The 57,671-nt window shown below is 54.9% G+C and carries 50 protein-coding genes (1 of these 50 running past the window's edge); 14 read left to right on the top strand and 36 right to left on the bottom strand.

Annotation, left to right across the window (positions count from 1 at the left end; all coding sequences use genetic code 11):
* Window positions 1-676 carry the 5' portion of an HD domain-containing phosphohydrolase gene (locus tag FJ695_RS27345; RefSeq protein WP_209010841.1) on the bottom strand. The gene continues 521 nt to the left of window position 1, outside the view, so 676 of the gene's 1,197 nt are visible here — the first part of the coding sequence; it begins with the start codon at window positions 674-676; its stop codon lies off the left edge, out of view.
* Window positions 677-860: 184 nt separating this feature from the next.
* Between FJ695_RS27345 and FJ695_RS27350 the strand changes: the two genes are divergently transcribed.
* Window positions 861-2,087 carry a TIGR03862 family flavoprotein gene (locus FJ695_RS27350; RefSeq protein WP_141188392.1) on the top strand — a complete coding sequence of 409 codons (1,227 nt, stop codon included), beginning with the start codon at window positions 861-863 and terminating at the stop codon, window positions 2,085-2,087.
* Window positions 2,084-2,542: a YaiI/YqxD family protein gene (locus FJ695_RS27355; RefSeq protein ID WP_141188393.1), complete on the top strand. Its 459-nt coding sequence runs from the start codon at window positions 2,084-2,086 to the stop codon at window positions 2,540-2,542. The genes FJ695_RS27350 and FJ695_RS27355 overlap by 4 nt, the downstream gene beginning before the upstream one ends.
* 80 nt (window positions 2,543-2,622) lie before the next feature.
* On the opposite strand, the gene FJ695_RS27360 is transcribed toward FJ695_RS27355, so the two are convergent.
* The gene (locus FJ695_RS27360; protein ID WP_141188394.1) at window positions 2,623-2,973 is read right to left on the bottom strand and encodes a BA14K family protein; all 351 of its coding nucleotides are present in this window, start codon (window positions 2,971-2,973) and stop codon (window positions 2,623-2,625) included.
* Between the two features lie 432 nt (window positions 2,974-3,405).
* On the opposite strand from FJ695_RS27360, the gene FJ695_RS27365 reads away from it, so the two are divergent.
* A complete protein-coding gene (locus FJ695_RS27365) occupies window positions 3,406-3,618 on the top strand; it encodes a cold-shock protein (RefSeq protein WP_141188395.1) in 213 nt (70 codons plus the stop codon).
* 84 nt (window positions 3,619-3,702) lie between these two features.
* On the opposite strand, the gene choV is transcribed toward FJ695_RS27365, so the two are convergent.
* The 3 genes from choV to FJ695_RS27380 form a co-directional block, all read right to left on the bottom strand.
* Window positions 3,703-4,746, bottom strand: a complete 1,044-nt coding sequence (choV, locus tag FJ695_RS27370) for a choline ABC transporter ATP-binding protein (protein WP_141188396.1) — start codon at window positions 4,744-4,746, stop codon at window positions 3,703-3,705.
* Window positions 4,743-5,585 (bottom strand): choline ABC transporter permease subunit, encoded by an 843-nt coding sequence (gene choW / locus FJ695_RS27375; protein ID WP_141188397.1) that lies wholly within the window; start codon window positions 5,583-5,585, stop codon window positions 4,743-4,745. Before choW ends, choV begins: the two co-directional genes overlap by 4 nt.
* A gap of 75 nt (window positions 5,586-5,660) precedes the next feature.
* The gene (locus FJ695_RS27380) at window positions 5,661-6,605 is read right to left on the bottom strand and encodes a choline ABC transporter substrate-binding protein (RefSeq protein WP_141188398.1); all 945 of its coding nucleotides are present in this window, start codon (window positions 6,603-6,605) and stop codon (window positions 5,661-5,663) included.
* Between the two features lie 197 nt (window positions 6,606-6,802).
* Here FJ695_RS27380 and betI point away from each other — a divergent pair, with 197 nt between their 5' ends.
* The 4 genes from betI to FJ695_RS27400 all read left to right on the top strand — a co-directional run bounded on the left by betI (window position 6,803) and on the right by FJ695_RS27400 (window position 12,029).
* Window positions 6,803-7,405: a transcriptional regulator BetI gene (gene betI / locus FJ695_RS27385; protein WP_141188399.1), complete on the top strand. Its 603-nt coding sequence runs from the start codon at window positions 6,803-6,805 to the stop codon at window positions 7,403-7,405.
* Between the two features lie 17 nt (window positions 7,406-7,422).
* Window positions 7,423-9,081, top strand: coding sequence for a choline dehydrogenase (gene betA, locus FJ695_RS27390; RefSeq protein WP_141188400.1), 1,659 nt, complete (start codon window positions 7,423-7,425; stop codon window positions 9,079-9,081).
* Window positions 9,082-9,130: 49 nt separating this feature from the next.
* Window positions 9,131-10,594, top strand: a complete 1,464-nt coding sequence (gene betB / locus FJ695_RS27395; RefSeq protein WP_141188401.1) for a betaine-aldehyde dehydrogenase — start codon at window positions 9,131-9,133, stop codon at window positions 10,592-10,594.
* A 124-nt stretch (window positions 10,595-10,718) separates the two neighbouring features.
* Entirely contained in the window at window positions 10,719-12,029 is a 1,311-nt protein-coding gene (locus FJ695_RS27400; protein WP_209010842.1) for an adenylate/guanylate cyclase domain-containing protein, read from the top strand.
* A gap of 35 nt (window positions 12,030-12,064) precedes the next feature.
* On the opposite strand, the gene hemP is transcribed toward FJ695_RS27400, so the two are convergent.
* The 9 genes from hemP to FJ695_RS27445 form a co-directional block, all read right to left on the bottom strand.
* Complete coding sequence (gene hemP / locus FJ695_RS27405; RefSeq protein WP_141188402.1) at window positions 12,065-12,277, bottom strand: hemin uptake protein HemP; 213 nt, start codon at window positions 12,275-12,277, stop codon at window positions 12,065-12,067.
* A 358-nt stretch (window positions 12,278-12,635) separates the two neighbouring features.
* Window positions 12,636-13,100, bottom strand: a complete 465-nt coding sequence (locus FJ695_RS27410) for an Rrf2 family transcriptional regulator (protein ID WP_141188968.1) — start codon at window positions 13,098-13,100, stop codon at window positions 12,636-12,638.
* A gap of 128 nt (window positions 13,101-13,228) precedes the next feature.
* Entirely contained in the window at window positions 13,229-14,266 is a 1,038-nt protein-coding gene (locus tag FJ695_RS27415; RefSeq protein ID WP_168206505.1) for a LacI family DNA-binding transcriptional regulator, read from the bottom strand.
* A 97-nt stretch (window positions 14,267-14,363) separates the two neighbouring features.
* The gene (locus FJ695_RS27420; RefSeq protein WP_141188403.1) at window positions 14,364-15,542 is read right to left on the bottom strand and encodes an NAD(P)/FAD-dependent oxidoreductase; all 1,179 of its coding nucleotides are present in this window, start codon (window positions 15,540-15,542) and stop codon (window positions 14,364-14,366) included.
* A gap of 106 nt (window positions 15,543-15,648) precedes the next feature.
* On the bottom strand, window positions 15,649-16,854 hold the full coding sequence (locus FJ695_RS27425; RefSeq protein ID WP_141188404.1) for an ABC transporter substrate-binding protein: 1,206 nt from the start codon (window positions 16,852-16,854) through the stop codon (window positions 15,649-15,651).
* Between the two features lie 90 nt (window positions 16,855-16,944).
* Window positions 16,945-17,907 carry a branched-chain amino acid ABC transporter permease gene (locus FJ695_RS27430; RefSeq protein ID WP_141188405.1) on the bottom strand — a complete coding sequence of 321 codons (963 nt, stop codon included), beginning with the start codon at window positions 17,905-17,907 and terminating at the stop codon, window positions 16,945-16,947.
* A 14-nt stretch (window positions 17,908-17,921) separates the two neighbouring features.
* Window positions 17,922-18,794 carry a branched-chain amino acid ABC transporter permease gene (locus FJ695_RS27435; protein ID WP_141188406.1) on the bottom strand — a complete coding sequence of 291 codons (873 nt, stop codon included), beginning with the start codon at window positions 18,792-18,794 and terminating at the stop codon, window positions 17,922-17,924.
* 5 nt (window positions 18,795-18,799) lie between these two features.
* Window positions 18,800-19,507 (bottom strand): ABC transporter ATP-binding protein, encoded by a 708-nt coding sequence (locus tag FJ695_RS27440; protein ID WP_141188407.1) that lies wholly within the window; start codon window positions 19,505-19,507, stop codon window positions 18,800-18,802.
* Complete coding sequence (locus FJ695_RS27445) at window positions 19,504-20,274, bottom strand: ABC transporter ATP-binding protein (RefSeq protein ID WP_141188408.1); 771 nt, start codon at window positions 20,272-20,274, stop codon at window positions 19,504-19,506. Before FJ695_RS27445 ends, FJ695_RS27440 begins: the two co-directional genes overlap by 4 nt.
* Before the next feature lie 701 nt (window positions 20,275-20,975).
* Between FJ695_RS27445 and FJ695_RS27450 the strand changes: the two genes are divergently transcribed.
* Window positions 20,976-23,078, top strand: coding sequence for a bifunctional diguanylate cyclase/phosphodiesterase (locus FJ695_RS27450; protein ID WP_141188409.1), 2,103 nt, complete (start codon window positions 20,976-20,978; stop codon window positions 23,076-23,078).
* Between the two features lie 270 nt (window positions 23,079-23,348).
* On the opposite strand, the gene kynU is transcribed toward FJ695_RS27450, so the two are convergent.
* Entirely contained in the window at window positions 23,349-24,569 is a 1,221-nt protein-coding gene (gene kynU, locus FJ695_RS27455) for a kynureninase (protein WP_141188410.1), read from the bottom strand.
* 236 nt (window positions 24,570-24,805) lie between these two features.
* On the opposite strand from kynU, the gene FJ695_RS27460 reads away from it, so the two are divergent.
* Together FJ695_RS27460 and FJ695_RS27465 are read left to right on the top strand one after the other, a co-directional pair.
* Window positions 24,806-26,200, top strand: coding sequence for an L-serine ammonia-lyase (locus FJ695_RS27460; protein ID WP_141188411.1), 1,395 nt, complete (start codon window positions 24,806-24,808; stop codon window positions 26,198-26,200).
* 72 nt (window positions 26,201-26,272) lie between these two features.
* Window positions 26,273-26,668 carry an MAPEG family protein gene (locus FJ695_RS27465; protein ID WP_141188412.1) on the top strand — a complete coding sequence of 132 codons (396 nt, stop codon included), beginning with the start codon at window positions 26,273-26,275 and terminating at the stop codon, window positions 26,666-26,668.
* 81 nt (window positions 26,669-26,749) lie between these two features.
* Here FJ695_RS27465 and FJ695_RS27470 read toward each other — a convergent pair whose 3' ends face one another.
* Window positions 26,750-27,523 (bottom strand): YdhR family protein, encoded by a 774-nt coding sequence (locus tag FJ695_RS27470; protein WP_141188413.1) that lies wholly within the window; start codon window positions 27,521-27,523, stop codon window positions 26,750-26,752.
* Between the two features lie 90 nt (window positions 27,524-27,613).
* Here FJ695_RS27470 and FJ695_RS27475 point away from each other — a divergent pair, with 90 nt between their 5' ends.
* The gene (locus FJ695_RS27475; protein ID WP_141188414.1) at window positions 27,614-28,027 is read left to right on the top strand and encodes a helix-turn-helix domain-containing protein; all 414 of its coding nucleotides are present in this window, start codon (window positions 27,614-27,616) and stop codon (window positions 28,025-28,027) included.
* A gap of 39 nt (window positions 28,028-28,066) precedes the next feature.
* Here FJ695_RS27475 and FJ695_RS27480 read toward each other — a convergent pair whose 3' ends face one another.
* The 11 genes from FJ695_RS27480 to FJ695_RS27530 form a co-directional block, all read right to left on the bottom strand.
* Complete coding sequence (locus FJ695_RS27480; protein ID WP_141188415.1) at window positions 28,067-28,684, bottom strand: GntR family transcriptional regulator; 618 nt, start codon at window positions 28,682-28,684, stop codon at window positions 28,067-28,069.
* 150 nt (window positions 28,685-28,834) lie between these two features.
* Window positions 28,835-30,196: an FAD-dependent oxidoreductase gene (locus FJ695_RS27485; protein ID WP_141188416.1), complete on the bottom strand. Its 1,362-nt coding sequence runs from the start codon at window positions 30,194-30,196 to the stop codon at window positions 28,835-28,837.
* A gap of 37 nt (window positions 30,197-30,233) precedes the next feature.
* A complete protein-coding gene (locus FJ695_RS27490; protein WP_141188417.1) occupies window positions 30,234-31,319 on the bottom strand; it encodes an anhydro-N-acetylmuramic acid kinase in 1,086 nt (361 codons plus the stop codon).
* Window positions 31,316-32,665 (bottom strand): aspartate aminotransferase family protein, encoded by a 1,350-nt coding sequence (locus FJ695_RS27495; protein WP_141188418.1) that lies wholly within the window; start codon window positions 32,663-32,665, stop codon window positions 31,316-31,318. Before FJ695_RS27495 ends, FJ695_RS27490 begins: the two co-directional genes overlap by 4 nt.
* 142 nt (window positions 32,666-32,807) lie before the next feature.
* Window positions 32,808-33,446 carry a hypothetical protein gene (locus tag FJ695_RS27500; protein WP_141188419.1) on the bottom strand — a complete coding sequence of 213 codons (639 nt, stop codon included), beginning with the start codon at window positions 33,444-33,446 and terminating at the stop codon, window positions 32,808-32,810.
* On the bottom strand, window positions 33,443-35,200 hold the full coding sequence (locus tag FJ695_RS27505; RefSeq protein WP_141188420.1) for an ABC transporter ATP-binding protein: 1,758 nt from the start codon (window positions 35,198-35,200) through the stop codon (window positions 33,443-33,445). The genes FJ695_RS27500 and FJ695_RS27505 overlap by 4 nt, the downstream gene beginning before the upstream one ends.
* Before the next feature lie 371 nt (window positions 35,201-35,571).
* Window positions 35,572-36,660 carry a quinohemoprotein amine dehydrogenase subunit beta gene (gene peaD, locus FJ695_RS27510; protein ID WP_141188421.1) on the bottom strand — a complete coding sequence of 363 codons (1,089 nt, stop codon included), beginning with the start codon at window positions 36,658-36,660 and terminating at the stop codon, window positions 35,572-35,574.
* Between the two features lie 34 nt (window positions 36,661-36,694).
* Entirely contained in the window at window positions 36,695-37,027 is a 333-nt protein-coding gene (qhpC, locus tag FJ695_RS27515) for a quinohemoprotein amine dehydrogenase subunit gamma (RefSeq protein ID WP_141188422.1), read from the bottom strand.
* Window positions 37,024-38,460: a quinohemoprotein amine dehydrogenase maturation protein gene (peaB, locus tag FJ695_RS27520; RefSeq protein ID WP_141188423.1), complete on the bottom strand. Its 1,437-nt coding sequence runs from the start codon at window positions 38,458-38,460 to the stop codon at window positions 37,024-37,026. Before peaB ends, qhpC begins: the two co-directional genes overlap by 4 nt.
* 12 nt (window positions 38,461-38,472) lie before the next feature.
* On the bottom strand, window positions 38,473-40,038 hold the full coding sequence (gene peaA / locus FJ695_RS27525; protein ID WP_141188424.1) for a quinohemoprotein amine dehydrogenase subunit alpha: 1,566 nt from the start codon (window positions 40,036-40,038) through the stop codon (window positions 38,473-38,475).
* Window positions 40,035-41,393 (bottom strand): NAD(P)/FAD-dependent oxidoreductase, encoded by a 1,359-nt coding sequence (locus FJ695_RS27530; RefSeq protein ID WP_209010843.1) that lies wholly within the window; start codon window positions 41,391-41,393, stop codon window positions 40,035-40,037. Before FJ695_RS27530 ends, peaA begins: the two co-directional genes overlap by 4 nt.
* 218 nt (window positions 41,394-41,611) lie before the next feature.
* Here FJ695_RS27530 and FJ695_RS27535 point away from each other — a divergent pair, with 218 nt between their 5' ends.
* Complete coding sequence (locus FJ695_RS27535; RefSeq protein ID WP_141188425.1) at window positions 41,612-42,634, top strand: AraC family transcriptional regulator; 1,023 nt, start codon at window positions 41,612-41,614, stop codon at window positions 42,632-42,634.
* A 36-nt stretch (window positions 42,635-42,670) separates the two neighbouring features.
* Here the strand turns inward: FJ695_RS27535 and FJ695_RS27540 are convergent, their stop codons facing one another.
* The 9 genes from FJ695_RS27540 to hemA form a co-directional block, all read right to left on the bottom strand.
* A complete protein-coding gene (locus tag FJ695_RS27540; RefSeq protein ID WP_141188426.1) occupies window positions 42,671-45,367 on the bottom strand; it encodes a nitrate reductase in 2,697 nt (898 codons plus the stop codon).
* 52 nt (window positions 45,368-45,419) lie between these two features.
* Entirely contained in the window at window positions 45,420-45,767 is a 348-nt protein-coding gene (nirD, locus tag FJ695_RS27545; RefSeq protein ID WP_141188427.1) for a nitrite reductase small subunit NirD, read from the bottom strand.
* Entirely contained in the window at window positions 45,764-48,217 is a 2,454-nt protein-coding gene (nirB, locus tag FJ695_RS27550; protein ID WP_141188428.1) for a nitrite reductase large subunit NirB, read from the bottom strand. The genes nirD and nirB overlap by 4 nt, the downstream gene beginning before the upstream one ends.
* 17 nt (window positions 48,218-48,234) lie before the next feature.
* The gene (locus FJ695_RS27555; RefSeq protein WP_141188429.1) at window positions 48,235-49,995 is read right to left on the bottom strand and encodes an ABC transporter ATP-binding protein; all 1,761 of its coding nucleotides are present in this window, start codon (window positions 49,993-49,995) and stop codon (window positions 48,235-48,237) included.
* A gap of 11 nt (window positions 49,996-50,006) precedes the next feature.
* Window positions 50,007-51,089, bottom strand: a complete 1,083-nt coding sequence (locus FJ695_RS27560) for an ABC transporter permease (protein ID WP_141188430.1) — start codon at window positions 51,087-51,089, stop codon at window positions 50,007-50,009.
* A gap of 84 nt (window positions 51,090-51,173) precedes the next feature.
* On the bottom strand, window positions 51,174-52,526 hold the full coding sequence (locus tag FJ695_RS27565; protein ID WP_141188971.1) for a CmpA/NrtA family ABC transporter substrate-binding protein: 1,353 nt from the start codon (window positions 52,524-52,526) through the stop codon (window positions 51,174-51,176).
* 421 nt (window positions 52,527-52,947) lie between these two features.
* Window positions 52,948-54,057, bottom strand: a complete 1,110-nt coding sequence (locus tag FJ695_RS27570; RefSeq protein ID WP_141188431.1) for a CmpA/NrtA family ABC transporter substrate-binding protein — start codon at window positions 54,055-54,057, stop codon at window positions 52,948-52,950.
* Window positions 54,058-54,116: 59 nt separating this feature from the next.
* The gene (locus FJ695_RS27575) at window positions 54,117-54,704 is read right to left on the bottom strand and encodes an ANTAR domain-containing response regulator (protein ID WP_141188432.1); all 588 of its coding nucleotides are present in this window, start codon (window positions 54,702-54,704) and stop codon (window positions 54,117-54,119) included.
* A 158-nt stretch (window positions 54,705-54,862) separates the two neighbouring features.
* Window positions 54,863-56,086 (bottom strand): 5-aminolevulinate synthase, encoded by a 1,224-nt coding sequence (hemA, locus tag FJ695_RS27580; RefSeq protein ID WP_141188433.1) that lies wholly within the window; start codon window positions 56,084-56,086, stop codon window positions 54,863-54,865.
* A 196-nt stretch (window positions 56,087-56,282) separates the two neighbouring features.
* Here hemA and FJ695_RS27585 point away from each other — a divergent pair, with 196 nt between their 5' ends.
* Window positions 56,283-56,987, top strand: coding sequence for a Crp/Fnr family transcriptional regulator (locus FJ695_RS27585; protein WP_141188434.1), 705 nt, complete (start codon window positions 56,283-56,285; stop codon window positions 56,985-56,987).
* On the top strand, window positions 56,987-57,607 hold the full coding sequence (locus FJ695_RS27590) for a DUF4202 domain-containing protein (RefSeq protein WP_209010844.1): 621 nt from the start codon (window positions 56,987-56,989) through the stop codon (window positions 57,605-57,607). Before FJ695_RS27585 ends, FJ695_RS27590 begins: the two co-directional genes overlap by 1 nt.
* Window positions 57,608-57,671 lie beyond the last annotated feature (64 nt).

Here is a 57,671-nt window from a genome sequence, read left to right on the forward strand (position 1 = left end):
GCTGCGGGGCTCTTGCAAGAATTTCCCGTTCCTGCTCACCAAGGCTACGCGCCGCCCGGAACTTGGACAAGATCTGCGTTGGCAACATCGCCTCCCCGAGAGGGGACAACATGACCGCCATTTCCAGTTCCCAAGTTTTTTTCAAACCCAACTGTTTTGCTATTTTGAGCGCCTGTTGACGAATGGCGCTGGTTCTACGAAACGCATCCGGGTGGAACAGCGACAGCATCTCGATCAGCATCTTTACGGAACCGGCAAGTGTACGTTCCAGAATTGCCCGTTCTTTGGCCAGATGGCGATGATGAGAAAGTGCAGCCTCGAACGCTGCCAGGATTTCATTTCGCTGGCACGATTTCTCCAAATACATAAAAGCATGCCCCAAATTCAGGGCTTCTTTGACTGCATGTTTGGAACTTTCCCCTGTCAACATGATCCGGGCAGCTTGCGGCGCCAGAGCCTCGCACTGCTTTAAGAAAGCGACGCCGCCACACCCTGGAAGATGATAACAAGAGAAAACGATGGCTGTATTCGGATAGTCTTTTAGAAATTGGGTAGCAGAACCTGAGTCGGAAAAACACGTCACGGCGTGATCATCAGAAAACAGCTTGGTCAAAACGGATTGCACGGATAGATCCGGGTCGGCAACAAGAATTATCTCATTTCCTTTTTCGGCCAAAACAAGACCCTCCCAACTACCGCAGAGGCAAATCAACAGATCAACAAACCCCTTCCCCATCATCTAAGATTTCATAAGTATAATAATAAACTCTTGAGAAACGCGGCCAAACTTCAGCCGGTTTTCGCTTCAAGCAAGCAATCCGCAGTGGTATTTGCAAAAGCATTTGGACTATAAGGCCCGGATGCATGATGTACTGATTATAGGCGCTGGTCCTGCCGGGCTTTTTGCTGCTGAACACCTGTCAGCTGCGGGACTTGGTGTTACGATCATTGATCGGATGCCGTCGCCTGCGCGCAAGTTTTTGATGGCGGGCCGCGGTGGCTTGAACATCACCCATAGCGAGCCGCTGGAGACATTCCTGGGCCGCTACCGCGAAGCTGAGCCCTTTTTGCAGCCGATGATCTCAGCGTTTCCTCCCTCAGCCCTTGTTGAATGGTGCAATGGACTTGGGGAAGAGACTTTTGTTGGCACCAGCGGACGTGTTTTTCCGAAAGCGATGAAAGCCTCCCCCCTTCTGCGGGCCTGGCTCCGCCGGTTGGACCAACAGGGTGTAAAACTGCTCCCCCGCAGAACTTTTTGCGGTTTTAACTCTGAGGGTTTGCCCCACATCCAGGAGGACAATTCGGTACCACGCGCCTTTCCCGCACGTGCTGTCCTGCTGGCCCTTGGAGGAGCGAGCTGGCCAAAACTGGGCTCTAACGCCGCATGGGTTCCGTCACTTCGAGAAAACGATATCGAGGTACACGACTTCCAGCCGGCAAATTGCGGGTTTCAAGTTGCTTGGTGCGACTTCATCAAAGACCGCTTCGCCGGACATCCACTGAAACGCATTCGCATTTCCTGCGGAAAGGCTTCCGTTCTTGGGGAGGCTGTTCTTTCAGATAAGGGGCTGGAAGGCGGCGCGATCTATGCACTGTCGGCCGAGATAAGAAGTCGTCTAAACCAGCAAGAAACAGCCGAAATCGCCATTGATCTCCGGCCACAATTGTCAACTGTTAAACTCACAGAAAAACTAAAGCGGCCGAAAGGCAAACAGTCCATATCAACGTTTTTGAAAAAGGCAGTTGGCCTCCGCGCGGCGGAGCTTTCCCTGTTGCGTGAAGCCGGCGCACTGCCAGCTTCTCCGGAAGACTTGGCGCAGCGGATCAAGGCTGTCCCAATCCTTTGCCAGGCGCCCTATTCCATTGACCGCGCGATTTCTTCAGCGGGCGGTATCGCCCTGTCGGAAGTTGATGCCAATTTGATGCTGAAACAGCAGCCTGGCATCTTTGCGGCCGGAGAAATGCTGGACTGGGAGGCCCCCACCGGCGGCTATCTCCTTCAGGCCTGTTTCGCGACAGGGCTTGCTGCGGCAAAAGGAATCCGCGCGTATTTGACAACGCAAACCAACGAAAGCCCGTCCCTATGACCGTCCTTTATGTCGATGCAGATGCCTGTCCGGTCAAAGACGAGTGCATTCGCGTGGGTGAACGCCACAAGGTGCAAATTATTTTCGTTTCCAACAGTTGGATGCGGCTTCCTGAAGGAGATCTGATTAAACGGGTCGTGGTACCGGAAGGACCGGATGAAGCCGACAATTGGATCGCAGAACGGGCAGGCAAAAGCGACGTGGTCATAACAGCCGACGTGCCGCTGGCATCTCGCTGTGTGAATACCGGCGCTCTTGTTCTTTCACCAAACGGCAAACCGTTCCGCGAAGAAGCCATCGGTATGCGGCTCGCCATGCGGGATCTAAATACACATCTGAGGGAAATCGGCGAAATAAGGGAGAGCGGACCAGCTTTCACCAAACAGGACCGGTCGCGGTTTCTCAATCAGCTAGAAACAACCATGCGCGCAGCCAAACGCCAAACAAGCAGCTGAAAATCGCAGAAATTAAAGGCCCCACAAAATGGCGGTCCATTTTGTGGGGCCGCTGGTGATTGCGCCCAGCTTTTTATGAGTTAACGGCAAAAACGGTAGTTGCCAGAATAAGCGAGATAATACCCGGTGCGCGGATTGAACGAGCGGTATTTACTGCTGCAGTAGTTGTACCAGGCGTTGCTCCAAGGCGCGGGCCGGTAGGTGACGATAGGCGCCGGACGATAGTAGCGCGGCGCATAATATGTTCCGGGGGCATAATATCTTGGCCCAGACAACGCAGATCCAATGATCGCGCCAGCGGCCAATCCGCCGGCAACACCGGCTGCTACGCCCCAGCCGTTACCGGCATGGGCTGTATTCGAACTGGTGGCAACAAGAGTGCCTGCGACAATGGTCAATGCGGCGGACGTCGTAGCAAGGGTCTTAAACATGGTCTTGTTCCTTCGTGCTCCTGAGGCCAACAGCTCCCGCCCCAGTTCATGAAACAACAGTACCGCTGGCACCAATTTCACTCTGTGACCGCGATCACAAGGCGTATGTTTTCGGGATTTTGAAGTTTTGCAGTCCGTAAGATGCGCTCTTCGCAGCGATTTTGAAGCCGTTCAAGAGAAGCAAAACCGCCGTGTTTGCGATTAAGTTGTTTCAACCCTTGTCGGCTGCGCAGGACGCGCTTACATTTGATCGCATCAGTGCAAGTTGCACTGTACGGGACACGACACTAGACCCGGTAAGACTGACTTCGGCAGCTGCTTCATTGCGTGCTGCTCTGAATTGCCAAGCTTTCCGTTTCTTATTGACTTCTCGTTTATCGGCACGGTCTGCCAGAAACGGGACCGTGCGCAAACATACGGAAAGGCTTCTCCATGCGTGAGAATGGCACCATCAAGTTTTTCAACCATGACCGTGGTTTTGGTTTCATCACTCCGGAAAATGGTGGCAAAGACGTTTTCGTTCACGTCACCGCTTTCGAACAGGCCGGTATTGGAACGCCTGTAGAAGGTGCGAAGATTTCGTTCGTCGCAGAAGATGACCGCCGCGGACGTGGCAAACAAGCCGCACAGCTCGAGCTTCTCTAAGCTTGTTCGCAGGTTTTGCGCGGCGACAACACCTTGCCGCCAATCAGATTTGAAAACGGGGCCCGCTGGCCCCGTTTTTGTTTGTCAGAGCATGCATTCCAGCAGCTCGTTTTCGCCGATCACGCCGACTACAGCGCCATCACGCTGAACAACAACCGGCTCTGCGCTTTCTTTCTTCAGCCGCGCCACTTCCCGGATCGGTGTGTCCGCCACACAGGTTACGGCGCTCGCCAAAGACCCAGCAAGGCTTCCAGGCGGCACCATGATGTCCCGGGCACGCAGAACGTTGAGCGGGTTCATATGGCTCACAAAGTCCGCCACATACTCATTCGCTGGTTTCTTGACGATTTCCTGCGGTGTCCCCAGTTGGATGACCCGCCCGCCTTCCATAATGGCAATGCGTGAGCCGATTTTGGCGGCTTCATCCAGATCGTGGCTAACGAAAATGATCGTGCGGTTGAGCTCTTTCTGCAGATCCAGAAGTTCATCCTGCAACTTGTCACGGATGAGCGGATCCAAAGCGGAGAACGGTTCATCCATCAACAGGATCGGTGCATCGGTCGCGAAGGCACGGGCCAGGCCGACACGCTGTTGCATACCGCCAGACAACTCATGGACATATTTTTCGCCCCAGCCTGCCAGACCAACAAGCTTGAGCTGCTCTTCGACCTTCGCTGCGCGGTCCTTGACCGAGACACCGGCCAGCTCCAGGCCAAAGCCGACATTCTCAGTTACTGTCCGCCAAGGCAGCAGGCCGAATTGCTGGAACACCATGCCAATCCGGCTGCGGCGCAACTGCCGCAAGTCAGTCTCCGAGCAGGTCTCTGGATTAACGTATCGTTGACCGTCGTGAACCTGGACCTCCCCACGGATCACAGGGTTCAGACCGTTAACACCTCGCAGAAGCGTTGACTTGCCGGAACCGGACAGGCCCATCAGAACGATGACCTCCCCTTCGTAGATGTCGAAAGTTGCACCGGCGACGCCAAGGATCTGACCTGTTTCAGTCTGAATCTCTTGGCGGGTCTTGCCTGCATCAATCAACGGCAGGGCAGACTGCGGATCATCACCAAAGACAATGTCCACTTCCTTAAAGGAAACAACCGGCGTGTTCTCTACAGAACTCATGATTTGCCTCCTTCATCCTTGCGGAAGAACCGGTCCAGAACGATGGCGATCAGAACGATACAGACACCAACTTCGAACCCCTGGGCGATGTTAACAGTGTTCAACGCTCTAAGCGTTGGAACCCCTAGACCATCGGCACCCACGAGAGCTGCAATCACCACCATCGACAACGACAACATGATTGTCTGTGTCAATCCGGCCATGATCTGAGGCAGAGCGTAGGGCAGCTCGATTTTCCAGAGCAACTGCGACTTGGTTGCACCAAAGGCCTCACCGGCCTCCAAAAGAGCCGTCGGTGTTGAGGAGACCCCTAGCTGGGTGAGCCGGATCGGAGCGGGAATGGCAAAGATCACCGTGGCGATGAGACCTGGAACCATACCAAGCCCAAACAGGATCAAGGCTGGGATCAGATACACAAAGGTTGGGATTGTCTGCATGAGATCAAGCACCGGCCGCAGACCTGCAAAAAAGCGCGGATGATGTGCCCCAAAAACTCCGATGGGAATACCAACCGCCATACAAACAACAGACGCGGCAATAACCAGCGCCAGGGTTTCAGTGGTTTCTTCCCAATAGCCCTGATTAATAATCAAAAGCAGGGCAATGGCGATGAAGGCTGCCAGAGACGTCTTCCGATGCACGGCGTAACCGGCAGCGGTCGCCAACGCTACGATGACGAGCGGATGCGGCGCTTGCAGCAGCCAAAGGATCCCATCGATGAGCGTCTCCAGAAACAAGGAGATCCCGTCAAATACCCAATAGGCATTGTCGGTCAGCCAATCAACCATGGACCGTGCCCATGGACCAATTGGCAATTTATAATCTGTCAGCCAGTTCAACCTGACTCTCCGATATTAGATGCTGGAAATGAAAAGGCGCCGGATCGGTTGATCCGGCGCCATATCATTGGATCCTTAGAGACCCAGGGAGCCCTTGACTGCAGCGATGGATTCGCCGCCATCGAAGGTGGTCACACCATCAAGCCATGCTTCAAATGTCGCCGGATGCGCTTTGAGCCATGCCTTGGCAGCTTTCTGCGGGTCTTCACCATCGTTCAGGATCGCGCCCATGATCTCGTTTTCCATGGCAAGGGAGAACTCGAGGTTGTTGAGCAACTTGCCAACGTTTGCACATTCGCTGGTGTAGCCGGCACGTACGTTGGTGTAGACAGTCGCGCCACCGTAGTTCGGGCCAAAGATCTCATCACCACCGTTCAGGTACGCCATTTCGAAGTTGGCGTTCATCGGATGCGGTTCCCACCCCAGGAACACGATGTCCTTGTCACGTTTGGTTGCACGGGCAACCTGGGCCAGCATGCCTTGCTCAGAGGATTCTACGACTTCAAAGCCTTTCAGGCCAAAAAGATCCTCATCAATCATTCCAATGATCAGACGGTTGCCATCATTGCCAGCTTCGATGCCGTAGATCTTACCGTCCAGTTCGTCCTTAAACTTGGCAATATCCTGGAAGCTCTGCAGACCTTTGTCATAGGTGGATTTCGGCACGGCCAGTGTGTATTTGGCGCCTTCGAGATTTGCACGGACGGTTTCAACGGATCCGTCTTCACGGTACGCCTTGATATCGCCCTCCATGGTCGGCATCCAATTGCCGAGGAAGATGTCGATATCCTTGTTCTTCAATGATGCATAGGTCACCGGAACGGACAGAATTTTGATATCTGTGTCGTATCCGAGCGCATCCAGAACAACAGTGGTCGCAGCAGTCGTTGCAGTGATATCGGTCCAGCCAACATCGGAGAAGGTAACTGTTTTGCAGCTGTCCGGCTCACCCGCCAGGGCCGTTCCGGAGAGCATCATTCCGAGAACGAGACCGCCCACGATTTTTGCTGTTGTTTTCATTTCTAGTGTTCCCCTTGTAAAAGTGAATTTGTTCTCGGCCGCTTGATTTTTGTTCTCAAGTTCCAGCTTTTCAATCTGCCTTTACCCTCTTAGCAGCCGTTATGTTCGAAATGGAAACACTCTAGAGATAATTTTGCAAGTTTTCATTGATTGATTGATCAATTAAAAATAGGAATTAGGAAATTTTGGAGATCAAAATGCCTAAAGTCGGGATGGAAGAAGAGCGCCGCCGAAGCCTTATCAATGCAACCGTGGATGCAATCCACGAGCGCGGCTACAGCGATGTGACAATGGCTCAAATCGCCAAGCGCGCAGGCGTGTCCGGCGGCTTGGTTCACCACTATTTTGGCTCTAAAGATCAATTACTTGCAGCGACAATGCGGCATTTATTGACTGAACTAAACCGGGAGATCCGATCCGGTCTTGCAGCGGCAACCACGCCCCGCGCACGCATCTCCGCCATCATCGCAGGCAATTTCGCTGTCGATCAATTTCAACCTGCGGTCATTGCTGCCTGGCTAGCTTTTTATGTCCAGTCCCGGACCACAATGAGCAACCGGCGGCTTCTAAAAATATATGCGGCGCGGCTTGCATCCAACCTCACCTACAATCTACGGGCGTTTTTGCCGCAAGAAGAAGCACGCCGCTTGGCCGAAGGAACAGCCTCAATGATTGACGGCGTCTGGATCCGCCAGGCACTCAGCGACAGCAAAACAGACCGTCAGGCCGCCATTGCCATGGTCGAAGACTACGTCGAAACACAGATCGCGGCCTTGTCCGCACAGCGCCCGTCACACTGACGGGCCCGGAGTAACTCATGACGAACCAGTTTGACTTCATCATCGTTGGAGCTGGATCAGCCGGTTGCGCAATCGCCAACCGCCTCTCGGAAGACCAGCAGAACCGCGTTCTGGTTCTGGAATTCGGTGGCACGGACGTTGGACCATTCATCCAGATGCCTGCCGCGCTTTCTTATCCGATGAATATGCCGCTTTATGACTGGGGGTATGAAACCGAACCGGAGCCGCATCTTAATGGCCGCCGCTTGGCCACTCCACGCGGCAAGGTCGTTGGCGGCTCATCTTCGATCAACGGCATGGTCTATGTGCGTGGCCACGCCTGTGACTTCGACACCTGGGAAGAGATGGGCGCCAGCGGTTGGGGTTACCGGCACGTCCTTCCGTATTACAAGCGGATGGAAACCAGCCAAGGCGGCCAAGATGGCTGGCGCGGCACAGACGGCCCGATGCACATCCAGCGCGGCACCAAATGGAATCCCTTGTTCGAAGCCTTCAAAGATGCCGGCCAGCAGGCAGGGTATGGCGTGACCAGCGATTACAATGGCGAACGTCAGGAAGGCTTCGCCGACATGGAAATGACCGTCTTCAACGGACGGCGCTGGTCTGCTGCCAATGCTTATTTGAAGCCAGCTCTCAAACGCGGCAATCTGGACCTGATCAAGGGCGCACTTGTGCGCAAGGTCATCATCGAGAACGGCCGCGCAACCGGTGTCGAGTTTGAAGTCGGAGGCGAAATCCAGACCGCGCATGCGGCCCGCGAAGTCGTGTTGTCTGCCTCGGCGATCAACTCTCCCAAAATCCTGATGCAATCGGGCATTGGACCGGCAGATCATCTGTCTGAGCTTGGAATTGATGTTGTCGCGGACCGTCCAGGTGTCGGCGCCAATCTTCAAGATCATTTGGAACTGTATCTGCAGCAGGCCTGTACACAGCCCATCACGCTCTACAAACACTGGAACCTGATTTCCAAGGCGGTCATCGGCGCCCAGTGGTTGTTCTTCAAAAAAGGTCTCGGTGCGTCCAACCAATTTGAAAGCTGTGCCTTTATCCGCTCCAAAGCAGGCGTGAAATACCCCGACATTCAATATCACTTCCTACCTTTTGCCGTTCGCTATGACGGCAAAGCGGCAGCTGAAGGACACGGCTTCCAGGCGCATGTCGGGCCCATGCGCTCCAAATCGCGCGGGCACATCCGCCTTACATCCAGTGATCCGCGCGCCAAACCATCGATCCTCTTCAACTACATGTCCCATGAGGATGATTGGGAGGATTTCCGCACCTGCATCCGTCTCACACGGGAGATCTTCGGTCAGGACGCATTTACGCCGTACCGTGGCAAAGAAATCCAGCCGGGTGACAACGTTCAAACCGATGATGAACTCAACGCTTTCATCATGGAGCATGTCGAAAGCGCCTATCATCCGAGCTGCACCTGTAAGATGGGCGCCAAGGATGATCCGATGGCAGTTGTCGATCCGGAGTGTAAAGTGATTGGAGTGGAAGGGCTGCGGGTCGCCGACAGTTCCATCTTCCCGCAGATAACCAATGGCAATCTCAATGGTCCATCTCTGATGGTTGGCGAAAAAGCGTCCGATCACATCCTTGGCAAAACGCCACTGCCGGCGTCCAACCAGGAACCTTGGATCAATCCGGCTTGGGAAACCAGCCAGCGTTAATTGTTCATCCGGCATCAGCCGGCAAAAACACGACAAGCAGGAGCCTCTCATGCGCGCGCAACCGCAAGCCTCCCATTATATTGGCGGCGCCTACTCTGAAAGCCAAAGCGGCACTCCGTTTGAGTCGGTTTATCCGGCAACAGGCGAAGTGATTGCCAAGATCCACCCGGCCGATGAAGCAATTATCGAAGCTGCTATCAAAGCTGCCAAAGAGGGCCAAAAGGCCTGGGCCGCAACTGCGCCTGTAGAACGGGGCCGGGTCCTGCGCCGGGCTGCCGAAATTCTGCGCGAGAAAAACTACGAACTCTCGGTTCTTGAGACGCTCGACACCGGCAAGCCGCTTCAGGAAACATTGATCGCGGACGCAGCTTCCGGCGCGGATTGCCTGGAGTATTACGGCGGCTTGGCGGCAACCCTGACCGGCGAACACATCGATCTTGGTGGCTCATTTGCGTACACCAAGCGCGAACCGCTCGGTATCTGTTTCGGTATTGGCGCCTGGAACTATCCGATCCAGATCGCGTGCTGGAAGGCGGCACCGGCGCTTGTCTGCGGCAACGCGATGATTTTCAAACCGTCTGAGGTGACACCACTCAGCGCGCTGAAGCTGGCGGAGGCCTTGACGGAAGCGGGCCTTCCGGCCGGTGTCTTCAATGTCATTCAAGGCTTTGGCGATGTTGGCGCCAAAATGGTCGCGCATCCGGACATTGCCAAGGTCTCACTGACCGGTTCTGTGCCGACCGGTTCCAAGGTGGCCGCCCTTGCAGGTGAACATCTGAAAAAGACGACCCTGGAATTGGGCGGCAAATCTCCGCTGATCATCTTTGATGATGCGGATATCGAAAACGCAATTTCCGCCGCGATTAATGCGAATTTCTATTCCACTGGCCAGATCTGCTCCAATGGCACGCGTGTTTTTGTACACACCGCCATCAAAGAACAATTCCTGAAGCGGCTTGCAGAACGCACAGCCGATGCGGTTCTCGGCGACCCGCTGGATGAAGCAACCAGCATCGGACCACTCGTCTCCAAGCCGCAGCTCGACAAGGTTCTGTCCTATATGCAGATCGGCCAGGATGAAGGCGCCCGGCTAGTTTGCGGCGGCGGCGCAGCCACTGTCGACAACCTGCCGGATGGCTATTTCGTTCAGCCGACCGTTTTTGCCGACGTCAAGGACGAGATGCGCATCGCTCAGGAAGAGATTTTCGGGCCCGTGCTGAGCGTTCTCGATTTTGAAGATGAAGACGATGTTATTGCCCGCGCCAATGATACCGACTTCGGCCTGGCCGCCGGTGTTTTCACGAAGGACATTCAACGCGCTCACCGTGTGATCGATCAGCTGCAGGCGGGAACCTGCTGGATCAACACCTACAACCTGACGCCGATCGAAATGCCGTTTGGCGGGTACAAGAAGTCAGGTATGGGCCGCGAAAACGGTCATGCCGGGATCGAGTACTACAGTCAGATAAAGAGCATCTACGTGGAAATGGGCGGTGTTGAAGCCGCCTTCTGATCGCTGAAAACAATCTCAGTTCCAGGCTCCCCGGATTATCCAATCCGGGGAGCCTTTTTTATTGAAGGCATCGTTCAATCAATTCATCGATTGATCTTTCAGCAAAGACGCCCAGATTAGGGTCATGACCTTAAAAACCGAACGGATCCATATGAGCCGTCAACCTCTTGATCCCTCCCCGAGAACTTACGCTGCAAATGTGCAACTGCTGGCCCGCTCACAGCGCGGTCCAGCTTGTGCACCTGATGCTCAGACCCTGGAAGACGTCAAAAGCTGGCTGCTCAACGATGCCACAGAGATTGACGACGTCATGCTGATGTTCGAGGAGTTCATGTGGCGGTGCCAGGCGGCCCATTTGGACATTGACCGGTCGACACTTCATATCGGGACGTTGCACCCGCGTGTGATCGGATTTTCCTGGTTCTGGAGTGCACAAGACAGTTTTTGCGATGAACTGGCTGCTGATGCCAACGCGCTTCAGCACGAAGCCTTCACGAAAAATCCCCTCTACAAGGTCATGGCCGAGGGCGAGTTTGTCAAAGTTGACCTGGAAACTGAAGAAGGCCTCAACGCCTTCCCGATCATGCGGGACCTCGCCGAGCAAGGATATACGAATTACGTTGCCATACCGCTGAGCGCCTCAGGCACCATGAACAATGCCATGACGCTGGCGACCACTCGAAAAGGCGGCATATCACCAGAGCAGAAAGAAGAAATCCGATCTTTGATCGAGCTGTTCGCCCTGCATGTAGAACGCCACATCGTAAAACGGATCGCCCGGAACGTTGCTGATACCTATCTCGGCCCGATCGCCGGTCAACGTGTGCTTGATGGCGAAATCAAACGCGGCGACGGCGAGGCTATTGATGCCGTTGTCTTCATGAGCGATATGCGCGGCTTCACCGGTCTTGCTGACCGATTAAGCGGAGCAGAAGTCACGGCCATCCTCAACGCCTATTTTGACCGGGTCTCAACGGCTGTTCTGAACCACGGAGGCGACATCTTAAAATTTATGGGCGACGGTGTCCTGGCTGTGTTTGATCAAAAGACACTTGGCCGGCAAGCTGCAGCGGATGCCGCGGTGAATGCTGCCCGTGCAGTCCTGTCGTCCATTGACGAGTTAAATGATGCTCCTTCCGATACTCTGCCTGATCCAGCTCTTTGGCACCCGCTTAAGATCGGCATCGGATTGCATATGGGTGAAGTATTTTTTGGCAACGTTGGGGGAGAAGAACGCCTTGATTTCACGGTGATTGGCCGTGCAGTTAATGAGACCAGCCGGGTGGAGGCGCTTTGCAAGCCGCTCGGCCAGACATTGCTGCTGACCGAGCCAGTCCGTTCTGCTTTGCCGGACGGCTTGAAGTCCGGCCTGGATCCTATGGGAGACCATGTCTTGCGCGGAGTTGGCAATCCGGTTGCCATTTTTTCCGCGTAATCATCTCCGTCAGGCGCGAAATAGGAACAGCCAGTTTATTTGGTCAGAATCAATTTGCCCTGTTTTGTGATCGACAGCCGGTAGGTGTCGTCGTTGTGCAGGATGTGAATCTCCCGCGTCCCGCTGAACAAATCGTCCGATTTGAGCTCGGGTTTTCCGGCAACTGATGGGGCCTTGAAGTATGCTGGGCGTGCATTGGATACAGTGAGAGACAGTCGTTGCTTACGGCTGTTCGTCGAAGGTGTCATGGCTTCAATCCATCTCTTGATATACGGGGTTTCCCCGAGGCGGAGAACAAGCTAACGGCTTGTTCTATAGAATGTTTCTAAGGTGAGTAATTTACTCAACTTTATACTTGACACTCATACTCATGTTTTCCTATTAAAGCAATGCCTGATCGGAAAGGAACTGGAAATCGCGTCCTCTGGTTCTTGGAAGACAGGCCCCTTGTTTCGGCAAGGTGCCAAATGCCGGCAAGCCAACCGCCCTCTCCTCTCCCTCAGCGGTCAGCCAGCTCGGCCTTTGTTCGATTGGAAAATCCAAAAGAACAAACAAATAAAGCCGCCCAGAGGGCGGCTTTATTTGTTTCAGATCCGGATATTCAGATCAGGCGTTGGCAGCAACCGGTTGTTCGCCCGGGTCAATATTGAGGAGCGTGCGCATACCAAACCGGTCTTCTGACAAGTCTGCGATGGACCTGCCATCTAGGACTTCCATGAAGGCTTCCAAAGCCTCATGCAGCAATCCGTTGAAACCGCACGACATGATCAAGGGACAATCCTTACTTCCTGAATCAAAACACTCAGCCAGCAAGAAACTGCCTTCAGCGGCGCGAACCACTTCACCAACCGAAATCTGTTCGGCTGGGCGCGCCAGCATGACACCGCCGTTGCGGCCTCTGATGGTTTTGATCAGATTAGCATCGACCAAAACCTTCATGATCTTGAAAAGATGGGTTTCAGACATCTCGAAGCTGGCTGCGATTTCCGCAACCCGGCTCGGCTTGTCTGGATTGACCGCGCAATACATCAGGGCGCGGACAGCATAATTGGTCTGTTGAGTTAAGCGCATGGCATAGATATGCGGGTGCCGGCTAAAAAGGTCAATCATAAATTTGGAGTATTTTGACCAAGTTTTGTGGCAACCAAACCCAAAAACCTATGTTCGACCTCAATCAATCATCACAGGATTGCCGAGTCTCACGCCTCTGTCGGCAGATTGTCTTTCAGAAAGATATCGATACCGATGCGCTCTTGATCATCAATTATGGGCACTCCATCACAAAGTGCTTTCAAGATTCGAATGGCGCTGCGGATTTCATGCCCAGGGTCCTGCGCAATGACAGCATCCATGATTTCAGATTGAAGCGCTTGCCGTGTGTAAGGGGTCAATTCGTGGCCGACAAAAACGATATCCTTTGCGCGTCCACTTTCCGTCAGCGCCGAAATCGCCCCCCGGTTGCCCGCCCCGATGTTGTAAACGCCCGCCAAGTCCGGATGTTCGGCCAGAAGTTTGCGGATCAGATCTTCATTCCGTTCATTGTCGTCCCGGCCCTCGCGGACCTTTAATAGCTGCAAATGCGGATATTCCGTCTCAATTACTTCACGCAGGCCTGCAAACCGGTCAGCATGATCGCGCAAGCCGAGCGATCCGGCGATCAAACCAATCTTGGCCGGATGTTTGGGCAAAAACCGTCCAAGAAGTCGCCCGGCGGTGCGGCCCGCGGCCATATTGTCGATACCGACAAAATGCTGCCGTTCTGAGACTGGATGATCGGAGACAAGGGTGACCACCGGCACACCTCTGTCCTGCAGCCGGTCAATAGCCGCCCGTACTTCCGGAAAGGCCGGCGCAACCACAGCGACACCGTCACAGACCGACTTGTCCAAAATCGCAAGCGTTCCAGTCACACGATGACCGTCGAAGGCATCTATCGGCTCGACATGCACTTGCATGCGGGCGCCGCTCATGGAAACCGCATGCGCCTTCGCTTCACGGGTCAGGTCTTCCATGAAGGCATTAGGACCATTTGGAATGAGGAAATGCAGCCGGTAAGCGCTTTTTTTGGCAAGACCTGCGGCAAAAACATCCGGCTGATAATTCAAGCTTTCAACTGCTTGCCGGACCTTTTCGATAGTCGCTTTGCGCACACCTGGCCGTGTGTTCAAAACCCGGTCCACCGTCGCCAGACTGACGCCGGCAGCTTCGGCCACATCATGAATGGTCACACGCTTCAAAACCGCCTCCCTTTGCCGGCACTATACCAGCAAATGAGGCACGGTCATCAAAAATGCTGCAATGCAGTATTATTTGCTATGTGAGCTCTTTCGGGAGTTAAACGACCTGTCCGGCTGCATGACCAGACGACCAGGCCCACTGGAAGTTAAAGCCGCCGAGATGGCCGGTGACGTCCATCACTTCGCCAATGAAATACAGCCCTGGAACCTTGTTGCTTTCCATCGTCTTGGAGGAGAGTTCCTTGGTGTTGACACCGCCCAGTGTGACCTCCGCCGTCCGGTAGCCTTCGGTACCAACCGGTATCAGCTGCCAGCGGTTGAGCTGCTCTGCGCACCCGCGCAGAACCTTGTCGGAAAGGTCAGCCATCCGGCCTTTCATCTGGAAGGCTTGCGACAGTTCTTCGGCCAAGCGCTTCGGCAGGATCTGAGTTAGCCCCGTTTTCAAGTCCTGTTTTGGCGTGTCCAAACGGGCTTGTTTTAGAACCCCAAAAACATCCACGCCCGGTGCCAGATTGACTGAAACCGGCTTACCTTCTTCCCAATAGGAGGAGATCTGCAGGATAGATGGCCCGGACAGGCCGCGGTGAGTAAATAACAATCCTTCCCGGAAAGCGGTTTTTTTGAAACTCACTTCCGCATCGACAGAGACGCCCGAGAGCCGTGCACACAGATCCTTGTTGGCATCGGAAAAGGTCAGCGGCACCAGCGCGGCACGGGGTGCAATTACGTCGTGGCCAAATTGTTTGGCAAGCTCATAGCCAAATCCAGTTGCGCCCATTTTCGGAATGGACGGACCGCCTGTGGCCACGACCAAAGACGAGGCGCGCAACGGTCCTTTGGATGTTGCGATCGAGAACTTGTCGTCCGGCTTGCTTACCGCTGTGATCGACGTCTCCAGCTGCAAGGCCCCTCCGGCCACTTCCAGTTCCGAAAGCAACATCTGGATGATGTCTTTCGCCGAAGTGTCGCAAAACAGTTGGCCCAGTGTTTTTTCGTGCCAGGCGATGCGATGCTTTTCGACGAGATTGAGAAAATCCTGCTGCGTGTAGCGTTTCAAAGCAGACACGCAGAAGCGTGGATTCTGGGACAAAAAATTTGTTGGTGTGCAGTGAAGGTTGGTGAAATTGCATCGCCCGCCACCGGAAATTCGAATCTTCTCCGCCGGACGTTTGGCATGGTCGATGACCAAAACCTTGCGGCCGCGTTTGGCTGCTTCAATGCCACACATCAAACCAGCAGCCCCGCCGCCGAGTACTAGTATATCCAGATCACGCATGGCCGCGCTTATACAGGCTTTCAGGCTTGGCACCAGAGTGCAAAAAGAAAACCGGCGGTTCTTTCGAACCGCCGGTCTCAAATAATCTCGCTAAGAAAGCGAAAGATTACTTCATTTCAGAGACAACTTCGAAGCCGTCAGCGCCGACTTCAAACAGGGCGTAAGTGCCCGGAACGTCACCTTTGGCATCGAAGTTATGGTCGCCAGCAGCGCCCTTATAGTCGATGGCTGTCCCAGCTGCGATCAGCTCTTTGGCCTTCTTCCACTCACCTGGACGGATAGCTTCGCCTTCGCCGTTGGAGACTTCCATCAGAGCAGCTGCAACGCCTTCTTTTTTACCGCCAGCTTTTTCAAGAGCCAGGGCCAGAAGGAAAGCCGCATCATAGGACGTGTTTGCGAAGATCGCATCCGGATCGCCACCAACGCCTTTGAAGGCTTCGTTGAACATGTCCAGAGAGTCGGACTTTTCACCAACCGGAGACGAGGACACGAATGTGGCCAGGTTTTCAGCGCCGAGTTCATTGATCACAGCATCAGACTTCATGCCGTCACCGCCAACGAACTTCTCAAAGAAGCCGTTTTCCAAAGCCTGACGCAGGATGGTGAGGCCAGTGCCATCGCCGTAATCGAAGATCACCAGCGTGTCAGCGCCGCCTTTGGCAAGCTCTGCCAGGTTTGAGCGGTAAGAAGCTTTGCCTTCTTCATGGGCTGCGAACTGGGTGATTTCACCGCCAAGCGCGTCGACATATTCAGCCTTGAACGCATTTGCGAGGCCTGTGCCGTAGTCGTTGTTAAGGTGCGCAACGGCAACCTTGCCGTAACCCATCTCTTTCATGGTGCGTGCCAGAGCACGGCCCTGATAGTCGTCAGACGGAACAGTCCGGAACACGGTGCCATTGTCTTCCAGATTGGTGATTTCCGGAGACGTGCCAGACGGCGTGATCAAGGTGATACCTGCCGGGATGGTAACAGAGCCAGCCGCTGCCAGAACCGCACCAGAGCAATGCGGACCGACGATGCCGGATACGCTCTCGATGTTCACAGCTTTGGTCGCTGCATCGGTGCCGCCTTGCGGGTTACAGGCACTGTCGCCAACAACGCCGACCAGCTTTTCGCCAGAACCGATACCGCCCTGTTCATTGACCTGTTGTACCGCCAGTTGAGCTGCATCGACCATGGCCGGAGCCATCGCAGCAATCGGGCCGGAAATGCCACCGATCAGGCCGATTTTGACGTCGGCTTTTGCCGGAACTGTGGCCAGCGCTGTGGCCGTCATCAGGCCGGCTGCAAGCGTTAGAAGCTTGGTTTTCATAGAAGTACCTCCTCAATTATCCGGTCTTTGCCGGGTCTTTGAATATTTTGAGTAGCACACGCATTCAGCGCATACCACCCCGACACGGGCCTAATGGTCCGCGCCGTTTTTTGTACTCCGCTGATCACCTCTCAAAGGCTCTGGAAGAAGCCCTTCTGGCCGGAAGCGCAAGACGAGTTGCAGCATCAAACCAATCAGGAACAAGCGGATGTATTTTGCCTGGATCGCATATTCATGCGGCAGACGATCTGTTGCAATCTCCGAGACGGACCAAATGATCCAAACCACTGCGGCGCCCAGGATTGCGCCCCGGTTGTTGCCAGACCCGCCAAGGATCAACATGATCCAGACAAGGAAGGTGGCAACCATCGGATCGATCGCTTCTGGAGTGATAGATCGGTTGAAGTGCGCAAACAGCGCTCCGCCCAGCCCCATTAGGGCAGCTCCGAAGATAAAAGCTTCCAACCGCCGGAATTCAACGTCCTTACCCATTGCTTTGGCGGCATCTTCATTGTCCCGGATGGCCCGCATCATGCGGCCCCAAGGAGCGTTGAACTGACGCTCAACCAGGACATATGCAGCGATCAACACCGCTAGAACGATGATCAGATAAGCAATCTGCGATTCCATGTAGCCGATATCGCTCATCGGCCGCGGAATGCCCGGAATACCGCGAGCGCCGTTGGTAAGCACTGGTTCCGACTTGATCACCAGACGAATGATCTCTGCAATTCCAATGGAGGCAATCGCCAGATAATCGGAGCGGAAACGCAAACAGATCTTGCCAATCGGCCACGCGACAACAGCCGCGGCAATCATTGCGCCGATCCAACCGATGATGAAATGCAGATCGAAGCCGCCAATCCGGCCGTCTACCGCCTCAGTCGTTAATATCGCGGATGTATAGGCACCAACGGCAAAGAACCCAGCGATACCAGCATTAAACAGGCCGGCAAAACCCCACTGAATGTTCAGCCCTAACGCCAACAGCGCGTAGATCGCGATGAAGATCGCCATAAAGAGGGCATAGTTTACAAGACCCAAAAACTCCATCTTGTCCTCCCTCCTTAAAGAACCTTGCCCTTGAGCAGCCCGGTCGGGCGCACAAGAAGCATGAACAACAGGATGGCGAAGGCCATCGCGGCTTTGTATTCACTTGGAATGACGAGCACTGACAGCTCTTCAGCAATCCCGACGATCAATCCACCAAGAACTGCTCCTTCAACACGGCCAACACCTCCGAGAATAGCTGCCGCGAACATCGGCAAAAGCATGTGCCAACCCATCATCGACTTCAGCTCGGTGTTAAGTCCAAGGAAGAACCCGGATCCCGCGCACAGTCCACCAGCGATCACCCAAGTCAGGATGATGACCTTCTTGTTGTCGATGCCGGAAAGCAGCGCCAGGTTCGGGTTGTCGGACATGGCCCGCATCGCCTTGCCCCACTTAGATTGGGTCAAGAACAGCTGCAACACACCCACAAGTGCCAGCATTGCGACAACTGTGTAAATCTCACGGTCACGTATTCTCAGTCCGAAATAGTTTTCGGGCCGCACAATTCCGCGCGAATAAGTTTCGGTGTCGACCCCCCAGACAACCTGAACGACCGCCCGGACCATCAATGCGATGCCCAAAGAAGCCATGACGGTCACGATCTTGGGCCGTTCCCGCAAGTGATCATAAAACACTTTGTCGATACCGACCGCCACTGCTGCCGTTGCAATGATGGCAATCGGAAGCGCCGCCAAGGGCGATACCCCGAATGTGGTAACGACAGCGAGCGCAATAAACGCCCCGAGTGTCGCCAAATCTCCGTGAGCCAAATGGGCATACCGTAAGATCGCAAAGATCAACGTGATCCCGACGGCGCCAAGGGCGTAGATTGATCCTAGAACGATGCCTGGGATGACGTAGAAATTTAGAAGTTCAAGCAAATCCATACCGCTCAGCCCCCCAGGAACATTTCGGCGACTTCACGGTCCGCCAGCAAATCGGCTCCTGAGCCTTCATGACGGTTCTTTCCTGCAGCCAGCACATAGCCCCGATCGGCAAATGCAAGCGCTTGTTTCGCATGCTGTTCGACCAGCATAATTGCAATGCCGCTATCCCGGACATCGCGGCAGATCTGAAATATCTGCTCCATATACTTGGGCGACAGTCCAGCCGTCGGTTCATCCAAAAGCAACAGTTTCGGATCCAGCATCATGGCGCGCCCCATAGCGACCATTTGGCGCTGACCACCCGATAAGCTGCCTGCCATTGTTTTGCGGCGTTCTTTTAAGTCCGGAAACAACCCGTAAATCCGATCATAGGCGGCAGACAAATCACCCTTTTTCAAGAATCCGCCCATCTCCAGATTCTCATGGATGGACATTTCCCTGAAGATGTTGTCGACCTGCGGTACGTAGCAGATACCCCGTTGAACGATGCGGTTCGGCGCCCAGCCAGTGATATCGTCACCGTCAAACAGCATTTTACCGCCGCGGATGTTCAACAAGCCGAAGACGGATTTCATGGCTGTCGATTTACCGGCGCCATTCGGGCCCACTATGACGACAATCTCATCGGACTGCACATGCATCGAAACATCCTGCAGGATGTCGGCATCGCCATAACCGCCGGTGATCTTGTCCAAAGAGAGGAGAGCAGTCATGCGGCATCCCCTGTGGTCTCTCCAAGATAGGCTTCCAGCACCTGAGGATTAGAGCGCACTGTTTGAAAGTCGCCTTCAATCAACACTTTACCCTCGGCCATGCAGACGACCGGGTCACACAGCTTTTCAATCATTTCCATGTCGTGCTCGATCAAGATGAAGGTGTAACCGCGCTCTTTATTCAAGAGTTCGATCTTACTCTCCAGCTTGCGCAAAAGGGTCCGGTTCACACCGGCTGCCGGTTCATCCAGTAATACAAGCTTGGCGTCCGTCATCATTGTCCGGCCCAGCTCCAGAAGTTTTTTCTGGCCACCGGACAAATTGCCGGCTCGTTCATGGGCAATGTGGCTCAGCTCCAGAAACTCTAGCGTTTCGTAGGCCTTTTTCTCGACGTCAATTTCCGCCGACTTCACCTGCCCCCAGGAAAACCAATTCGAAAACAGGCTTTCTCCCGGCTGTGATGGTGGAACCATCATCAGGTTTTCAAGCGCCGTGAGTTTGTGGAATTCATGCGGGATCTGAAATGTACGCACCAGTCCTTTATGGAACAGCTGATGGCTTGCCAGACTGGTAACATCCTCCCCCAAAAACCGGATCGTTCCGCTGCTGGGTGCCAGCGCTCCTGCTATTAAGTTGAAGAGCGTTGTTTTTCCTGCTCCATTCGGGCCGATCAGTCCGGTGATACTGCCCTCTTCCACTTGGAATGAGCAGCCATTTACTGCCCGAAACCCACCAAAATTCATTACGAGCTGATTTAGCTCCAGCATCAAAGCTCCTCGCCGCCCCCCGGAAGCGGTCTTTCTTATTTCCTTTGGCCGCGCATTGGTGCTTCAGGCCCACGAAAGGCTCGAGCTTTATGAGTGTTTTACCGCAGCTTCCATCCTTCTAGCTTCATTGACAGATCAATCAACTCATAATCACCGCCCTGCGCACCAGAAAAGGCAAGATTTTCCTGAAACGCGATAGAATTGGTATACGCGATCCTAGTGACTTGCAGGAGACCATAGTTTTTGAACCGGTGATTCAACGCCCGAGCTGAAGGCAGAAAGCAACCGACCGCAGATCTGAAGTGCGTCAACGGCTTAGACAACAAATACAATTTAAACGAGAAAAATGCGATTGAGTCGTCTTGCTGCACCGCGCACAACAACAATCTGTGAATTAGTTCCGAAACAATACAACCCTTGCTTACTCTTAGGAGCCGGAATATCCTTTTCAAGTAAGTGCGAATTTTTGCACCATTTTATCTAAAGTTTTGTAATTCAACATCATGGAGTTAGGGGAATTTTCATCACTCATGCCTATCATCCGCGACGTAGATAGGGTGCGACGGTTTTCTTTCAAACAACAAGAACCACAGGTGTCAGGTACTGTGAATCTTGCGAATATCGCCAACTTGAAACTCTTGCTTGCAGAAGCCTACACTTCTGCATTGAACTAAACTGCCTGCACACGCATGGCTTGGAGAATGACACTGTCTGATCATCTAAACCTAAGAAAATTGGTGCAAGACGACACAGATGAGTCCGATTTTTTGGCTAAAGCGTTGTCCGATTCCAGATTTGATGCCCGGTTGATTAACAGTATTTACGACCGGCTGGATACCGGTGTGTGGATTTTTGATTTCGACGAAAAACGTATAATCTGGGCCAACAACAAAGCGCTTGAGATAACCGGTGCTCCTAACCTGACAGAATTACGGTCCCGTGACATGGGCGCCGACATGTCTCATTCTGTTGAGCAACGTCTCAATCAATACCGGCAGGACTTTATTCAGCGGGACGTCAGCTTTTCCGAAATCTGGACGCTTTATCCCAAAGGCAAAGCCCGGGTCCTCCAAGTCACTTTGAGCGGCATTCGATTGAATGATGGCCGAATGGCCATGCTTGCTGAAGCACGCGACCATCACGAGCAACAGCCTGAGACGTTGAGAAGCGCCGAAGCCCTAATGCACACAACAGTGATGATTTCGCTGTTTGCTATGGGCGGATCACCGCTCTACCGGAATACGGCTGCACGAGCGGCCTGCGTCGATCCAGACACAAATTTCTTCAGCCAGTTTCAAAATCCGGCAGATATTCAACATCTCAAAGAACGCATCGAACGAGATCGGCATGCTCGGATGGTTGCCAAAGTTCGAACAAACGACGGTGATCGCTGGCATGAATTGACGGTCCGCCCTTGCAGCGACGTCGTCACGAGCCAACCGGCCTATCTGGTCAGTGAAATCGATGTGACAGAGTTGCATGAGACCAAAGAGCGGGCACAATATCTCGCAAGCCATGATGCCCTGACCGGTTTGTCCAACCGGACTTTCCTGACCGAACGATTGTCCAAGGTCCTGGCCGCCGCAGCAGCCAAAGGGCTAACGGCTACACTGTATTTGGTCGATCTCGATGACTTTAAACTCATCAACGACACTATGGGGCATGCTGCAGGTGATTCCCTACTGCAGCTGGTGGCTAACCGATTGAAGGAAATCGCCGGCCCTAACGATATCGTTGCCCGCTTAGGCGGCGACGAGTTTTTGATTTGCCACCTGGAAGACCCGGAAGCAGAAGGCCCCGGCTGGTTCGGAAAATCACTGCTTGGCACCTTCAGCTACCAGCAGATCATTGACGGGCGCCCACGCAATATCAGCCTTAGCATAGGGTATTCGCATTATCCGGACGATGGCCGTTCCATCGACAATCTCATCCGCAACGCGGATTTGGCGCTCTATCAAGCCAAACGTGAGCCAAAGGAAAAATGTGTCCGCTTCAAGGATACGATGCGGAAACGCCGCGATGAAAACCTCGCGCTAAAAAAAGACCTCGAGCGGGCGATCCGGGAAGATGAGTTTGTTCTTTACTTCCAGCCGATCGCCTTCACGAAAACCAACCGGACGGTGTCTGCCGAAGCTTTGATCCGCTGGCTACATCCTGAAAAGGGTCTCATCGCGCCAGACCAATTCATTCCGCTTGCTGAAGACACAGGTTTGATCAACGAGATTGGGGCTTGGGTCTGCCGGAGTGTTGCTCAGGCGCAGGCCAGGTTCCAACAGCGCGGATTGAGGATCGCGATTGCGATGAATGTCTCGCCCTGGCAGTTATCTGACCCAGAGTTCACGGCACTCATGATGGATCTGCCCGATATTTACGGCTGTGATCCCAGCCAAATCTCGTTGGAAATCACAGAGAATGTGGTTCTGGGCGAAATCCCGGATGCTTTGACGGCGCTCAAGGAGCTAAAGAACGTCGGCTACAGTATTGTCATCGACGATTTTGGAACGGGTTATTCCAATCTCGCATATTTGTACAACTATCCGATTGACGGCATCAAAATCGACAGGGTGTTCATGAATGACATTTCGACCGGGGGCGCTATCGTCAAGTTGATCCTGTCGCTTGCTGATGCATTGGGCGCCAGTGTGGTCGCAGAGGGTGTCGAGACGGTCGAGCAACGCAATTGGTTGTCCGAAAACGGATGCCACCAGTTCCAGGGATATCTCTATTCCAAACCGATCCCGGAGGATCGGTTTATCGGTTTCTTAGAAGAACAGTCCCACCTAGAGCCTGTCGCATCTAATTGATTCCATTTGATGCATAGAAACGGCTCCTTCGGCTAGGCGCGATCGCGAAACGCGATCTGGTTGATCGTGTGAGCGGTGCAACGCTGCCGATGGGCCCTTTTTCTGCACCCTTCTGTATGAAAAGACATAAGAAAAGGGCCGGACACATTTGCTCACTTGCGACGTTGTTTTGCGCTTATGGTGATCACACCATCGCGCGCAAACCGCCTAGCCAGAGATCAAATGTGTCGCGGTCAAATGAAAACAATTAGATGCGACAGGCTCTAGAAGCTATGTAACCTTCGCGCGGGTTTTGTACTCTGGTCTATTCCAGCTCTCAGTCGCCAGGATATCCGCAAGTATGCTAACCGCATCAACAATGTCCTGATGTGAAAGATACAGCGGTGTGAAACCAAAACGCATCACGTCTGGCGCCCGGAAATCTCCAATAACACCACGAGCGATCAGCGCCTGCATCACCGCGTATCCTTCTTCAAAACGGAAAGATACTTGGCTTCCCCGAACCTCCGGGTCGCGCGGACTTGCCAATGTCAGCTGCGGGCATTTTGCTTCAACTTCTGCAATGAACAATTCACTCAAGGATATGGATTTGCGCCGGATATCGGCCATATCGACATCTTCAAATACCTCCAAAGCGGCATAAAGACTCGACAGAGACAAGATTGCCGGCGTGCCGACCGTCATCCGGTTGATGCCGTGCACGGGCCGGTAGTCCAGATCAAAGGCAAATGGCGCTTCATGCCCCATCCAGCCGGTAATAGGTGAGGTTACTTTGTCCTGATGGCATGGCGCTACATAGAGAAAGGCCGGCGCACCGGGCCCCCCATTGAGATACTTGTAGCCGCAGCCAATAGCAAAGTCTGCCTTAGCCCCTTCAAGATCGACGGGAATGGCGCCAGCTGAATGCGCCAAGTCCCAAATGGCCAAGGCGCCAGCCGCATGTGCCTTTTTCGTTATTCCAGCCATGTCATGCACACGGCCAGTTCGGTAATCCACCTGGGTAATCAGAACTGCTGCGACATCTTCCGAGATCGCCGCTTCAACATCTTCTGGATCGACAATCTTCAGTTCATGCCCGCTATTGAGCAAATCTTTCAAACCGGAGGCGACATATAGATCGGTCGGGAAATTGCCGTTGTCTGACAAGATGACTTTGCGGTCCGGCCGCAGCGACAAAGCGGCAGCAAGAACCTTGAAGACATTTATGGATGTACTGTCACAGGCAACGACCGAGCCGTCGGGCGCCCCAATCAGCCGGCCAATCCGGTTGCCGACACGAACCGGCAAATCAATCCAGCTGTGCTCGTTCCAGGATTTAATCAGGCTGGCGCCCCATTCCTTTTCCACCACTTCAGCAACGCGGGCTGGAACGTTTTTTGGTAGAACGCCGAGGGAATTTCCATCCAGGTAAAACACACCTTCCGGTATTTTGAACGCATCCTTTTTTGTACGCAGGACATCGTTCTTGTCAGAAGGGTGTTGGGATAGCATGGAGATCTCTTGTTCCGGGTCTAGTTAATTATCGGGAGCCGCACGCTATCAAAGGCAGACCAGCGGAACAACTGTTTCCGAATACCCATGCACAATGGGAAAATCTGCTCTGGCTAAAATGTCGCAATCAACACAGTTTTGCTCGCTTAACAACATGTTTGCGAAAAGCAGTCTGGTAGCTTGGGCGTCATCAATCAAACCTCCAGTATCCGCCAAAAGAAGAGCACTCCGCATCGATGTTCATCAGTGTTTTTGATATTTTCAAGATCGGGATCGGTCCCTCCAGTTCGCATACTGTCGGCCCAATGGTCGCCGTGCACAGATACCTCGACCGCCTGAGAGCCAATCCGGGAATTTGTGGCCAGGCGGCACGGCTGACAGTTACGCTGCACGGATCACTGGCGTTCACCGGCAAGGGCCATGCCACTGATAAAGCAGTTTGCCTCGGGCTGCTTGGTGCCACTCCAGATACGCTTGATCCGGATCAGGTTGAACCAATGCTGGAGGCGTTGGAAACGAAACGCCGTTTGCAGGTTGAAGGACTGCTTGATGTTCCTTTTGTTCCGGAAAAGGACGTCATTTTCGATTATGGCCCGGCCTTGCCTCTGCATGCGAACGGAATGACATTCCATCTCATCAGCCAGGATGGCTCGCTCCTTGATAGCTTTGTCTATTATTCCATCGGCGGTGGTTTTGTGGTCAGCGAACAGGAATTGCTCAAGACGACCAACGAGCCAGTCAATGAACTTGCGGTTCAGAACGTTCCATTTCCCTTTGCTTCGGCCAAACAAATGTTGGAAATGGGTCAGGAAGCAGGCCTCACCATCGCCGACATGAAGCTTCGGAACGAGTCCGCAGACAAAGCACGCGACGAGGTTGAGGCAGGGATCGACAAAGTTTGGTCCGCTATGGATTCCTGCATCAACAGAGGCATCACGCAATCTGGAATTCTTCCAGGTGGTTTGAACGTCAAACGGCGCGCCTCTGACATCTACCAGAAGCTAATCAAGGAAGGCCGTAGCAACCCGTTGTTTGAACACAATGTTCTGGACTGGCTGGGCGTTTATGCCATGGCGGTGAATGAAGAAAATGCAGCCGGTGGGCGGGTAGTGACCGCGCCGACCAACGGTGCAGCAGGTGTCATTCCCGCAGTGACACGATATTACCTCGATCATTGCCCAGGTGCCGATACGAATGGTATCCGCACGTTCCTTTTAACTGCGGCTGCCATCGGCGGTATCATCAAGGCAAATGCCTCCATCTCTGGTGCGGAGGTTGGCTGTCAGGGGGAAGTCGGCTCCGCTTCGGCCATGGCGGCCGCAGGCCTATGTGCAGCTCTCGGCGGTACCAATGAACAAATCGAAAATGCCGCTGAAATTGCCTTGGAGCATCATTTGGGCATGACGTGCGACCCAATCGCCGGCCTTGTGCAAGTCCCTTGCATTGAACGCAATGCCCTCGGTGCAGTAAAAGCCGTTACTGCTGCGTCACTGGCCCTGCGAGGGGACGGCACCCATTTCGTTCCGCTTGATGGTTGCATCGAAACCATGCGTCAAACCGGGATGGACATGATGGAACAGTACAAGGAAACCTCTCAAGGAGGGCTCGCGGTCAACATCGTGGAGTGCTGATCTGCAAGCAAAGATCTGGCGTAGTGAGATCAATCGAAACGCTTTTGACTCGCATCTGAGGAAGGCACTTCCATGCCGGTTGTTGTGACGCCCATTTTCGCCGGTCTTTTGGCACTTCTTTACCTGGCTTTGAGTGTGCGGGTCATCAATTCCCGCCACGCAGAACAAATTGCATTGGGTGACAAAGGCAACAGAGCTTTACAACGCCGGATACGGGTGCACAGCAACTTTGCCGAATACACACCATTTGCCTTGTTGCTGATATTAATCCTTGAACTTCAGGGCGCTTGGACATGGCTCACTGCCGGCCTCGGCCTGTTCCTTCTGATTGGGCGATGCTTGCATGCCTATGGTGTCAGCCAGGATCCAGAACCTTTAAAGTTTCGAACAACCGGCACGGCCATAACATTCGGTGTTTTGGGGACAGCGGCATTTGCTACACTTCTGATCCCTCTATTATCTTTTTGAATTCAGTTGCCCTCCGATGGGTCATACCATTTTGACTAGAGCGCGGCCCTAATTCAGGACCCGCGCTCTATCTTCAAATAGTTAGGCGGTGTAATAGGGCGAATTCATTTCCCGGCTGGCCCGCGCTGTAACGCTGGCATCAAACACTCTCGTGTAAAAAGCACAGCCGACATTTGCAGCGGTCTGAGGAAACTGATTGATGGCGAAATCGAGCGCCTGCTCCACAGTTTCAAAGGCATCAAAGCCGCCAAGCGTATGTGTTTGAAGGCCGCTCAACCAAACCTTATTCTGCAATCCAGAAACCTGCTTAAGGTCTTTGTTCCGCTCTTGCCAGTTGAACTCTTTGAACGGTTTGGAGAACTGTAGTTCGGTGTAAACAAACGCGCCCGGTTTCTGATCCGCTGCCTCTCCAAAATGCACCGCTCCCAGGTCTACGCTCGCATCTTTCACAACAGCCGCGTCAAAGACCCTTGTATTGTGAGCCACCCCAAATGAGCGCGGTTCGGTCGGAAAATACTCGGTCACAAACTTTCGAGCGTTGTCGATGCTGTCGAAGGCGTAAAAGCCGCCAACGCTTTGGGTGGAATGCCCATGCAGCCAAGTCTTGTTCAAGAATCCCGGTTGCTCGCGTATGGCTTCATTGATTTTTTCCCAAGGTGCATTTTCGAACGGAACCGAAATCGCGACTTCCGTGTAGACAAAGGCTTGTGGCGTCATTTTCAATTTCTCCTGCGCATTAAGAAGGGTCGGCTGAAGGCCGGCAACCGCTGTGGCGGCTGCCGCACCGGCAATTAATTTCCGCCTCGAAATCTGGAAGTCCGCAGCGGTTTCACTTGGCTGATTTCTGCTCGTCATTCCGTACCTCTCTATCAACTTGCATTATGCAAGTTCATTTGAGTTACGTTATCAAATTGCATTTTGCAAGTTGATTGTGTAAATTTCTGTATGACCAAAAAATCAGACAAATATGATTCCGGATGCCCCATCGCTTTTGGGCTGAACACTTTTGGGGACCAGTGGACACTGCTTGTCATCCGCGACATGGCCATCAAAGGGGCGACAACTTATGGGCAGTTGCTTGAAGGCTGGGAGGGGATCTCAACCAACATTCTTGCGCAGCGCCTGAAACACCTGGAAGCACAAGGGCTAGTGACAAAACATCGGGATCCGGAAAATTGGCGCAGTTTTGTCTATGAACTCACCCAAAAGGGCCGGGATCTCGCCCCGGTGATCTCAGAGATCATCTTATGGAGCGGCAAATACAACACCGTTCCGCATGCCATGACGGACACACTCGAAAAGGTTCGAACCAACAAGCAAGGCTTTGAAGACGATATCCGGACCGGCAAACTGCCCTAAGATTCAAGCGTGTATCTAAGAAAACGACTTGCCTGAAAGTTAGATTTGCTGCAGCCGCGTTTTATGGGCGTGGGCGATGTGCAAACGGGCTGCTGCTTCGGCTGTATCTGGATTTCCATCGGCAATCGCGTTGACGATGGCCGCATGTTCTTCGACCGCCGTTTCCCGGCGCTCCGGGGTGTCCAGCGTCGTTCCGGCCATCAGGATCAGCGACAGCCGCAAATGTTCGATTTGATCAACCAGATAGCGGTTGTGGGATGCCAGGCATAGGCGGCGGTGAAATTCCCGATTTGAGCGCACAAGGCTGTCCTTGTCAGCGATCCTCTGACGGTCTGCTACCACGAGATCTTGAAGGATCTCAATTTCCGGTTTGGAAGCATGTTTTGCAGCAAGGCCTGCGGCCGTCCCTTCAAGAACCTCGCGCATGAAATAGACTTCGTTGATCTGATTGTGGTCAAGCGTTGGAACCACCATGCCGCGGTTCGGCTCGTGGACCGCCAAACCCTGCGCTTCAAGCCGCTTCAGCCCTTCGCGGATGGGTGTGCGCGATACGCCAAATGTTTCTGCAAGGTCCGCTTCGCGCAGGCGGTCTCCCGGCTTTAATGTGCGCTCTTCGATGAGGCCAATCAGCCGGTGGTAGATTTCAGATCCGTTCATGCCAAATCTGATAGCCTGTCTCGGCGCTTATGCGCAAGCTGGGCAGCGCATTTCACCTTCTTTGCCGCCCACGACTTGATCCGGGCCAATGTTTGAGGTCCCGGAACAAGTCCGGGACAGCTCGATATATTTGCGACTTAAGCTACAGTCTTAATGCAGACGCACGCCTTGGCGTTTCAGTTCACCCTGCAACAAAGAGATATCCATGGCGTTGAGATCAATGCCGTGTTTGATCGAAATGGCCGCTGCAACACCTGCGCCCTGCCCCGTTACCGTGCAGCACATCATGTTGCGGGTCGCCGCGTGGCTAACCTTGTCACCGCCGGTTGCCCGGCCGGCGACCAGAAGGTTTTTAACCCTTTTCGGCAACATGGTCCGGTACGGCAGCTGGAAATAGCGGCCAGTCGTCGGCAGGATCAGGATGCCATAGCCATCGATAAACTCCGGAAAGATGCCAACGCTGTCGTCAAAACGGCCCTGCTCACGCACATCGTGCCCAGTCATGTCATAGGCGGCCAGGATTTTGCGGGTGTCGCGGATGCCGATGGTCATACCGAAGTTGCGCAGCTTTGCGGCCTCGCAGCCCGGCTGATAACGCTTCAGCGCTTCAACCGCCAGCATGGCTTGGCGGCGTCCCTCGATTTCGTTTTTCGTCATGGAATCGGGATCGGTGCCGTCACATTCCGGCAAATGCACCAGGTTCAGATAGGTGAGATCACCGCTGTCATAGACCGCGCCCCAAGTGCCGGAAATGGTCTGCAAATGGGCCGGAATGATGCCGGCTTCCAAAGCTTGTTTGAACGGTTTTTTCAGGAACGGTGAGAACATAGCGTCCTCTTTGCCAGTGGTTTCCACCGTCCACTCGCCGCTTTCCCAGTCCTTATAGGTGTGCGGATCGGCCTTGACCGCATCCATGAATTTTTTCTTATCGACGCCGTTCATGGAGAACATAACAGAGGCCGCCTGCATTTCTTCAATCGGCGTCTTGCAGGTCTCGGCACCTGCCCGGTAAGCAATGTCCGCATCGCCGGTTGCGTCGATCACGCGTTTAGCCAGGATCGCTTCGCGCCCTGCCTTGCTCTCGGTAATGATGCCCTTGATTTCATTGCCATCCATAATCGGCGCAGCAAAGGCCCGATGCATCATCGGCCGGATACCCGCCTCTTCGACAAGATTGTCGGCAACCAGTTTGAATCCTTCAGCGTCAATCGCATCGCTGTCAGATTGTGGTTCCGGTGTGGTCGCGCCAGCTTCGCGGGCCCGGCTTTCAAACTCGCGGCCGACACCTTCTGTGTCGATGGTTTTTTCGTGCCGGTACCAGGCAAAGCCCTCCACCCCAACGGCTGTGATGTTGCCACCCAAACAACCGAACCGCTCCACCAAGGTGACATCAACGCCAGCGCGCGCGGCGCCGAGAGCCGCAGCCAAACCGCCGGGGCCCGACCCGACGACAAGAACATCGGTCTCGTGAATGACATTGATTTCGCGCGCGGGTTCCGTGATCGTTTTCACGCTTCCTCCAAAACAACTTTCCAAACTACCGCACGGATTATGTGCCCGGCTGGTAGATCTTGCCGCAAGTAACCGGGCGTTTTGCCCCAGTCGTTTCAGGGAAGGTTGCCGGCAGTCCGGCCAAGAGCCGTCCGCCTATGAAGGCCATCGCCTGAGCCTCAAGCGCATCGCCATCAATCTTGAAAACATCAGCGGAGACAACGTCACCGGACAGCTCTTCCTGCAATTCGCGCAGTAACACAGGATTATGCCTCCCGCCACCACAGATCAGCCACGATTTTGGCTGCTGAGGCAAAAGTGTTTCTGCGTGAGAAACAGCCCGCACTGTGAAGGCAAGTAAGGTGGCCGCACCATCCTCCAGACTTAGCCCTTCAACAAAAGCGCCGGAAAAACTGTAGCGGTCCAGAGACTTTGGACCTGGCTCGGACAAATACGGGTGTTTGAGCGCGTCCGCCAACCTGTTTTCCGCCACCTGCCCCTTGGCAGAAATCTCACCACGGGCATCAAAATTGCCTTTCCCGTGCTGGCGCACCCAATCGTCCAGAAGCGCATTTCCCGGACCGATATCAAAAGCGAGAATGTCGTCGCCATCGATGTAGGTTAGGTTAGACACACCACCGATGTTTAAAAAGCACATCGGCTCCTTGTCCGAACCGACCAGCGACCGGGCCAACGCCTGATGATAAACGGGGACAAGCGGAGCGCCCTGGCCGCCTTCGGCCATGTCCGCCAGCCGGACATCGCCAATGACCTGGATACCCAAAGAATTGGCAAGCATGTGCGGATCACCGAGCTGCACGGTTTCTCCGGCAGCTGGATCATGCCATACGGTTTGGCCATGAAAGACGATGGCATCCGGCGACAGGTTTTCCCTACTGAGGAAGTTTGTTATCGCTGAGATATGATCTTCGGTAACGGCGCGTGCCAGATCCGGCCATTGCTCGCGGCCGGCACCCTTTTTCGCCGCTGCCTCTAAGACACGTGTCCGGGTATCAGGCCGATAACTAACCGTGTCCGCCGCGCCAAAACCTAAGACTTGCTGGCCATCTGTAGAAATTTGCGCCAGGTCGATACCATCGGCGGAGGTCCCGCTGATGGTACCGACGATGGACCAGGCCGTCATAAGTTTGCGGCCGCCCGAAGGCCGTCTTCGGCTATATCGAACATTTCGTTGACTTGGGCTTCCGTGATGATCAGCGGCGGGCAGAAGGCCATTGCATCCAGCATGTTGCGGGATATCAGGCCCCTTTCATGGAACATTGCATTGGTTTGCGCGCCCAAGGCCCCAGGTGTGTCCGCCAGAGCTTCATGATGGAGCTCTGCCGCCCCGATCAGCCCGACACCTCTGGTCTCAACGACCAACGGGTTCTCTGCCAGCTGCGCCAAACGTTTCTGGAAAAGCGGTGCAACGGCGCGGGCATTGCCCACAAGATCCCGCTCTTCAATGATCTTCAGATTTTCAAGCGCAACAGCCGCCGCCACTGGATGGCCACTGCCGGTATATCCATGTCCCAGAACCCCAATCTTGTGCGATTCATCGGCGATCGGCTGGTAGACATCATCGTTGATCAACAGGGCGGAGATCGGCTGATATGAGGACGACAGCGCCTTGGAGAGCGTCATGATGTCCGGCTGAAGCTTATAGGTTTCCGTGCCGAACATATTGCCGGTCCGGCCAAAGCCGCAGATGACTTCGTCTGCCACAAACAAGATGCCGTATTTTTTCAGTACCGGCTGAACCGCTTCCCAATATCCGTCCGGCGGCACAATAACGCCGCCAGCGCCCATAACCGGTTCAGCGAAAAACGCGGCAATTGTTTCGGGGCCTTCCGCCATGATGAGGTCTTCCAGATCTTGTGCGCAGCGCTTCGCGAAATCAGCTTCGCTTTCGCCATCCTTCTTTTGACTGCGATAGTGCGGGCAGGTCGTATGCAGGACTTGGGGCAACGGCAAATCAAAAGACCGGTGGTTGTTCGGCAGGCCTGTGAGGCTGGCGGACGCAATCGTCACACCGTGATACCCACGTACCCGTGAAATCACCTTCTTGCGTTGTGGCTGACCGAGCGCATTGGAGCGGTACCAGATCAGCTTGAGCGCCGTATCATTTGCCTCTGACCCGGAGTTGGTGAAATAGACCTTGGACATCGGCACCGGCGCCATCTCGATCAGCTTTTCGGCAAGTTCGATCGAGGGGCCGTGTGTCTTGTAGGTGAAGGTGTGATAATAGGGCAGCTTTTCCATTTGGCGGGTTGCGGCCTCCACCAGGCGCTTTTCGCCAAAGCCGACAGCCACGCTCCAGAGGCCAGCGAGGCCTTCGATATAGCGTTTGCCATTGATGTCCGTAACATAGATCCCCTCACCCTTGTCGATGACAAGCGCTCCAGTTTCCTCCTGTTTGCGGGCGTCCGCGTAGGAGTGCAGTTGGGCCGCGATGTCGCGGGCTTCGAGGGAATTGGGGAGCTGCGCCATGAAACGCCTCTAAATTTTGGTGGTGATCAATAGATGGGAGCCCTGCGCAAATCCGTTGTCTGCACAAGCCATTGAGGCAAGCTAGAACCTTTTTCAAAAAACGGAAAGCAAAGAGTTTGGTTTTGGATTGCAGGTGCGAGATCTACTCGGCAGCACTCCGGTATTCCCGGCCAAAATACTTGATCGCAAATTCGAGTGGTTCTTTTCCTAGTTCACTTTTTACGCACAAATCAGCAGCCATTTGGCCAACCACATGGGCGGCGGCGGCGCTGGCTCCGCGAATGTCCGGGTAGCCTTGCACAAACGGGCAAGCTCCAAATTCCGCGTGCGGTAAATCGAGTTTGGAAAACTCAAACGGCGCACAACGGGCGTCTCCTTGCACGGAGACAACGCCGGGTGTTCCCGCCGGATAGACCGTTTCACCGCGCGCCGGAGATGAGGCAACCACCAAACAATTCGCCAACAGGAGGCGGGCTGTTAGAAGACTGAGGTCCAGAGATGTTTTTGCCGTCCCGAAAGAACACAAGACGATATCCGGGGGATCTTCTGAGAACCAGTCTAACGCCTGGCATACGTGTTCGATGGAAGTGGATAGCCGACCCGGAAACACGGCGGCATTGATGAACTCTGTTTTTTCACAGTAACTCCGGATCGATTCGGCCATCGCCCTAGCATGGGTTTCGGCCAGAGGAGCACCATCTGGCTCGCAGAAGCTCCGCTGTTTTGCCAGCCCCGGCCAATCCGCCGGCAATGTCCCATCAATCAATCCGATCCGGATCATGCACCTTCGCCTTCCCTCAGATTAAAATCAGTCAGATCGATCTCGGCGTCGAAGGCGCCATAATGGGCGAGATTTCCATGTGTCACGATGATCCGCGTTCGGTCTGAAAACACAGTGTCGATCCGTTCAACAATCCTTTGGACGCAAGCGCCATCCACCTCTGACAGGCTTTCATCTAGGATCAGAACTCTGAAAGGTTGCAGGAGCGCCCTGGCCAAACACAAGCGCTGACGTTCACCTCCGGACAGATCAAGACCCCCTTCTCCCAAAGGGGTCTCAAGCCCGTCTGCTTCAAACCTGTCCGCCAGCTCAACGAGCAAGAGGACATTCCATATTTGCGCATCTGTAGCTTGTGGGCTTCCCATAAGCAGATTTCTTGCAAGTGTGCCGGAAAAGACGTGCCCCTTTTGCGGGACCAGAGCGACAGAGGACCGCACTTCTTGGAGGCTCACATGCCGCAGATCTACGCCGTCGATTACAATAGAGCCTTCATTCGGGTCGTCATGCCTCTGCAGCAATCCGAGCAAAGACGATTTTCCGGTTCCTGAGGCTCCCAAAAGACGTGTTTTGCTCCCAGCAGGAACACGAGCACTCAACCCTAGAAACAAGGGCCGACCCTCAAAAGGCGCGTAGGCAACGTTTTTGATTTCAAGCCCACCACCGTTTTTGGGCAGAGCAATTGGACGGCTGGGCTCTTGAACCTTTTGTTCAGCGCTCATGATTTGGTCCAGCCGGTCAAGGGCGGCGCGCATGCGCGCCTGGCCATGCCAGAGGGATATCAAGGACTGCATCGGGCCAATCAAGAAGCCGAGATAAGCGGTAAAGGCTATCAGCGAGCCGAGGGGCATGGTGCCATCGATAACAGCGAGGCCACCGACGAGAAAAACAGCACCGCGCAAGATGGCCGTCAATACAAGCGGAACGGCTCGGGTGATTTCGCTCCACTTTTGCGCCGTCATCAAGGCGCCGATCAGCCCTTGCTGGCGCTGTTCAATATCGTTCGCAGCGCATTGCGAAGCATTGAGCGCCCGCAGCGCTGATAATCCGGTTATGGTTTCCGCCAGACCGGATGCCAGATATCCACGTGCAGAGCGGACATCGCGGGCACGGGCATGCGTCACCGGCCGCGCTTTGGCAAAGAAAAGCAGTTCAATCGGCGCCAGGGCGAGCGCCATCAATGCCAACGGCGGAGACAGTACGAAAAGCATGACCACGCCGCCGATCAAGCGGAGCATACTGCCTGCTCCCGAAACCAGAACAGCGAATGTAAACTGCTGAACCTCTCCAGCATCCCCATCCAAGCGGCTCATCAATTCGCCGATTTTTTGTTTTGCCTGCCAGCGGGGCGATTGGCCTAGTATTCGGGCTACTGCCCCCCGCCGCAGATCGGCCAATAGCCTTGCTGAAAACCGCAGATGCAGAAGGGAATTAAGCGCACCCAGGCCAAGAGCTGCCAATCCAATCCCAAACAATAGTAGAACAAAGGTGAGCAAAGCCTGCTTGTCACCAGCCATCAGGCCCTGATCAATGACAAGTTTTGTCAGCCATGGCGGTACCAAGGCTGCGGCGGCCGACGCCATGGATAAGACAAACAGACCCAGAAGCGGTTTGCGATAGGGCAGGACCAAGGGCGCAAGCCACCCAGCTTCACGTGCGCCAAAGACGCGAACCAGAAACGTAAGGAAAAATGGCTGCTGCGCCTTCTCAGGTACAGCTGTCTTTTCCGTAGTCGCAATGTTTGTCACCAGCGCCATCAAATCCTATCCGACTCACTGCGGCTTTGCCTCATAAACACAATCCCTCTCCTATTGGGAGAGGGCTGAGGTGAGAGGCTATTGCATTTGTCATCCCAGCCCCCGAGCGGGGATCCACTCGCATCTCCGCTTGCCGCAGAAAAAGTGGGTTTTTACCGAAGCTCTGCAAACGAGTGGATCCCGGACCTCCGCAAGCGCGTCGTCCGGGATGACAATCGTATGTGCAGCCTATTAGGTACAGCAAAAACGAACTGGCTTGACTACTTGAGCTAATTGCCTCGCCTACCCTCACCTTGAGCATTGCTCCGATCTCTCACAATGGAAGAGAAGAAGTGTTTCCTGCACAAAACAGCTTGTGCAGGAGATTTTGGTCAGCTGCCGGTGCTGATCACATGCATCGTGCTGGCAGCCATGTCGCCACCGGACGGCAACAGGATCTCACCGACACGTTCCAGGGTATCTGCATCGTAGACACCGATGTCGTCATTGGTGCCGCCGACATAGAGTTCCTTGCCGTCTGAGGAGATATTGATGCAGTAGTAGGTGTGCGGCAGGTCCACCCGTTTCACCAGTTCCTTGGTTTCAAGATCATGTTTGGAGAGCTGGGTGTAAACGCCATAGAGGTTTTTCTTGTTGTTCGGATCGCGCACGGCGGAGAACATGATCACCTCGAAACTGGCAAAGTCCTCAATTTCTGACTCACCGGTGGTCAAGTCGACCGACTGATAACCCCAGACAAAATCCGCGAGTTCGCTTTGCGTTTCATCGGTGAATTTGGCTGCCGAATAAAGCAACATGAATTCGTCGGCCTGGGTGCCAATCGGCCAGAAAGCCAAGACGTCCGGCGGCGAATAGGTTGGCCGGTCCCAGGAGGCATTGGCGATTTTTACCGACATATCTCCTGTCTTCGGATCGAAGGCATAAATGTCATGCCCGCCCGCATAGACCTCGCCGTTGCGGCCGGCAGCCATCACAGTTACGCGGCGTGGCGCCGGGAACACGCGCGCCGGCTGCGCATCCAAGCCGGCTGACGTCTCATAGACCGCAAATTCCGGCTCCATCACTTCAAACCGATCCGGATGCAGACGCACCGGATTGCGAACGGTATAGACCTCAGAACCGTCCTTGGAGACAGCCAGGGAAGCAATGGTCTTGCGCCGCACATCGCCTTCAGACTGATGAGCCGAAAAGACGGTATTACAGGTCGCCAGCTCCACGCCGTACACATCTTCCCAGCGGCTGCCGAGAATGTAGGCGATGGAGTTGTCCGGCGACATGGCGATGACGCCGGGAATGATGTTGAAGTCGAGTTTACAGTCGGTTTCTACGGTCCGCGCCTTGGCGTCGATGACATAAAGGCGGTCGGGTTTGGCGACCGTGACAATTAAATCCTTGGCGAGCGCCGGCAGGGCCGTCAGCCCCAGACACAAAGCCGCCGTTGTTGCGATCAAATTCCGCATTGGATGTCTCCAAATTCTCGTGGCTTGCGCCAAATCAGGTTTCGCTATCGGTCGGAAAGACCGTGCCCAGAGAGCGCCAGTCCTTGCCGGCATTGTCGGCGTTGGCGTTCCAATCCTTGTAGGAGTTGATGGTGTCGGGCACTTGGGCCGGCCACCAGCAGGGATCGGAACAGCCATAAAGATCGGCTTCCATCGGCTGACATAAAGCGGCGACACCGCCGAAGGGATCGACTTCCCAGCCCGGATCGAGCGTTGATGTACAGCCAGTCACGACGGTCTGCATCGCCCTGACTTCATCCATCTTGTCGGTTTTGACGGCATCTACGACGCGGTCGGCTTTTTGATTGAGCGGTTTTAAATGTTTCATTTGCCGAAGGCCCTCCGCGGCATGATGTGATCTGTGAAATAGGCGGGCGCCCCGGCGATCAGGTCGCCGTAAACACTGATGCCGAAGTCGACCCAGTCGCGCATGAGATCGCAGTAGTGGTAGGTCGGTTTCATGGGATCGGAAAAATGCGCATAGCTTTCGTGATAACAGCCGCCGGCGCAGATGTTGCGGATCCGGCAGGTCGCACAGCCTTTCTCCGTCCTGTCGGCACGGTCCTCGATGAAGCGGGCGAGTTTTTGTTTCTCAATGCCGCCGTCGATAGTTCCGAAGGTATCCATATCGGAACCGGTGAACCGGTGGCACAGATTGAGCCCGCCTTCATGATCGACTGCCAGCATGCCAAGCCCGGCGCCGCAGGGCAGCGCCTTCGACCGGCCCTCATAAAGGTCCGTCATCAGCTGGTGCATGTTGGAAAAGCCGATGTTGGTTCCCTTTAGCGCTTCGTCCCGGTAACGCCGGCCGAGTCGCTTCATTTCCGAAAACACCGTCTCGAGCTCATCGCCGGTCAGATTGAATGGCGCGACCGGCCCGGAGGTCACCGGAGAAAAGCCAACTTCGTGAAAGCCGATCTCGTTTTTGAGATGATCCCAAATGTCGTAGACCGCCGTAACGCCTCGGGTCAGCGTTACCCGTCCACCAACTGGGCGGGAGGTATAGCGTTCCAAAAGCATCTTGGTCTTGGCCGCAACGACATCATACGTGCCCTTGCCGCCGACCGTCTTGCGGTTCTTGTCATGCAGTGCCTTTGGGCCATCCATGGAGACGGTCAGGCCAAACCGGTGGGCATTCAACCAATCAACAATTTCTTCGTTGAGAAGTGTCGCATTGGTTGTCAGCGTGAAATCGACCTTCTTACCCAGATTGCCGAAACGGTCTTCGGCATAAGCAACCACTTCTTTGATAAGACCGAGATTGCTTAAGGGTTCGCCACCAAAGAAGACAACATTGTAGCAGTCGCGGTCCGGACTTTCTTGCAACAGAAGCTCGATCGAGCGTTTGGCCGTCTCAAACGCCATCCGCCGGCCTTTCGACGGCGTGTCGAGATCCTCCTTGTAACAATAGGTGCAAGACAAATTGCAACCGGTGTTGACGTTGAGAACGATCGTCGTCAGCGGAAAGTTCTCGATGTGCACCGGTGGACGTTCAGCCCTTGGTGGACGGCCGTCCGTGACGATATCGAGATCCAACAAGGCGCGGATGCGTTCGGTTAGAAGATCCGGATCAACCCGGCCTTCAAATCGCTCACGAACGTCCCCTTCGCTGATCCGCTCACGGTCGGCGAAGAGATCGATGACGTCGTTATCCAGCCGGTCGATTTCGAATAGCGAGGTGGTTGGTACGTGGAACAGCAAATGCCGTCCGTCGACTTCCACCCGGTGCGCGTTTTGAGGCTGAAAAAACAGGTATCCCATAGTCTTTCCTCCTCAGCGGATCGGCGGGTTGTTCCAGCGTTGGACAGTCACAATCAGCTGCCCCTCGCCTGACACACCACCGCTTTCAGCCAGAACTTTCAGATTGCCGGCATTGTTGGTCGAAAATGGCCGCTCCGGATTTGGCCCCGCGACGGCGGGGTTGAAGATGCCAAGCACACCATCCATTTCACCGGCGTATTTCACATCTTCCAGATGTTCGGCTTCTTCATTGAACGGGGCGACCGACCAGGATGCGGGAACCGCACCGATACGCACATCATCATCCGTTCCAGGCTGACCGTCAGCCCCATTCCAATAGCCAATGGCCTCAAACCGCGCCGGAACCTTGCCGGCCGATCCACCGCCGCCGCCAACACGGGCAACTGCAAAGGCTGGTTCAATCTTGAGGCTGTCGAGATGGCTGTAGACCGCGAGCGCATCGGTGGCAGCTGCACCGCGAGCAGTCACCGACACAAGCCCATCAGCATCTGATGCTGGAGTTACATCGAGTGAGGTCCCGAAGTCGTTTTCTGTGCCACCAGATCCGTCCAGAGCGCCGGACAAATTGACGGCACCCAAACCTGTCCCAACGACTTGAACAGTTGCTGTTTTTCCTGCAGGTACCGTTGACGGCACGACGGCCACGATAGAAGCTTTGCCGTCAGCCCGAGCGGCCTTGAAGGCTCCGCCGAGGCTATCTTCCGCGTGCAGGAATTGGCGGCCTGTCAGGCTTGAACCATCTTCGGATATCGCAAGCACCTGGCGGAATTTCTCACCGCCAATGTCGAGATTGGCACGCCACTCATAACCGGTGTAGAGGTTCATCTGACCGGACATTTTAAGTTCTTCACCGCCGGCCGTCATAAGCGTTCCGGAAACGGTGTAAGGCGAGGCATCCCCGGAGACGTCCAGAGTGCCATAGGCTTCGCCTTTTTCCGGCAGCTTGGTCGCAAACACCCAAGATCCAGAAGCGTCAGGTTTTTCAGCTTTCGCCCAAGACGCCCAGGCGTCCGTTTCCAGCGGGTATTGTTCGGTAAGGAACGGCACGACTTCTTCACGGGCGATGTTCAGCCACTCGCGATCCCGTGCAAGGGCTTGATATTCCAGCGTCGGCCACTGCCCGACATGAAAGTCGATATGATAGTTCCACTCGTCTTCCGTGCGGCGCTGCAAGGCAACGCGCGCTGCGGAGTGACAGCGTGAGCACATTTCACCCAGCGGACCTGCGGGCTCCTCGATCACGGACGGTTCTTGTTCCAGAATGTACCGGAACCCGGCGGTCTCAGCCGGTGCCAGACCTTGAGTGTCGGACAGATACTGAACCAGTTGCCGCTGGGCATCTGCTTCGATTTTCATTCCGTAGAACAGACGCATGCGAACGATGGTCATCAACCAGCCTTCAGGCGATTTGCGTTGTTCTTTGACCCGGCTTAAGGCACCAGAGGCATCCGATTCGTGACAGCCAGCGCAGTTTTCTTCAAGAAGTGTTGCGCCATCCAGAGCGACTGCCCCACCCGGCAAGAAGAGCAGCAAACCGGTCACTCCGGCCAGCGTCCCCTTTCGCAAACGTTTGATCATGCTGTTTCCCTCATTTTGCTGTGTTTGTTTGAAAGATTGTTCAGGGCGTTGACCGACAAGCCTTGACCAGCCAGCCAGCGGAATGCGGCCTCTGCGGCTGCCGGCGGGCGCTCCCCGGTTGTTTGTATGCGGTTGAAAAGGCTGAACAGCTGCCGAACTGACAGCCCTGCAACAAAGGCCACACCTTCCGGATTTTTCGGTGTAATCAGCACGTCCCGTTCTTTGAGCTGGTTGTCTTCAACAACCACGCGCTGTTCCAGGGATGCTTCGGCGGCTTCCTTGTGAGCGGGCTCATTATCGGGCCAGGCGGCCCGCTCCGCCCAAAACCGCATTGCGGAAAAATTCTTCTCAAGACGATAAAAATCCCGGCCGATCCGGGCCTGCCGCCAAAAGGTCCCAACCACACGGTCGCGGTAAAATCGCCGCGCCAGGTACGCGCCCTCTATTGGCTGTTCGAGAACCGTTCGAACAATTGAAACTGCCGATAGTGCGGACGACAGCGCCCAAAAGAGGCCATGGCCGGACAAGGGGTCAATCGCGACCGCAGCGTCACCAATCGGAATAATCGGAAGCGTCAATTCTGGTGCTGCAAGAACCAGTCCAGCTCCCCTTGCCAGTAGATCTCCTTGGAATGACACCTCTCCGAAATGGTTTTGAAACTCCGGCTGCTTTAGAAACACTTGAACGCGCTCCTGAAGACCGGTCTGGCCGGATCCAGTTAAATCGGCCTGCGCAATACTTACCTGCAACCACTGGCCGAATTCCGGATCGCATGCGAACCAGCACCAGCCTTGTGGTGTTGCAACAACATGTGTTCCTGTATGCTGGATGCTGGCCTTTACATGCCCGGAAATGGCTAGGGTTTGCGGCCCTTTGAGACGTACCGGTGTGGTTGCCTGGCGGCCGCGGGCATCGATCATCAGCTTGGCAGTCACAACTTGCCCGCTCGACAATTGCAGCTCGACACCACCAACCGGATCGACGGTCTCGACCCGGCGCAACCGGGCGGTTTTGAGTTCCACCCCGGCGTCGACCGCAACTGTTCTGAGGATGGCATCAAACTCATGACGGCGAACAAGACGTTCACCGTTTTCCGTGCCCTGCAGTCCAGCCCAGACAACATTTCGAGGGGCAGGTTTGCTCACGGCGTTTAGTGATGATTCAAGACCTTTGGCGGCGAGCAGACGCGCAACACGCTCGCCCATGCCCTCAAGGCGCGGACGGCTTGTCGCAGGATCTATGAGAATGACGCGTATTCCGGCACGCGCCAGCTCACGCGCTGCGAAGGCGCCAGCGGGTCCGCCGCCGGCGACTGCCACATCGAAGCAGGCCACCAATACTGTTCCCTCATCCAATCGCCCATGTATTCATGGTGCGGTTTCGGATCTCTCTCTGCCTGCCATTAGAGGGAGCATGCTTAAGTGCTTTCTCGACAATTTTGGCCAATCTTTGAATGTTGGCAGAAAAGCTCAGTTCTTCGATTGCGCCATTTGAATTTATTTGGTCTATTTTTTGAGCTTGCGGCCTATTGACGCAAGACAATCTGAGGGGAGCCAGACGCAGGACGCGCCAAATGCCGAGGAATGCCACCATAATCTCCGGAGCCTTGAACGGCCTCGAAGATCTGCTTGTCCAAAACGGCCGGGATCCGGCTGCCCTTGGACAACAAAGTGGTGTGCCGACCAATGCCTGGCGAAACGCGCAGTGCGAAATTCCACTCTTTTCATTTGTGGAAGTGTTCGAACAAGGGGCATCGATGCTCAGCCAGCCCAACATTGGCTGGAGATCAGGAACGTACTTTGACTTTCAACAGTTGGGCGATCTTGGAAGCGCCATTTTATCGGCATCGACGGTAGGCTCCGCGCTGCGTACCTTCGAGCGGTTTCTGCGGTTTGTCCAAAGTGAATCGGATATGCAGCTGAGCGTAGAAGACGGTGTTGCCACTCTAACCTATAGAATTCTCAATCCCGACATCTGGCCACGCCGGCAGGATGCGGAGTTCACTTTATCTGTCCTAATCGAACTCATCCGGCGTGGAGCCGGGAGGGCCTGGCAGCCGGATCTGATCTGCTTCGAACACACGGCCATCCGTCCAACCGGAAACTGTATTGATACTGCTGGCAGCTTTTGTCTTTTCGACTGTGAAACCAACGCGCTAAGTTTCCCGGAAAGCGTTCTCAGCGCACCAATGCCTCGGGATGACCTGAACCGCCATCAGCAAGCTTTGAAAAATCTGACACAAAGTCTGACGACCAAGGCTTGGGCGCAATCGTTGACGGCCCGGACGCGGACAGCAATTTACGAAGGCCTTGGCTCCGGAACGGCAGATCAGGAAACCGTAGCACGGCAACTCGGTCTTTCCCGCCGCAGTTTACACCGGCATCTCAAGGATGAAGGTGCAAGATTTTCGACGCTTCTGGATGATTGCCGGTTCCGGGTCGCCCGCCACGCTCTGGTGGATACACGGCAACCGCTCGCTCAAATCGCATGCGAACTCGACTACTCGGACCAGACAGCGTTCGAACGCGCCTTCAAACGGCGCACAGGCATGACGCCGAAGCGGTATCGCCAATCTTTTGGCAAGGTGCCAAGTTAAAAATTCAAGATACTCGATCTCTTAAGACGCTCTGACTTAACCGGTTTTGGCAAGGTCAGGCGTGGACCGTGTTTCTTGCAGAGCTTCATCAATAATTGTCTGGATTTCTGACCGGCAGGAGCCACAATTTGTCCCGGCATTGAGACACGCACCAATGGCTTGCACTGTTTGCGCACCCGCCTCTGCGGATGCCGTAATTTCATTGCGGCCAACTCCGAAACAGGCACAGACCAACGCACCCGGGTCTGGTCTGTCGCCCGCCGGCCGTCCGGCCAAAACCGGGGCCCGTTGTTCTCCGCTGTATTCTTGATCTTTCAAAAGACTGCAGGCCCACTGGCGCGAAACCTCAACCGGTTCTGAGCTGAAGTAAAAAGCCGCCTGTAAATGCCGATCTTTCCAATAGGCAAAGCGTTGCGCTTGCGCTTGAGAACCGATAACAGATAGTCCCTCCGGTTGATCGCCGGTTTTACCGAGCAGCTGGAGGGAAAGGGCTTTCAAATCCAATTTAGCTGTAGCTGCCATTTCCAGCCGCCATCCGCCATCGACCGGCGCCAGTGCCCAGTAATCTGCCGGAATGTCTTTTGGTTTTTCAGACAAAACCGCAAACCCGTACCAAGCCATTTCGACTTTGCGGATAGCAACCGGCGTGAACTTCAAACCCGGCTGTCCCGCCACCGGATCCGTTTTAGGTGCTATCACCGCATCTACCCGTCCTTTGGAGGACGATTGATCCGTCCAATGCATGGGAACAAAGACGGCCCCCTTTTGCACGCGATCCGTGATTTGCGCGCGCACCAGAACTTTACCGTAGGAACTGCGAACCTCCACGATATCGGCTGCCGCAATACCATTGGCCTGTGCATCGTCCGGGTGGATTTCAGCAAACGGCTCGGCGATGTGCGATGTCAGGCGGCCAGTTTTGCCTGTCCGTGTCATCGTGTGCCACTGATCGCGAATGCGGCCGGTGTTCAAAGCCAGCGGAAACCGGCGTTCGGTTTGCCGGACCGGCTGTGCTTCAACCGCAATAAACTGAGCCAATTTGTTTGGCGTGTAGTAGCCGCCATTTTCAAAGAACCTATCTTTTGCCTGGGAACGGTCATATGGCAGTGGCCATTGAACCGGTGCCATCTCCTCATAGGCCTCATCCGATAACGTCTTCAATGCGCCGATATCAAAGTCGCGGCTGCCGTCGTTTTGATATGCTGACAGGTCCGCGTGTTCGCGCAGAATTTCTGAAGGTTTTGTGTAGGAAAACCCCTTTTCAAATCCCATGCGTTTGGCGACTTCCGTCAGCTGCCACCAATCCGGCTTGGCTTCTCCCGGAAAATCCAGGAAACGTTTCTGCCGCGAGATCCGGCGTTCGGAGTTGGTGACCGTTCCGTCCTTTTCGCCCCACGCTGCCGCAGGTAGCAGCACATCGGCATAGGCAACCATGTCGGCATTTCGCGTTACTTCGGAGACGACGACAAAGGGACATTCTTCCAAGGCTGCAGCGACTTCATCGGCATCCGGCAGACTGTCGACCGGGCTGGTCGCCATCACCCAGAGCGCTTTGATTTTGCCATCCTTGACGGCCTTGAAGAGATCAACCGCCTTCAGGCCTTGCCTGTCGGCGATCACTGGGCTTTGCCAGAAGTCCTGAACCAGTTTCCGGTGATCGGCATTTTCCAGAGCCATATGACTGGCCAGCATGTTGGCGAGGCCGCCAACTTCCCGTCCGCCCATAGCATTCGGCTGGCCTGTGACCGAGAACGGTCCCATGCCCGATTTGCCGATCCGGCCAGTTGCCAGATGCGTATTGATAATCGCGTTGACCTTGTCGGTGCCGACAACCGATTGGTTTACGCCCTGACTGTAAACAGTCGCCGTTTTTTCGGTCCGGGCAACCATTGTGTAGAACAGGGCAATATCCTGCGGCGGCAGCCCGGTTTCATCCGCAATCCGGTTGATCTCGCATTTTCCTGCAATTGCGAGTGCTGTGTAGAAACCTTGTGTGTGCCGTTCAATGTAGCCGGTATCGAGCGCTCCGTTTTCGGACAAGAACGCAAGTAACCCGTTGAAAAGCGCCACATCCGTGTCCGGTTTCAAGGCAAGGTGCAGGTCTGCAATGGCGCAGGTTGCTGTTTCCCGCGGATCAATGACCACAACCCGCATCTCCGGGTTAGCGGCCTTGGCCGCTTCCACGCGCTGGAACAAGACCGGATGGCACCAGGCGAGGTTCGACCCAACCAGCACCAGAAGATCACAGGTTTCTAGATCCTCATAGGTTCCTGGAACCGTATCTGAGCCGAAGGCGCGCCGGTGCCCGGCAACAGACGACGCCATGCAAAGTCGCGAGTTTGTATCGATGTTGGCCGAGCCGATGTAGCCCTTCATCAACTTGTTCGCGACGTAATAGTCTTCCGTCAGGATCTGGCCGGAGACATAGAAAGCGACGCTGTCCGGACCATGTTTTTTTACGGCCTCGGAGAACTTTTCCGCGACCAAGTCGAGTGCAGCATCCCAACCCATCGGCTGGCCAGCGACTTCAGGAACCAGCAGCCGGTCGTCGAGGGAAAGCGTTTCACCCAGCGCCGACCCTTTGGAACAGAGCCGCCCAAAATTGGACGGATGATCCGGGTCACCTGAGATCGAAACTGATCCGTCCTTTTTCCGGGTTGCCAGGACACCGCATCCAACCCCGCAGTAGGGGCAGGTGGTTTTGACCGTTGTTTCTTCCAGATGCGCGGCCATGCGGCGTCTCTCCCAAAAAAATCCGTATTGTCGTTGGATTTGGCGGCCCGCCTTAACGGGCCTGCCTGCGGGCAAGATCGTCTGCCGCGAGCAGCACCTTGCCGTTCTCAACGCGGGTGGCCGTGACCGTGACCGAGCCTTCATCGGCGCCTTTGGCCAAGCCGGTCGCCAAATCAAAGACCCAGTTGTGCAGCGGGCATGTTACCGAAGTGCCATGCACGATGCCCTGGCTTAAGGGGCCGCCTTTGTGCGGGCAGCGGTCGTCCATAGCGAAAACTTTATCGTCCGCGGTACGGAAGACGGCTATGCAGCCGGCACTGGTTTTGACGACACGGGCGCCTTCTTTGGGAATGTCGGCCAATTCGCCGATTTCAACCCAGCTTCTTGTTTCCGCGTTCATTCCGCAGCCTCCGCCATCAACGTCGCCATTGGCTTGAATTCATGCTTGTCCTTGCCGGAGACACGTTCCGACCATGGGTCGACCTGTGCGAACTCCTGCGAGAAGACGAAGCGGTCGAAATACGCCCGGCGTTTGTCCGCATCCTCCATGATCTGGGTACGGATTTCGCCGACACCGATCCGCTTTGCCCACTTGTAAATGCGTTCCAGATAATGCCCCTGCTCGCGGTACATCTGGGTAAGAGCACAGACGTGCTCCAGCACATCCTCTTCGGTTTTCACCAGTCCAAGAACTTCGGTCCCCTTGATGTCGAGACCGGCGGCTCCTGCAAAATGGATTTCATATCCGCTGTCGACACAGATGACGCCGATGTCCTTGCAGGTCGCTTCGGCGCAGTTCCGAGGACACCCGGAAACAGCAAGCTTGAGCTTGGCCGGTGTCCAGGAACCCCACATGAATTTTTCCAGCTTGATGCCGAGGCCGGTGGAATCTTGGGTGCCAAAGCGGCACCACTCGGAGCCGACGCACGTTTTCACCGTGCGCAGTCCCTTGGCGTAGGCCTGACCAGATACGAAACCGGCCTTGCCAAGGTCCTCCCACACAGCTGGAAGATCTTCCTTTTTCACACCCAGCATATCGATCCGCTGACCGCCGGTGCATTTGACCGCCGGGATGTCGAATTTGTCGACAACATCGGCAATGGCCCTCAGTTCAGACGACGTCGTCATGCCGCCCCACATGCGCGGAACGACAGAGTAGGTGCCGTCCTTCTGGATGTTCGCGTGGACCCGTTCGTTGATGAATCGGGATTGGTAGTCATCGGCGTATTCATCCGGCCAGTCCGAGACGAGATAGTAATTCAGGGCCGGACGGCATTTTGCGCAGCCGCCGGACGAGGTCCATTCCAGCTCCTGAATGACAGCTGGGATGGTTTTCAGTTCCTTCGACTTGATCAACCGGCGAACTTCGTCATGACCGAGATGCGTACAGCCGCACATTGGTGTTACTGCAGCCGGATTATAGGCATCGCCCAGTGTGACCTGCATCAACTGCTCAACAAGCCCGGTACAGGTGCCGCAGGATGCGGAAGCCTTAGTGTGGGCGCGGACATCATCAAGGGTCGACAGACCTTGATCCTTGATCGCGCCAACGATCTTTCCTTTACAAACGCCGTTGCAGCCGCAGATTTCTGCATCATCCGGCAAGGCTGCAACGGCCGCCGTAGGGTCCAGGGGGGCGCCCCCCTGATACGCCTGGCCGAAAATCAGTGTCTCGCGCATTTCGGAAACATCTGTTTTCTTTTTCAAGAGATCAAAGAACCAAGGACCATCGGAGGTTTCGCCGTAAAGAACGGCCCCGATGATTGTGTTGTCTTTCAGGACGAGGCGTTTGTAGACACCAGAAGAGGCATCGCGCAGAACGATCTCTTCCCGGTCCTTGCCCTCAGCAAAATCGCCGGCGGAATAAAGGTCAACACCGGTGACCTTCAGCTTCGTTGCCGTAACTGAGCCAGTGTATTCGGCGCTTCCGCCGAGCAAGTTGCCGGCAATCACCTCGGCCATTTCGTAGAGCGGTGCCACAAGCCCGTAACACATGCCGCGGTGCTCGACGCATTCCCCGAGCGAGAAGACGTCCGGATCGCTGGTGCGCATATCGTCGCCAACCAGAATGCCCCGATTGGTTTCAAGACCAACAGACTTTGCCAGATCAGCAGATGGACGGATGCCAACCGCCATCACAATAATGCTGGCGTCGATTTCTGTACCGTCGTCCAGGCGGATCGCCTTGACCTTGCCAGTGCCATCATCGACGATTTCCTGGCTGTTTGCCTTGGTCAGGACGTCAATGCCACGGCTCTTGAATTCCTCTTCGAGAAGATAACCGGCAGCCGGATCGAGCTGGCGTTCCATCAGGGTCGGCATCAGGTGCAGGACAGTGACCTCCATCCCTTGCATCTTGAGACCGGCTGCAGCTTCGAGACCCAGCAGACCACCGCCGATAACAACGGCGCGCCCGCCGCCTTTGGCTGCGTCCAGCATCTTGTCGACATCATCGAGATCCCGGTAAGTCAGAACCCCTTCCAGATCCTTACCCGGCAAAGGAATGATGAACGGGCTGGACCCGGTTGCAATCACAAGCTTGTCGTAGCTCTCGGTAATGCCGTTTTCGGACGAGACGGTTTTGGCGTCCCGGTCGATTTCGGACACCCGGGCGCTTTTATGAAGGGTAACGCCATTTTCTGCGTACCAGTCATCTCCATGGGTGATGATGTCTTCATAGGTCTTTTCGCCAGATAGCACCGGCGACAGCATCAAGCGGTTGTAATTGACCCGAGGCTCGGCGTTGAAAATGGCGACGTCGTAGGCGTCTTTATCCTTGTCGAACAGATATTCCAGCATTCTGCCGGGTGCCATACCGTTGCCGACGATGACGAGTTTTTGTTTTGTCATTCTCTCCCTCCCCGGTTTCATTCAGCCGCTTCGATGGCTGCCTTTTGGCGGGCCATGCGGGCAGCACGTTTTTCCTGGATGGATTTTAGTTGGTCTTCGCTTGGATCAGCGCCGCCCTCATAGGCTTCCAGGAAGTCCAGAAGCTCTTCGCGGTAGGCGTAGTAATCAGGGTGATCCAGCAGTTCTTTGCGGGAACGCGGGCGCGGCAGGTCGACGTCCATGATGTTGCCGATCCGCGCGTTCGGTCCGTTGGACATCATCACGACTCGGTCGGCGAGCAAGATGGCTTCATCAACGTCATGCGTGACACAAACGGCCGTTACCTGGGTGCGTTTCCAGACGTCCATCAGAACGTCCTGCAGCTCCCAACGGGTCAGACTGTCGAGCATGCCGAACGGCTCATCGAGCAAGAGAAGCTTCGGTGACAGCGCAAAGGCCCGCGCAATGCCGACACGCTGCTTCATGCCGTTGGAAAGATCAGCTGCCGCCTTGCCCATCGCATCGGCAAGGCCAACCTTACTCAGGTAGTATTCGATAACGTCCCGTTTCTCGACCTTGGAAGCATCCGGATAGACCTTGTCGACACCGAGTTCGACATTCTCATAGGCCGTCAGCCACGGCATCAGGCTGGGCGCCTGAAACACAACAGCGCGGTCCGGTCCGGCCTGAGTGACGTGGGTCCCGTCCAGAACGATCGCGCCTTCGGTGATCGGATTAAGACCGGCTACCATGGACAGAACCGTCGACTTGCCGCAACCGGAGTGCCCGATCAGGGTGATGAACTCACCCTTTTTCATTTTCAGCTCAAACCCATCGACCACTGTCAGCGGCCCTTTTGGCGTCGGATAGACCTTCTTGAGCTGGGAAAACTCCAAATAGCGGTTGTCGTTGATGGATTCTGACGCCCGCTCATATGCAACGGGAAGTGCATCCTTGCCCTTTTTCCGCTGAGTGATCGGAACAATGTTGGGCAGGATGATATCCCGCTCCAAGTCGGAACCTCGCGCGGCCCCTTCTTCCATTAGGTATTCGGTGACTTCTGCCCTAAGCTTGATGAACTCATCATTGTGGTTGAGTTCACCGCGATCCCGCGGCCGGCCGAAGGGAACCTTGAACTCAGGGCCAAGCGTGGCCGGAGAACTTGGTTTCAACGGAATGATACGGTCTGCGAGAAGGATTGCCTCATCCACATCGTTGGTGATGAGGATGATGGTCTTCTTTTCCTGCTCACAAATCGCAGCGAACTCGTCCTGAAGTTTGGACCGGGTCAACGCATCCAGCGCCGAAAGCGGCTCATCGAGCAGCAAGAGTTCCGGCTGCATGGCAAGCGCCCGGGCAACGGCAACGCGCTGGCGCATACCGCCAGAAAGCTCGGACGGTTTGCGATCCTTTGCGTGACCAAGGCCAACCATTTCGATGTATTTGTCAGCAATCGCCTTGCGTTCAGCTGCGCTTTTTTTCTTGAAGACACTGTCGACGGCAAGACCGACGTTTCCGGCAACCGTCAGCCACGGCATCAGGGAATAGGACTGGAACACGACACCTCGATCCGGGCTTGGACCGTCGATTTCTTTGCCTTTGAAGATCACGCCGCCCTGATCCGGCTCAATCAAGCCGGCTAGCAGGGAGATCAACGTGGTCTTGCCGGTTCCCGAGAAACCGACGATAGCGATGAATTCACCATCCTCGACCTTCAGGTTAATGTTTTCCAGAACGTCGGTCCGCGCGGTACTTTCACCGTAAGACTTGGAGACACTGGAGATTTCCAAAAAGGACATTCAGAAACTCCTTACCGGTTCGCCGAGAATGTGAAGGCGCGCTGCAGGGCAAACATCAGGCGGTCAAGGGCAAAGCCGATGACACCGATGGTCAGAACAGCAACCATGATTTTGGCGAGCGATTGGGAAGAACCGTTCTGGAATTCGTCCCAGACGAATTTGCCGAGACCCGGGTTCTGCGCCAGCATTTCCGCGGCAATCAGAACCATCCAGCCCACACCCAGCGACAGGCGGAGACCAGTGAAGATCAGCGGCAGAGACGACGGCAGAACCAGCTTGGTTACAGTCTTCCAGGTCGGCAGTTGCAAGACGCGGCCAACGTTCATCAGATCCTTGTCGACAGAGGCAACACCCAGCGCGGTGTTGATCAATGTCGGCCACATGGAACAGAGCGTCACGGTGACGGCCGAAACCAGCAGCGATTTGGAGAGCCAGCTATAGGGATCAGCATAGGTGGCCGAGACGATCATCGTTACGATCGGCAGCCAGGCGAGCGGTGACACCGGTTTGAAAATCTGAATAAGAGGGTTGATCGCGCCGTTGAATGACCGGGACAGTCCGGAGGCGATGCCAAGCGGTACTGCAATGACTGTTGCAATCAGAAAACCGAGACCGACGGTCTTCAAGGACGTACCAATCTGATCGATATAGGTAGGCTTTCCTGTGTACGTGCGGTGCTTGATCTTGTCGGTTTTACCTTCGGCTTCGTATTTCGCATTGCGTTTGTCCTGACGCTCATAGAAAGCGGCGGCCTTTTCGCGTTCGCGAACGTGATCGTTCCAAAGATTGATGGTTTGCTCCCAGACCTGAGCCGGTCCTGGAACAGCACCAAGTGAGGTTTGAACTTGGGGAGCAAAGAACGCCCATAGTGCGAGGAAGGCGAAAATTCCAAGCAACGGGATCACAAGCACGCGCTTGAGTTCGCTCATCTGCTCCTTCGGGCTGTCGCCTGCTGCAATTTTTAGAAGCGGGACCAGCCAGGAAAAGCCAAGTGCATCCAGCCAGCCGCCAGCCTTGTTGATCCAAGTAAAAAGTTTTGCTTTGCGTGCGGCCCGGGCGAGATCCGGAGTGCCGGCGGAATCGGCATTCGCCATGGAAACAGTCCCTTGTGTCTTTGTTATCGTCTTTGAAAAGAGGAGCGGCGGCGCTGCATAACCGCCGCCCCAGTTTGGGGAACGTTAGCCGCCAACCACTTCGTTGCCGTCCACGACCTGCTTGCCTTTCAGGCCGATCGGCAGGCTGTCGATGTAGGCATTCGGCTGTTTTCCGTCGTAAGGAATGCCGTCAATGATGTCGCCGGCCGGGGTTGGCGCGCGGTACCCATCGGTGTCCCAAGGGAAGTCGGCTTCGGCGACATGACCTTCTTCCACCAGCATGCGCGCGGCCTTCAGGTAGATATCCGGCTGATAGACGGATTTTGCGACTTCGTCGTACCAGCTGTCTGGCTTATGTTCGCCGATCTGACCCCACCGGCGCATCTGGGTCAGATACCAGACAGCGTCGGAGTAATACGGGTACGTCGCGAAATAGCGGTAGAAGACGTTGAAGTCCGGAACATCGCGCTTGTCGCCCTTCTCGTATTCGAAGGTGCCGGTCATGGAGTTTGCGATCACTTCCGCATCCGCACCGACATATTCAGAGCGAGACAGGATCTCAACGGCTTCCATGCGGTTGGCGTTGTTGTTCTCATCAAGCCACTTGGCGGCGCGGATCAAAGCCTTGGTCAGCGCCAGCGTGGTGTTCGGATACTCTTCAGTGAACTCCTTGGTCAGGCCGAAGACTTTTTCCGGGTTGTTTTTCCAGATTTCATAGTCGGTTACGACCGGAACGCCGATGCCCTTGAAAACCGCGGCCTGATTCCACGGCTCGCCTACGCAGTAGCCATAGATGGTGCCGGCTTCGAGAGTCGCCGGCATTTGAGGCGGTGGGGTTACGGACAGAAGCGCATCTGCCTGGATTTGACCGGAAATGTCTGTTTCCGAATAGAACCCAGGATGGATATCGCCGGATGCGAGCCAATAGCGCAGCTCGTAGTTATGGGTGGAGACAGGAAAAACCATTCCCATGTTGAACGGCTTGCCTTCGTCGATAAACTGGTCGACGACAGGCTTCAGAGCAGAGGCCTTGATCGGGTGTGCCGGTTTGCCGTCGTCCTGATATTCGATGTGCGGCTTCATCATTTCCCAGATCTCGTTGGAAACGGTAATGCCATTGCCGTTCAGATCCATGGAAAATGGTGTGACAATATGGGCCTTGGTACCAAAACCGATGGTTGCCGCAATCGGCTGGCCCGCAAGCATATGCGCGCCGTCCAGTTCGCCGGTGATCACGCGATCGAGCAAGACTTTCCAATTCGCTTGAGGCTCTAGCGTTACGAACAGCCCTTCTTCCTCGAAGTAGCCCAGCTCATAGGCAACAGCGAGCGGGGCCATGTCGGTCAGTTTGATGAAGCCGAATGTCAGCTCGTCCTTTTCGACGTCCAGCATTTCCGCCAGCGCAGGTGTTGCCGGAACGATAGCGGTTGCCGCCATCAGTGTTGCCAGCGCGGTCCGTCTTGTGAATTTGAGTGTTTCCGTCAGTTTCACGTCCTGTCCCCTCGTAGATTGTCCCTCTGCCTTCCGGCAATGGGAACCAAACAAAAAGCCGCCGTCTAATCCTGTCGGTCTGGGAGGAGTGACCAACAAGTCAGAACGGCGGCTTTGCCTGAACGCCCGCCAATGGGCGCAATATCGATTAGGCCATCTTTGGCCTGCACGGTTATCTTTGCACTATGCGTGCCAACTCATAAATTTTTTATTTTATCTATTTATTTCAAATACTTAATTCCATTCTGTAAAATCCCCGATGAAATTCAACTGGTGTTTCCTAAGCCCATTATGCGGGCAGCTGACTTATTTTTGTGCACTGCAACGAGTTTAGCCTATTTAGTAAATGGTCGCAGCAACAGCGCGGTTAGGCTCCGTCCTGATCAAACAATCGGATGGAATTGTCCTGGCTCGCTCCGCTCAGTCCTAGCGCCTGAAGAAACAGTCCTGGCGAAAAGATTTTCTCGGCGACCTCAGTGTCTTTAGGGGAGACTGACGCCTGGCCCCAGCGCACCATTTGCTGGTAAAACCATCTGCCGTGTTCTGGAACTGGTGCAGCCTTTACGCCGCCTGAAAACGACAGAAAGTCGCCAATATGTAGGACTTCGGCGCGGCTGAAAGGGACCTCCCCGGTGAGAGCGGGCAAACATAAAGTTACTGGGCAGGACAGATACTCTGGCTGTGACAGAAGTTCCGCCAGAGCCTCTGTATTCTCTTGCGCGGCACACCAATCAGCGGCTTTTGCAATTGCTTTCAGCAACGCGGCAAGGGTTTCCAGATGAGACTCAGCCCAGCTTTGGGTCACTCCAAGAACCTTTTCCGGACTATTAGGCCAAATCGCCTGTTTGTAGGTTACCATCCGGCCAGTGCCTGCCAGGATCGCGGCCGTGTTCCAAGGTTCACCGACACAATAGCCATCTAACTGACCGGCCGCGAGTGCATCCGCCATCAGCTGCGGCGGCAAAACCGAGATTTCTATATCGCGGTCAGGAACAATACCGGCTGCTGACAGCCAGTAGCGCAGCTCATACGCGTGTCCCGAGAACGGATGAACGACACCAAAGCGCAGTTTAGGCGCACCTTCTGCCATTCGATCCATCATAACCGCAGCAAGCGCCTTGCCGGTACTGACCGGATCCCCTTCCGGATCTGCGCCGTGGCCTGCCATCAACTGCCAGAGTTCGGCCGATGCAGTTATCGCATTGCCGCCGAGCCCAAGGACCATTGGAGCAAGCATTGGCACTGCCAAGCTTGTGAGGTTCAAACTGGCAGCAATCGGCATCGGCGCCAGCATATGCGCCACATCGAAGTGCCCGACGGCAATCCGGTCTCGAATGTTGGCCCAGGATGTTTCCCGAACCAATTTCAATGCAATTCCCTCTTCTTCGGCAAAACCCTTTTCAGCTGCAGCGACCAAAACAGCGCTGTCGAGAAGCGGGATAAATCCGGCGATTACTGGTTTTAGCTGCGGACCCATGATCCTCCGGCCTCCGTAGAAACGGCCCCTCCCCGGCCTGTGTTCATCAACTGCATCTTTTAGTCCCCAAGCAATCCGCTAGCGATTACCAGGCTTTGCGCCACATCGATGATCTTGCGGCTCTGGTTCATCGCAGTTTTGCGCAGAAGATCATAAGACTCTTGCTCGGTCAGACCTTTCGACTTCATGAGAATGCCCTTCGCCCGGTCGATGGTCTTGCGGTCCGCCAGCTCTGTGCGGGCATCTTCCAGATCCTGGGTAAGTTTTGAAAACGCACGGAACCGGCTGATCGCCATATCGAGGATTGGCTTGACGCGCTCCCGCTTCAGACCATCAACAACATAGGCAGACACACCGGCATCGACGGCCGCTTCAATAGAATGGCTATCGGCCTTGTCGACGAACATGGCAATTGGACGCTGTACAGCCCGCGAGACCTGAAACATGTGCTCCAGCCGGTCCCGGTTTGGGTTTTCCAGGTCAATAACAATCACATCTGGATTGATGTCCGCGATTTGCCGGACCAGTCCATCCATTTGATGAACCAGAATAACCTTGTCATGGCCCGCATCGCGCAAACCCTGCTCGATGATGGAGGCCCTGATCTTATTGTCGTCGATGACAAGGATGGAAAGCGCGTCGCTCATGCCCGCATTATGCGCAGGACTATTTTTTATGCAATTCAAATATTGCGGCGCAGCATACGCAATCCACTGCACTGAAGGTAAAGGCCGTCAATCGGACCAAACCCAGCAAGGCGGGGCAGGTCCGGAATGACCGGCCCCGCCCGCTTTGCCGCAACTAACTATTCCGCTGCAATCGGCTGCCGCGCGAGTTGACACTGGCTCCACAGCGAATGCAGCGCGAAGATCAACCGGTCCACATCTGCGGAGGAGTGAACCGGAGATGGCGTGATCCTCAGCCGCTCGGTCCCTTTTGGAACCGTCGGGTAATTGATCGGCTGGATGTAAATTCCAAACTCGGTCAGCAGCGTATCTGACAGGAACTTGCACTTTGCCGGATTGCCAACAATCACCGGAATGATGTGGCTCGGGTTCGGCGTATGCGGAATGCCGTGATTGTCCAGCCGCTTGCGCACTGTCGCGACAATCGCCTTCTGCTGCTCCCGTTCCACTGAACTTTCTTTCAAATGCCGGATGGACGCCGTTGCTGCCGCAGCGACTGCGGGCGGGAGCGCCGTCGTAAAGATGAAACCGCTGGCAAAGCTGCGGACAAAGTCGCAGAGCTCCTTCGTAGCCGCAATATAGCCGCCGACAACACCGATCGCCTTTCCTAGCGTGCCTTCGATGACGGTGAGCCGGTCCATCACCCCGTCGCGCTCTGCAATACCGCCGCCGCGCGGTCCATAAAGACCAACTGCGTGCACCTCATCGAGGTAGGTCATCGCGCCATATTTGTCGGCCAGATCGCAAATCTCCGATATCGGAGCAATGTCACCATCCATTGAATAAACGCTCTCAAAAGCGATCATCTTTGGCTTGGAAGGATCGGCTGCAGCCAGCTTGGCTTCAAGGTCTTCCAGATCATTGTGTTTCCAGATGACCTTTTTTGCCCGCGAATGGCGAATACCTTCAATCATCGACGCATGATTGAGACTGTCCGAAAACACGATCATGTCCGGAATTTGCGACGCAAGCGTGCCGAGGGCGGCCCAGTTGGATACATAGCCGGATGTAAAGACAAGAGCCGCTTCTTTACCGTGCAGGTCGGCGAGCTCTTCTTCCAGAATCACGTGATCATGCGTGGTGCCGGAAATATTGCGCGTGCCGCCGGCACCAACCCCGCAGCGGTCGATCGCATCATGCATCGCGGCAATCACCTTGGGATGCTGCCCCATGCCAAGATAGTCATTTGAACACCAGATCGAGACGTCGTCAGGCCCTTTATCATGGGTCCACACCGCTTCTGGAAATTGACCGCGTTTGCGTTGAAGGTCGATAAAAACCCGATAATTGCCCTCATCTTTGAGAGCTGCGAGCCGGGTTTTGAAAAAAGCTTGGTAGTCCATAATGTCCCCGCTTTCTATCGTGGACAAAAGCTATTTGAAGGGGGATTATTGGTACATGACAATAGTCAAGTTTCCGGCGGCCTTCCGTTGAAAGATCCGCAATTCACCGCATGCAAACAGCGGGAACATTGTGTAGGGTGGCGGCCAGAGAGAGAGGGCCAAACACGTCTTTGGCTCTTGGAGGGGAACTCGAAATATGCCGAATGAACGCCGCAGGAAGATTGCGGAAAACTCCTTGTTGCTCAAAAGCTTTTCGCCTGAAATCCAGGAGGCAGTCCTCAGGATGTCGAGCTGGCGGGAGTATGAACGGGGTGAAACCTTGTTTCTTCAAGGTGAAACCGCACAAGCTGTCCATATTGTGACGGACGGATGGGTGAAGCTCTACCGGATCGCGCCCAATGGCGGCGAAGCTGTTGTGAGCGTATTTGCCAAGGGTGAAAGCTTTGGTGAAGCCGTCGCATTCCGTGGCCAAGCCTATCCGGTCTCTGCGGAAGCCGTCACATCTTGCGAAGTGATGCGCATCCCAAGCAGCGCGATTCTGGAAGCCATGCGCAAAGATCCGGACATCGCCGTTTCAGTGCTGGCCTCTACATTTGCCCACTTGCATTCGCTTGTTTCTCAGCTCGAACAATTAAAGGCGCAGACGGGCCCACAGAGGGTTGCAGAATTCATTTTGGAACTCTGTGAAAAGGACCATGGCAGCTGTGTCGTTACCCTGCCTTACGACAAGTTCCTGATCGCTGGCCGGCTTGGAATGAAGCCGGAGAGCCTCTCCCGGTCGTTTGCGAAATTGAAGCCGGTTGGTGTCCACATCAACCGGAACCACGCAGATATTGAAGACATCGAACGGCTGCGCGACTTTTCTGAAACCGACCCTGTGGAAGCCTGGCACAAATCATAATGACAAAACTAGAAACCGTCCTGAATGCGATCGACGACGCCAACCGTGCCGATCCAAATCAGGAAGACGGCCAGCCGGCCGCCCTGCTTTATGGCCACCGAATGACCTCCGAAGTGGACCGGTTGTTCCCTGAGGCGTCTGACAGCTTGAAAATTGCGGCCCGGGGCCAGCACATCGAGCGCTGGACCGTCGCCCGCAGCACCTACCCTGAAGGCCGGGCTGGTTATCATGCCTGGCGCCGGGATCTTGCCAGACATCATGCGAGCCGGGTTGGCACCATGATGACTGACGCTGGGTATGCGGAAGATGACGTCCAAGCCGCTGAGCGCATGCTGCGCAAAGAAGGAATCAAACGGCATGACGACGTGCAGGCGCTTGAAGACGTAATCTGTTTCGTATTCCTCAAATGGTATTTTGCGCCTTTTGCCGCCAAACACGAAGAAAGCAAAGTCCTTGATATCGTGCAAAAAACGGCGCGAAAAATGTCAGATCAGGCGCGCGAGCGGGTGCTGAAGGAATTTGACCTTCCGGCGCCTTTGGCCGACGCCGTTAAGCTATTAACGCCGGGATCAGATATAGCCCCAGCATCAAAAGGCCATAAAGGCCAAGAACCCAGGTGAACCCCGCCGCCCAGGCGGGAGCTTCCCATAGGCCCAGATAACGCAGCAAGATGACCCGGGCCTT

The organism is Labrenzia sp. PHM005, assembly GCF_006517275.1.
Taxonomy (GTDB): Bacteria; Pseudomonadota; Alphaproteobacteria; order Rhizobiales; family Stappiaceae; genus Roseibium.

What these genes read in the sequence shown, in the direction of transcription:
- FJ695_RS27350 (WP_141188392.1), top strand. Translation starts at nt 861, where the DNA reads ATGCATGATGTACTGATTATAGGCGCTGGTCCTGCCGGGCTTTTTGCT.
- FJ695_RS27355 (WP_141188393.1), top strand. Translation starts at nt 2,084, where the DNA reads ATGACCGTCCTTTATGTCGATGCAGATGCCTGTCCGGTCAAAGACGAG.
- FJ695_RS27360 (WP_141188394.1), bottom strand. Translation starts at nt 2,973, where the DNA reads ATGTTTAAGACCCTTGCTACGACGTCCGCCGCATTGACCATTGTCGCA.
- FJ695_RS27365 (WP_141188395.1), top strand. Translation starts at nt 3,406, where the DNA reads ATGCGTGAGAATGGCACCATCAAGTTTTTCAACCATGACCGTGGTTTT.
- choV (WP_141188396.1), bottom strand. Translation starts at nt 4,746, where the DNA reads ATGAGTTCTGTAGAGAACACGCCGGTTGTTTCCTTTAAGGAAGTGGAC.
- FJ695_RS27380 (WP_141188398.1), bottom strand. Translation starts at nt 6,605, where the DNA reads ATGAAAACAACAGCAAAAATCGTGGGCGGTCTCGTTCTCGGAATGATG.
- betI (WP_141188399.1), top strand. Translation starts at nt 6,803, where the DNA reads ATGCCTAAAGTCGGGATGGAAGAAGAGCGCCGCCGAAGCCTTATCAAT.
- betA (WP_141188400.1), top strand. Translation starts at nt 7,423, where the DNA reads ATGACGAACCAGTTTGACTTCATCATCGTTGGAGCTGGATCAGCCGGT.
- betB (WP_141188401.1), top strand. Translation starts at nt 9,131, where the DNA reads ATGCGCGCGCAACCGCAAGCCTCCCATTATATTGGCGGCGCCTACTCT.
- FJ695_RS27400 (WP_209010842.1), top strand. Translation starts at nt 10,719, where the DNA reads ATGACCTTAAAAACCGAACGGATCCATATGAGCCGTCAACCTCTTGAT.
- hemP (WP_141188402.1), bottom strand. Translation starts at nt 12,277, where the DNA reads ATGACACCTTCGACGAACAGCCGTAAGCAACGACTGTCTCTCACTGTA.
- FJ695_RS27410 (WP_141188968.1), bottom strand. Translation starts at nt 13,100, where the DNA reads ATGCGCTTAACTCAACAGACCAATTATGCTGTCCGCGCCCTGATGTAT.
- FJ695_RS27420 (WP_141188403.1), bottom strand. Translation starts at nt 15,542, where the DNA reads ATGCGTGATCTGGATATACTAGTACTCGGCGGCGGGGCTGCTGGTTTG.
- FJ695_RS27425 (WP_141188404.1), bottom strand. Translation starts at nt 16,854, where the DNA reads ATGAAAACCAAGCTTCTAACGCTTGCAGCCGGCCTGATGACGGCCACA.
- FJ695_RS27430 (WP_141188405.1), bottom strand. Translation starts at nt 17,907, where the DNA reads ATGGAGTTTTTGGGTCTTGTAAACTATGCCCTCTTTATGGCGATCTTC.
- FJ695_RS27435 (WP_141188406.1), bottom strand. Translation starts at nt 18,794, where the DNA reads ATGGATTTGCTTGAACTTCTAAATTTCTACGTCATCCCAGGCATCGTT.
- FJ695_RS27440 (WP_141188407.1), bottom strand. Translation starts at nt 19,507, where the DNA reads ATGACTGCTCTCCTCTCTTTGGACAAGATCACCGGCGGTTATGGCGAT.
- FJ695_RS27445 (WP_141188408.1), bottom strand. Translation starts at nt 20,274, where the DNA reads ATGCTGGAGCTAAATCAGCTCGTAATGAATTTTGGTGGGTTTCGGGCA.
- FJ695_RS27450 (WP_141188409.1), top strand. Translation starts at nt 20,976, where the DNA reads ATGACACTGTCTGATCATCTAAACCTAAGAAAATTGGTGCAAGACGAC.
- kynU (WP_141188410.1), bottom strand. Translation starts at nt 24,569, where the DNA reads ATGCTATCCCAACACCCTTCTGACAAGAACGATGTCCTGCGTACAAAA.
- FJ695_RS27460 (WP_141188411.1), top strand. Translation starts at nt 24,806, where the DNA reads ATGTTCATCAGTGTTTTTGATATTTTCAAGATCGGGATCGGTCCCTCC.
- FJ695_RS27465 (WP_141188412.1), top strand. Translation starts at nt 26,273, where the DNA reads ATGCCGGTTGTTGTGACGCCCATTTTCGCCGGTCTTTTGGCACTTCTT.
- FJ695_RS27470 (WP_141188413.1), bottom strand. Translation starts at nt 27,523, where the DNA reads ATGACGAGCAGAAATCAGCCAAGTGAAACCGCTGCGGACTTCCAGATT.
- FJ695_RS27475 (WP_141188414.1), top strand. Translation starts at nt 27,614, where the DNA reads ATGACCAAAAAATCAGACAAATATGATTCCGGATGCCCCATCGCTTTT.
- FJ695_RS27480 (WP_141188415.1), bottom strand. Translation starts at nt 28,684, where the DNA reads ATGAACGGATCTGAAATCTACCACCGGCTGATTGGCCTCATCGAAGAG.
- FJ695_RS27490 (WP_141188417.1), bottom strand. Translation starts at nt 31,319, where the DNA reads ATGACGGCCTGGTCCATCGTCGGTACCATCAGCGGGACCTCCGCCGAT.
- FJ695_RS27495 (WP_141188418.1), bottom strand. Translation starts at nt 32,665, where the DNA reads ATGGCGCAGCTCCCCAATTCCCTCGAAGCCCGCGACATCGCGGCCCAA.
- FJ695_RS27500 (WP_141188419.1), bottom strand. Translation starts at nt 33,446, where the DNA reads ATGATCCGGATCGGATTGATTGATGGGACATTGCCGGCGGATTGGCCG.
- FJ695_RS27505 (WP_141188420.1), bottom strand. Translation starts at nt 35,200, where the DNA reads ATGGCGCTGGTGACAAACATTGCGACTACGGAAAAGACAGCTGTACCT.
- peaD (WP_141188421.1), bottom strand. Translation starts at nt 36,660, where the DNA reads ATGCGGAATTTGATCGCAACAACGGCGGCTTTGTGTCTGGGGCTGACG.
- qhpC (WP_141188422.1), bottom strand. Translation starts at nt 37,027, where the DNA reads ATGAAACATTTAAAACCGCTCAATCAAAAAGCCGACCGCGTCGTAGAT.
- peaB (WP_141188423.1), bottom strand. Translation starts at nt 38,460, where the DNA reads ATGGGATACCTGTTTTTTCAGCCTCAAAACGCGCACCGGGTGGAAGTC.
- peaA (WP_141188424.1), bottom strand. Translation starts at nt 40,038, where the DNA reads ATGATCAAACGTTTGCGAAAGGGGACGCTGGCCGGAGTGACCGGTTTG.
- FJ695_RS27535 (WP_141188425.1), top strand. Translation starts at nt 41,612, where the DNA reads ATGCCGAGGAATGCCACCATAATCTCCGGAGCCTTGAACGGCCTCGAA.
- FJ695_RS27540 (WP_141188426.1), bottom strand. Translation starts at nt 45,367, where the DNA reads ATGGCCGCGCATCTGGAAGAAACAACGGTCAAAACCACCTGCCCCTAC.
- nirD (WP_141188427.1), bottom strand. Translation starts at nt 45,767, where the DNA reads ATGAACGCGGAAACAAGAAGCTGGGTTGAAATCGGCGAATTGGCCGAC.
- nirB (WP_141188428.1), bottom strand. Translation starts at nt 48,217, where the DNA reads ATGACAAAACAAAAACTCGTCATCGTCGGCAACGGTATGGCACCCGGC.
- FJ695_RS27555 (WP_141188429.1), bottom strand. Translation starts at nt 49,995, where the DNA reads ATGTCCTTTTTGGAAATCTCCAGTGTCTCCAAGTCTTACGGTGAAAGT.
- FJ695_RS27560 (WP_141188430.1), bottom strand. Translation starts at nt 51,089, where the DNA reads ATGGCGAATGCCGATTCCGCCGGCACTCCGGATCTCGCCCGGGCCGCA.
- FJ695_RS27565 (WP_141188971.1), bottom strand. Translation starts at nt 52,526, where the DNA reads ATGGCGGCAACCGCTATCGTTCCGGCAACACCTGCGCTGGCGGAAATG.
- FJ695_RS27570 (WP_141188431.1), bottom strand. Translation starts at nt 54,057, where the DNA reads ATGGGTCCGCAGCTAAAACCAGTAATCGCCGGATTTATCCCGCTTCTC.
- FJ695_RS27575 (WP_141188432.1), bottom strand. Translation starts at nt 54,704, where the DNA reads ATGAGCGACGCGCTTTCCATCCTTGTCATCGACGACAATAAGATCAGG.
- hemA (WP_141188433.1), bottom strand. Translation starts at nt 56,086, where the DNA reads ATGGACTACCAAGCTTTTTTCAAAACCCGGCTCGCAGCTCTCAAAGAT.
- FJ695_RS27585 (WP_141188434.1), top strand. Translation starts at nt 56,283, where the DNA reads ATGCCGAATGAACGCCGCAGGAAGATTGCGGAAAACTCCTTGTTGCTC.
- FJ695_RS27590 (WP_209010844.1), top strand. Translation starts at nt 56,987, where the DNA reads ATGACAAAACTAGAAACCGTCCTGAATGCGATCGACGACGCCAACCGT.